General features: G+C 72.3%; 48 protein-coding genes and 2 pseudogenes (1 of these 50 only partly in view). 28 read left to right on the top strand and 22 right to left on the bottom strand.

Translation table 11 applies throughout. The features are described 5' to 3' along the window. Window positions 1–387: 387 nt before the first annotated feature. Window positions 388–1917, top strand: a complete 1530-nt coding sequence (locus OHB00_RS37935) for a helix-turn-helix domain-containing protein (protein ID WP_406441733.1) — start codon at window positions 388–390, stop codon at window positions 1915–1917. A gap of 88 nt (window positions 1918–2005) precedes the next feature. On the opposite strand, the gene OHB00_RS37930 is transcribed toward OHB00_RS37935, so the two are convergent. Genes OHB00_RS37930 through OHB00_RS37920 form a run of 3 tightly spaced genes read right to left on the bottom strand, consistent with a single transcriptional unit; the run spans window position 2006 to window position 4817 of the window. Next, entirely contained in the window at window positions 2006–2692 is a 687-nt protein-coding gene (locus OHB00_RS37930; protein WP_406441731.1) for a GntR family transcriptional regulator, read from the bottom strand. Between the two features lie 47 nt (window positions 2693–2739). Next, window positions 2740–3450 (bottom strand): aspartate/glutamate racemase family protein, encoded by a 711-nt coding sequence (locus OHB00_RS37925; protein ID WP_406441729.1) that lies wholly within the window; start codon window positions 3448–3450, stop codon window positions 2740–2742. Then, on the bottom strand, window positions 3447–4817 hold the full coding sequence (locus tag OHB00_RS37920) for a dicarboxylate/amino acid:cation symporter (RefSeq protein ID WP_406441727.1): 1371 nt from the start codon (window positions 4815–4817) through the stop codon (window positions 3447–3449). Before OHB00_RS37920 ends, OHB00_RS37925 begins: the two co-directional genes overlap by 4 nt. Before the next feature lie 134 nt (window positions 4818–4951). Here OHB00_RS37920 and OHB00_RS37915 point away from each other — a divergent pair, with 134 nt between their 5' ends. Both OHB00_RS37915 and OHB00_RS37910 read left to right on the top strand, forming a co-directional pair. After that, entirely contained in the window at window positions 4952–6376 is a 1425-nt protein-coding gene (locus OHB00_RS37915) for an aspartate ammonia-lyase (RefSeq protein ID WP_406441726.1), read from the top strand. A 688-nt stretch (window positions 6377–7064) separates the two neighbouring features. Continuing rightward, a complete protein-coding gene (locus OHB00_RS37910; RefSeq protein ID WP_406441725.1) occupies window positions 7065–8180 on the top strand; it encodes an MBL fold metallo-hydrolase in 1116 nt (371 codons plus the stop codon). A 313-nt stretch (window positions 8181–8493) separates the two neighbouring features. Here OHB00_RS37910 and OHB00_RS37905 read toward each other — a convergent pair whose 3' ends face one another. Next, complete coding sequence (locus OHB00_RS37905) at window positions 8494–9351, bottom strand: helix-turn-helix domain-containing protein (RefSeq protein ID WP_406441724.1); 858 nt, start codon at window positions 9349–9351, stop codon at window positions 8494–8496. After that, on the bottom strand, window positions 9344–10234 hold the full coding sequence (locus tag OHB00_RS37900; protein WP_406441723.1) for a peptidoglycan-binding protein: 891 nt from the start codon (window positions 10232–10234) through the stop codon (window positions 9344–9346). The genes OHB00_RS37905 and OHB00_RS37900 overlap by 8 nt, the downstream gene beginning before the upstream one ends. A gap of 230 nt (window positions 10235–10464) precedes the next feature. Here OHB00_RS37900 and OHB00_RS37895 point away from each other — a divergent pair, with 230 nt between their 5' ends. Further along, window positions 10465–10881 carry a peptidoglycan-binding protein gene (locus OHB00_RS37895; RefSeq protein WP_406441721.1) on the top strand — a complete coding sequence of 139 codons (417 nt, stop codon included), beginning with the start codon at window positions 10465–10467 and terminating at the stop codon, window positions 10879–10881. A gap of 47 nt (window positions 10882–10928) precedes the next feature. Beyond that, window positions 10929–11297, top strand: coding sequence for an SH3 domain-containing protein (locus tag OHB00_RS37890; protein WP_406441719.1), 369 nt, complete (start codon window positions 10929–10931; stop codon window positions 11295–11297). A 90-nt stretch (window positions 11298–11387) separates the two neighbouring features. On the opposite strand, the gene OHB00_RS37885 is transcribed toward OHB00_RS37890, so the two are convergent. Beyond that, on the bottom strand, window positions 11388–11708 hold the full coding sequence (locus tag OHB00_RS37885; protein WP_406441717.1) for a trypco2 family protein: 321 nt from the start codon (window positions 11706–11708) through the stop codon (window positions 11388–11390). A gap of 90 nt (window positions 11709–11798) precedes the next feature. On the opposite strand from OHB00_RS37885, the gene OHB00_RS37880 reads away from it, so the two are divergent. The 6 genes from OHB00_RS37880 to OHB00_RS37855 all read left to right on the top strand — a co-directional run bounded on the left by OHB00_RS37880 (window position 11799) and on the right by OHB00_RS37855 (window position 20693). Further along, a complete protein-coding gene (locus OHB00_RS37880; protein WP_406441715.1) occupies window positions 11799–13148 on the top strand; it encodes a serine protease in 1350 nt (449 codons plus the stop codon). Window positions 13149–13191: 43 nt separating this feature from the next. Then, a complete protein-coding gene (locus tag OHB00_RS37875) occupies window positions 13192–15540 on the top strand; it encodes a tetratricopeptide repeat protein (RefSeq protein WP_406441713.1) in 2349 nt (782 codons plus the stop codon). Between the two features lie 198 nt (window positions 15541–15738). Then, window positions 15739–17130 (top strand): hypothetical protein, encoded by a 1392-nt coding sequence (locus OHB00_RS37870; protein WP_406441712.1) that lies wholly within the window; start codon window positions 15739–15741, stop codon window positions 17128–17130. After that, complete coding sequence (locus OHB00_RS37865; protein ID WP_406441710.1) at window positions 17127–18146, top strand: hypothetical protein; 1020 nt, start codon at window positions 17127–17129, stop codon at window positions 18144–18146. Before OHB00_RS37870 ends, OHB00_RS37865 begins: the two co-directional genes overlap by 4 nt. Next, window positions 18143–19414: a carbohydrate ABC transporter substrate-binding protein gene (locus OHB00_RS37860; protein WP_406441709.1), complete on the top strand. Its 1272-nt coding sequence runs from the start codon at window positions 18143–18145 to the stop codon at window positions 19412–19414. Before OHB00_RS37865 ends, OHB00_RS37860 begins: the two co-directional genes overlap by 4 nt. A gap of 274 nt (window positions 19415–19688) precedes the next feature. After that, window positions 19689–20693 carry a substrate-binding domain-containing protein gene (locus tag OHB00_RS37855; RefSeq protein WP_406441708.1) on the top strand — a complete coding sequence of 335 codons (1005 nt, stop codon included), beginning with the start codon at window positions 19689–19691 and terminating at the stop codon, window positions 20691–20693. Window positions 20694–20700: 7 nt separating this feature from the next. Here OHB00_RS37855 and OHB00_RS37850 read toward each other — a convergent pair whose 3' ends face one another. Further along, a complete protein-coding gene (locus OHB00_RS37850) occupies window positions 20701–21717 on the bottom strand; it encodes a LacI family DNA-binding transcriptional regulator (RefSeq protein WP_406441706.1) in 1017 nt (338 codons plus the stop codon). Window positions 21718–21931: 214 nt separating this feature from the next. Here OHB00_RS37850 and OHB00_RS37845 point away from each other — a divergent pair, with 214 nt between their 5' ends. From OHB00_RS37845 to OHB00_RS37830, 4 genes and pseudogenes are all read left to right on the top strand, one after another. After that, window positions 21932–22882, top strand: coding sequence for a TIM barrel protein (locus OHB00_RS37845; protein WP_406441705.1), 951 nt, complete (start codon window positions 21932–21934; stop codon window positions 22880–22882). Window positions 22883–22893: 11 nt separating this feature from the next. Continuing rightward, a pseudogene (locus tag OHB00_RS37840) lies at window positions 22894–23211 on the top strand (MFS transporter); the annotation flags it as partial. A 38-nt stretch (window positions 23212–23249) separates the two neighbouring features. Next, window positions 23250–24266 (top strand): Gfo/Idh/MocA family oxidoreductase, encoded by a 1017-nt coding sequence (locus OHB00_RS37835; protein ID WP_406441703.1) that lies wholly within the window; start codon window positions 23250–23252, stop codon window positions 24264–24266. Further along, window positions 24263–25129 (top strand): sugar phosphate isomerase/epimerase family protein, encoded by an 867-nt coding sequence (locus tag OHB00_RS37830; protein ID WP_406441701.1) that lies wholly within the window; start codon window positions 24263–24265, stop codon window positions 25127–25129. The genes OHB00_RS37835 and OHB00_RS37830 overlap by 4 nt, the downstream gene beginning before the upstream one ends. 1044 nt (window positions 25130–26173) lie before the next feature. On the opposite strand, the pseudogene OHB00_RS37825 reads toward OHB00_RS37830, so the two are convergent. Continuing rightward, window positions 26174–27784 (bottom strand): annotated as a pseudogene (locus OHB00_RS37825) (BTAD domain-containing putative transcriptional regulator); the annotation flags it as partial. Window positions 27785–27847: 63 nt separating this feature from the next. On the opposite strand from OHB00_RS37825, the gene OHB00_RS37820 reads away from it, so the two are divergent. Next, window positions 27848–28720, top strand: a complete 873-nt coding sequence (locus OHB00_RS37820) for an alpha/beta fold hydrolase (protein ID WP_406441699.1) — start codon at window positions 27848–27850, stop codon at window positions 28718–28720. A gap of 63 nt (window positions 28721–28783) precedes the next feature. Here the strand turns inward: OHB00_RS37820 and OHB00_RS37815 are convergent, their stop codons facing one another. Beyond that, complete coding sequence (locus OHB00_RS37815) at window positions 28784–29221, bottom strand: DUF6299 family protein (protein WP_406441697.1); 438 nt, start codon at window positions 29219–29221, stop codon at window positions 28784–28786. A gap of 269 nt (window positions 29222–29490) precedes the next feature. On the opposite strand from OHB00_RS37815, the gene OHB00_RS37810 reads away from it, so the two are divergent. From OHB00_RS37810 to OHB00_RS37785, 6 genes are all read left to right on the top strand, one after another. Beyond that, complete coding sequence (locus OHB00_RS37810) at window positions 29491–29685, top strand: DUF5999 family protein (protein WP_365700259.1); 195 nt, start codon at window positions 29491–29493, stop codon at window positions 29683–29685. A 91-nt stretch (window positions 29686–29776) separates the two neighbouring features. Then, window positions 29777–30589: a PaaX family transcriptional regulator C-terminal domain-containing protein gene (locus OHB00_RS37805; RefSeq protein ID WP_406441695.1), complete on the top strand. Its 813-nt coding sequence runs from the start codon at window positions 29777–29779 to the stop codon at window positions 30587–30589. A gap of 204 nt (window positions 30590–30793) precedes the next feature. Beyond that, window positions 30794–31345: an adenylyl-sulfate kinase gene (cysC, locus tag OHB00_RS37800; protein WP_406441693.1), complete on the top strand. Its 552-nt coding sequence runs from the start codon at window positions 30794–30796 to the stop codon at window positions 31343–31345. Beyond that, window positions 31342–32244, top strand: a complete 903-nt coding sequence (cysD, locus tag OHB00_RS37795; RefSeq protein WP_406441691.1) for a sulfate adenylyltransferase subunit CysD — start codon at window positions 31342–31344, stop codon at window positions 32242–32244. The genes cysC and cysD overlap by 4 nt, the downstream gene beginning before the upstream one ends. A gap of 2 nt (window positions 32245–32246) precedes the next feature. Beyond that, a complete protein-coding gene (locus OHB00_RS37790; RefSeq protein ID WP_406441689.1) occupies window positions 32247–33458 on the top strand; it encodes a sulfate adenylyltransferase subunit 1 in 1212 nt (403 codons plus the stop codon). A 242-nt stretch (window positions 33459–33700) separates the two neighbouring features. Further along, window positions 33701–34153 (top strand): ATP-binding protein, encoded by a 453-nt coding sequence (locus OHB00_RS37785; protein WP_406441687.1) that lies wholly within the window; start codon window positions 33701–33703, stop codon window positions 34151–34153. Here the strand turns inward: OHB00_RS37785 and OHB00_RS37780 are convergent. From OHB00_RS37780 to OHB00_RS37770, 3 genes are all read right to left on the bottom strand, one after another. Then, window positions 34113–35555, bottom strand: coding sequence for an amino acid permease (locus OHB00_RS37780; protein WP_406441685.1), 1443 nt, complete (start codon window positions 35553–35555; stop codon window positions 34113–34115). The two genes, OHB00_RS37785 and OHB00_RS37780, sit on opposite strands and share 41 nt — an antisense overlap. Window positions 35556–35658: 103 nt before the next feature. Further along, a complete protein-coding gene (gene argF / locus OHB00_RS37775; RefSeq protein WP_406441683.1) occupies window positions 35659–36666 on the bottom strand; it encodes an ornithine carbamoyltransferase in 1008 nt (335 codons plus the stop codon). An 82-nt stretch (window positions 36667–36748) separates the two neighbouring features. Further along, window positions 36749–37972: an arginine deiminase gene (locus OHB00_RS37770; protein WP_406441681.1), complete on the bottom strand. Its 1224-nt coding sequence runs from the start codon at window positions 37970–37972 to the stop codon at window positions 36749–36751. 150 nt (window positions 37973–38122) lie between these two features. Between OHB00_RS37770 and OHB00_RS37765 the strand changes: the two genes are divergently transcribed. Together OHB00_RS37765 and OHB00_RS37760 are read left to right on the top strand one after the other, a co-directional pair. Next, window positions 38123–39259, top strand: coding sequence for an SPFH domain-containing protein (locus tag OHB00_RS37765; RefSeq protein WP_406441679.1), 1137 nt, complete (start codon window positions 38123–38125; stop codon window positions 39257–39259). Between the two features lie 91 nt (window positions 39260–39350). After that, complete coding sequence (locus OHB00_RS37760) at window positions 39351–40250, top strand: hypothetical protein (RefSeq protein ID WP_406441677.1); 900 nt, start codon at window positions 39351–39353, stop codon at window positions 40248–40250. A gap of 9 nt (window positions 40251–40259) precedes the next feature. Here the strand turns inward: OHB00_RS37760 and OHB00_RS37755 are convergent, their stop codons facing one another. The 9 genes from OHB00_RS37755 to OHB00_RS37715 all read right to left on the bottom strand — a co-directional run bounded on the left by OHB00_RS37755 (window position 40260) and on the right by OHB00_RS37715 (window position 49960). Further along, window positions 40260–42806 (bottom strand): polynucleotide kinase-phosphatase, encoded by a 2547-nt coding sequence (locus OHB00_RS37755; protein ID WP_406441675.1) that lies wholly within the window; start codon window positions 42804–42806, stop codon window positions 40260–40262. Next, entirely contained in the window at window positions 42803–44281 is a 1479-nt protein-coding gene (locus OHB00_RS37750; protein ID WP_406441673.1) for a 3' terminal RNA ribose 2'-O-methyltransferase Hen1, read from the bottom strand. The genes OHB00_RS37755 and OHB00_RS37750 overlap by 4 nt, the downstream gene beginning before the upstream one ends. A gap of 113 nt (window positions 44282–44394) precedes the next feature. Continuing rightward, window positions 44395–45321, bottom strand: a complete 927-nt coding sequence (locus OHB00_RS37745; RefSeq protein ID WP_406441671.1) for a DUF4232 domain-containing protein — start codon at window positions 45319–45321, stop codon at window positions 44395–44397. Between the two features lie 100 nt (window positions 45322–45421). Next, window positions 45422–46345 carry an LLM class F420-dependent oxidoreductase gene (locus tag OHB00_RS37740; protein ID WP_406441669.1) on the bottom strand — a complete coding sequence of 308 codons (924 nt, stop codon included), beginning with the start codon at window positions 46343–46345 and terminating at the stop codon, window positions 45422–45424. Between the two features lie 286 nt (window positions 46346–46631). Then, complete coding sequence (locus OHB00_RS37735) at window positions 46632–46826, bottom strand: hypothetical protein (protein WP_406441667.1); 195 nt, start codon at window positions 46824–46826, stop codon at window positions 46632–46634. A gap of 140 nt (window positions 46827–46966) precedes the next feature. Continuing rightward, on the bottom strand, window positions 46967–47425 hold the full coding sequence (locus OHB00_RS37730; protein WP_406441665.1) for a DUF6099 family protein: 459 nt from the start codon (window positions 47423–47425) through the stop codon (window positions 46967–46969). Between the two features lie 195 nt (window positions 47426–47620). Continuing rightward, window positions 47621–47950, bottom strand: coding sequence for a nucleotide pyrophosphohydrolase (locus tag OHB00_RS37725; RefSeq protein WP_406441663.1), 330 nt, complete (start codon window positions 47948–47950; stop codon window positions 47621–47623). Beyond that, on the bottom strand, window positions 47947–49110 hold the full coding sequence (locus OHB00_RS37720; RefSeq protein WP_406441661.1) for an AAA family ATPase: 1164 nt from the start codon (window positions 49108–49110) through the stop codon (window positions 47947–47949). The genes OHB00_RS37725 and OHB00_RS37720 overlap by 4 nt, the downstream gene beginning before the upstream one ends. 460 nt (window positions 49111–49570) lie before the next feature. Further along, window positions 49571–49960 (bottom strand): cell division protein SepF, encoded by a 390-nt coding sequence (locus tag OHB00_RS37715; RefSeq protein WP_406441659.1) that lies wholly within the window; start codon window positions 49958–49960, stop codon window positions 49571–49573. A gap of 292 nt (window positions 49961–50252) precedes the next feature. Between OHB00_RS37715 and OHB00_RS37710 the strand changes: the two genes are divergently transcribed. Further along, complete coding sequence (locus OHB00_RS37710) at window positions 50253–51950, top strand: hypothetical protein (protein ID WP_406441657.1); 1698 nt, start codon at window positions 50253–50255, stop codon at window positions 51948–51950. Window positions 51951–52003: 53 nt separating this feature from the next. Here the strand turns inward: OHB00_RS37710 and OHB00_RS37705 are convergent, their stop codons facing one another. After that, window positions 52004–52519, bottom strand: a complete 516-nt coding sequence (locus OHB00_RS37705; RefSeq protein WP_406441655.1) for a YceI family protein — start codon at window positions 52517–52519, stop codon at window positions 52004–52006. Between the two features lie 101 nt (window positions 52520–52620). On the opposite strand from OHB00_RS37705, the gene OHB00_RS37700 reads away from it, so the two are divergent. From OHB00_RS37700 to scpA, 3 genes are all read left to right on the top strand, one after another. Continuing rightward, complete coding sequence (locus OHB00_RS37700) at window positions 52621–53118, top strand: MarR family winged helix-turn-helix transcriptional regulator (RefSeq protein WP_406441653.1); 498 nt, start codon at window positions 52621–52623, stop codon at window positions 53116–53118. Between the two features lie 113 nt (window positions 53119–53231). Continuing rightward, window positions 53232–55037, top strand: a complete 1806-nt coding sequence (locus OHB00_RS37695; RefSeq protein ID WP_406441651.1) for a methylmalonyl-CoA mutase family protein — start codon at window positions 53232–53234, stop codon at window positions 55035–55037. Continuing rightward, a protein-coding gene (gene scpA / locus OHB00_RS37690) for a methylmalonyl-CoA mutase (protein WP_406441649.1) crosses the window boundary here: on the top strand, window positions 55037–56827 show its 5' portion. Its footprint extends 369 nt past the window's final position; the window shows 1791 of its 2160 coding nt (coding positions 1–1791); it begins with the start codon at window positions 55037–55039; the stop codon falls past the right edge of the window. Before OHB00_RS37695 ends, scpA begins: the two co-directional genes overlap by 1 nt.

Genomic DNA, 56827 nt, shown 5'->3' with positions numbered 1-56827 from the left:
CCGCACACAGGGCGCCATCCGCAACAATTCCGCACCCCGCGAGCTCGATGTCGACGCGGCCGACCAACCCGTATGGGGCCGGTCATGCGTATTCCTTCGCGGGCACGGAGAAGTCGGGGGACGACCCGGCGGTTCACCCCGACACCGGCCGGGATCTCGATCTCAAAGAACCTTCCAGAGCATCTCCTTCGGCCCGCGGGCCGAAGGAGAAGGAGGCCGGTGGAATTCCCGACCACATACTCAGAGCCGTCCTGACGGGCTCTCACCTCGCCCTTGCGGGGACCGGAACGACGGTCGACGGGCCGAACAGCCGGGCCCGTTGACAGGGCATCACCCGAACGGACCCCCCAACGGGTGCCATCTCATATCTGAGATAACCTCGGCCTCATGGCAGACGACTACCTCGTACGCATCGGCAAGCTCATTCGTGACGCCCGGCAACACCGTGGCTGGACACAGACCCAGCTCGCGGAGGCGCTCGGCACCAGTCAGAGCGCTGTCAACCGCATCGAGCGCGGCAACCAAAACATCAGCCTTGAGATGATCGCTCGAATCGGTGAAGCCCTGGACAGCGAGATCGTCTCACTGGGCTACGCGGGCCCGATGCATCTGCGGGTGGTGGGCGGCCGCCGGCTGTCCGGCGCGATCGACGTGAAGACCAGCAAGAACGCGTGCGTGGCCCTGCTGTGCGCCTCGCTGCTCAACAAGGGACGCACGGTGCTGCGCCGGGTGGCCCGGATCGAGGAGGTGTACCGCCTGCTGGAGGTGCTCAACTCCATCGGCGTGCGCACCCGCTGGATCAACGACGGCGTCGACCTGGAGCTGGTGCCGCCGGCCGACCTCGACATGGCCTCCATCGACGCCGAGGCCGCCGTCCGCACCCGCTCGATCATCATGTTCTTCGGCCCGCTGCTGCACCGCATGGACCAGTTCAAGCTGCCGTACGCCGGCGGCTGCGACCTGGGCACACGGACCATCGAGCCGCACATGATCGCGCTGCGCCGCTTCGGCCTGGACATCGCCGCGACCGAGGGGCAGTACCACGCCCAGGTCGACCGCGCGATCCGCCCCGACCGCCCGATCGTCCTGACCGAGCGCGGCGACACGGTGACCGAGAACGCGCTGCTGGCCGCGGCCCGCCACGACGGCGTGACGGTCATCCGCAACGCGTCCTCCAACTACATGGTCCAGGACCTCTGCTTCTTCCTGGAGGCGCTCGGCGTCAAGGTCGAGGGCATCGGCACCACCACCCTGACCGTGCACGGCATCCCGAACATCGACGTCGACGTGGACTACTCCCCCTCCGAGGACCCGGTGGAGGCGATGAGCCTGCTGGCCGCGGCGGTCGTCACGGAGTCGGAGCTGACGGTCCGTCGCGTCCCCATCGAGTTCCTGGAGATCGAGCTCGCGGTCCTGGAGGAGATGGGCCTCGACCACGACCGCAGCCCCGAGTACTGCGCGGACAACGGCCGTACCCGCCTGATCGACCTCACGGTCCGTCCCTCCAAGCTGGAAGCGCCGATCGACAAGATCCACCCCATGCCCTTCCCGGGCCTGAACATCGACAACGTGCCGTTCTTCGCCGCGATCGCGGCGGTCGCGCAGGGCAAGACACTGATCCACGACTGGGTCTACGACAACCGCGCGATCTACCTGACCGACCTCAACCGCCTCGGCGGCCGCCTCCAGCTCCTCGACCCGCACCGGGTCCTGGTGGAGGGCCCGACCCGCTGGCGCGCCGCCGAGATGATGTGCCCGCCGGCGCTGCGCCCCGCCGTGGTCGTCCTGCTGGCCATGATGGCGGCCGAGGGCACGTCGGTCCTGCGCAACGTGTACGTCATCAACCGCGGCTACGAGGACCTCGCCGAACGCCTCAACACGATCGGGGCGCAGATCGAGATCTTCCGGGACATCTGAGCCACCGATGCCGCCGTATCCTTCTTGACCTGCGTGGATGCGGGTCCGTGGCGGGTGCGGCGGCACCTCCGGGACTGCGCTCTGTGGTCTAGACGGGCGGGTCTTCGGCGAACTGGTTCGTGTCGAACAGCTGGTTGATGTGCCCGCCGAGTTCGGACCAGTGCTGCCCGGAGAGACCGGCGGCCGCAACGGCGTCACGCGTCGCGCACACGTCGATGAGCTGGTTGTGGTGTTCGATGGTGTTGCGACCGCCGAGCAACGTGGAGAACTTGCGGTAGAGGATGCGGTGGATCTGGGGGTGGAGCTGCTCGACGATCCGGCTCAGTACCGGATTGTCGGCGGCCGTGATGGGGACGGCGTGGAAGCGGTCGTCGGCTTCGAGGGCCCCCGTGATGTCGTTCTCGGCGACGGCACGTTCGAAGGAGCGGTTGGCCTCGCGCATGTCCCGCAGATCCCGCTCGGTCATGACCGGGACGGCGGTCTCGATGGCGAGTTGGTCGAGGGAGCGCAGGACGGCCAGGGTCTTTTCGACGTCGCGGCGGTTGAGGGTGGTGATGCGGGTGTAGACGCCGGGTTTGGCCTCGACCAGGCCGATGTCGGCGAGCCGGGCGAGCGCCTCTCGCACCGGGGTGCGGCTGAGCCCGAGACGCTCGGCGAGCTCACTGTCCTTGACCTTCTCTCCTGGGACCAGTTCGCCGCGCACGATCGAGTCGCGCAGGCGGTGGAAGACCTCGTCACTGAGGAGGCGGCGGGAGACAGGGCTGTCGAGCGACATATTGCGTACGATACATCGCTCCTGCTGTGGTGTACCCGCCGCCCCCGTCACGCCGCTCGCGCCCTGCGGACGAGGGCCCGGGCCAGGACGACGGCCGGGTCGACGAGCGGCACGTCGACGGCATCGGCCGGGAGGCCGAGGGGGATCTCGGTGCAGCCCGCGATGATCGCCTGGGCACCCTGCCCGGTCAGATCTCTGGCGGCGTCGGCCAGAGCGGCGGCAGCCGCATCGCGGTGTCCGGCCTTGACGGCGCGGATGGCGGTCATGACCTGATCCTGCTGACCGAAGTCGGGAAGCGTGAGGTGTATGCCGTAGCGGTCGAGTCGTTCCTGGTACAGGCCCGCCCGGATGGTGCCGGTGGTGGCCAGCAACCCGGCGGTCCGGACGGGTGGCCGCAGGGTGGCGAGATGGCGGGCGACCTCACCGATCATGTGGACGATCGGCAGGCCGACGTGGCCGGCGATGCGGGGCACGAAGGCGTGCGCCGTGTTGCAGGGGATGGCGATGACGGTCGCGCCGGCCTCCCGCAGGACCCGGCTGCCGTTGAGAAGCCAGGGAGTGGGGTCCGGACCGTCACCGAGGAGGGCCTCGGTGCGGTCGGGGACGGTGGGGTCGGACCAGATGACCGTCCTGAGGTGGTCCTGGTCACTGCGCCCCGGAGTCATCGACACCAGCTTGGCGTAGAAGTCGGCGGTGGCCGCCGGTCCCATGCCGCCCAGGATGCCGATGATCTCCGTGGTGCCGGTCGGGCTCGTCACTGCGCGGCGTCCTTCTGAAGGGTGCGTGCCGGCGGAGAGTCGGGGCCGGCCGTGTCGTCGGGCGCGGCCGTCTTTCGGACAGCCTCGCCGGGGCCGTGTTTGGCCTCCCGCCGCTTCTCGGAGCTGTCGACCACGGCGGCCGCGAGGGAGTTGCCGATGACGTTCACGCCGGTGCGGGCCATGTCGACGATGAAGTCCACGCCCAGGAGCAGGGCGATGCCCTCGGCGGGCAGTCCGATGCTGTTGCCGGCGGCGATGAGCACCACGATGGAGGCGGAGGCGACCCCGGCCATGCCCTTGGACAGGATCACCAGCACGCCGACCATGAGGAGCAGGGCGGGCAGTGAGGTGTCGGCGCCGTAGGCGTTGGCGAGGAAGACGAGGGCGGCGGCCTGGTAGAGGACGGAGCCGTCGGTGTTGAAGGAGTAGCCGAGCGGGACGACGAACGAGGTCGTCGACCGGCTGAGACCGAAGGCCTCCAGCTTGCCCATCAGGGGCGCCAGTACGGACTCGGAGCTACGGGTGACGAAGGCGATTCCCGCCAGGCCGCCGATCGACCTGAGCAACTCGACGTAGCGGATGCGGTAGAGCGCGGCGATCAGCGGGAAGAGCACGCCGAGCACGATCGCCAGGCCCGCGTAGACGACGGCGACGAAGCCCGCGAGGCTGCGCAGGTTGCCGAAGCCGTAGTACGCGACGTCGTAGGAGATGAAACCGAGCACACCGAGCGGGGCGACGCGGATCACGTAGCCGACGACCTTGAACATCACCGCGGCGACGGATTCCAGAACGGAGGCGAAGGGCGCCGCCTTCTCCCCGATCGCGGCCATGGCGACGCCGACGAGCAGCGCGAAGGTGATGGCGCCGAGCAGGTTGCCCTCACCGAACGCCTCGAAGATGTTCTTCGGTACGGCGTGCAGGATCAGCTCGTGGAAGTCGATGCCCTGGCTCAGGCCGTCCAGGCTTTTGGCGTCGGCCGCGTGGACGGGGGCGCCCTTGCCGATGCCGGTGAACTCGGCCAGGCCCACCGCGATCAACAGGATGACGGTGGTGACGAGTTCGAAGTAGAGGATGGCCTTTGCGGCGATCCGTCCGACCTTCCTGACCGACTCCATGCGGGCGATGCCCAGCACGATGAGGGGGAAGACCAGGGGCAGGACGACGACCTGGACCAGGTTGAGGAAGACATCACCGAGGATCTTCATCTGCTCCCCCGCGCCCGGCGCGAGGGTACCGATCAGGGCGCCGAGCCCGACGGCGATGATCGACTGCACGCCGATCGGCATCCGCAGACATCGCCGCAGGAGACCCGGTCGGGGCCCTGAGCGGGAGTCTGTGCTGGTGGTCGGGGTGCTCGGGGTGTTCATCGGTGCCTCCTACCGACTGCAATATATTGCGCTCTGCGTATTGGTCGGTAAGACTGGGCCTCCGGACAGCGGCCTGTCAAGAGGTTCCGCACCCGCACACCGGCTGAAGCCGACGGCTACGACGAGGAGCAGAGATGACGCAGGACACGCGTGTGGAGCACGATCTGGTGGGCGACAAGGAGGTCCCGGCCGCCGCCTACTACGGCGTGCACACGGTGCGGGCCGTGGAGAACTTCGCGATCACCGGGTCGACGATCGCCCGGTTCCCGGAGCTGATCGCCGCGCTTGCGGCGGTGAAGCAGGCCGCCGCGACCGCGAACCGCGAACTCGGCCTGCTGCCACCGGACATCGCGGGGGCGATCATCACCGCCTGCCAGGACATCCGCGGCGGCCGATGTGCCGACCAGTTCGTCGTCGACCCGATCCAGGGCGGCGCCGGCACCTCGACGAACATGAACGCCAACGAGGTGATCACCAACCGGGCCCTGGAGATCCTCGGCCACCCACGCGGCTGCTACGAGGTGGTCCATCCCCTCGACCACGTCAACCTGGGCCAGAGCACCAACGACGTCTACCCCACCGCCGTACGCCTCGCCCTCGTCACCTCACTGCGCCGACTCGGCGACTCACTGCGGCTTCTGGCCGCGGAATTCACCGCGAAGGCAGCCGAGTTCAGCGACGTCCTGAAGATGGGCCGCACCCAGCTGCAGGACGCGGTCCCCATGACCCTCGGCCAGGAGTTCACCACCTACGCGGTCATGATCGAGGAGGATCGCCAGCGCCTCACCGAGGCCGCGGCCCTGCTGCTGGAGTCCAACCTCGGTGGCACGGCCATCGGCACCGGCATCAACGGCCACCCCCGCTACGCCGAGCTCGCCTGCGCCTGTCTCGCGGAGATCAGCGGTGAAGCAGTCCGGCCCGCGGGCGACTTCATCGAGGCCACCCAGGACTGCGGCGCCTTCGTCCAGCTCTCCGGCGTCCTGAAGCGGGTGGCCGTGAAGCTCTCCAAGACCTGCAACGACCTGCGTCTGACCTCCTCCGGCCCCACCACCGGGCTCGGCGAGATCAACCTGCCGCCTGTGCAGGCCGGTTCCAGCATCATGCCCGGCAAGGTCAACCCGGTGATCCCCGAAGTCGTCAACCAGGTCGCCTTCGAGGTCATCGGCAACGACCTGACCGTCACCATGGCCGCCGAAGCGGGCCAGCTCCAGCTGAACGCCTTCGAACCCGTCATCGCCTACAGCCTGTTGCGCTCCCTGGCCCACCTGCGCGCGGCCTGCGACACCCTGGCGACCCGGTGCGTCCCAGGCATCACCGCCAACCGCGAGCACCTCCATGCCGGCGTCCACCGCTCCATCGGGCTGGTCACCGCCCTCGCCCCGCACATCGGCTACGCCGCGAGCACCACCCTTGCCCGTCAGGCCCTGGCCACCGGCCGAACCATCAAGGAACTCGCCGCCGAGGCCGGCCTACTGACCACCGAGGAGCTCGACACGATCCTGCGCCCGCACCACCTCACCGCACCCTTCGCCGAGCCGGCGACTGCTGCCACCGCGTGAGCAGTGGAGTGAACGGCAGGCGGAACACGGGTTCTGTTCCTGCCCGAACGGCAGAACAGACGCCCTGGCGACACGGGGGGCCGGATCATGCCCGGACGAGTCCTCCGCCGGCCGGTACGCCCCGTCATCGGGCTGCTGCCGGCAGGGGCTGCCGTGCGCGGGGTCTCGGCGTCGGCGCGCCCGTCGTCGGGCCGCGGCGTCGGCGCGGGACCGGCCGTCGGGTGCCGGTCGGGCACGGACGAGCACGCGGCGAACCCGGCGGCACCCAGCACCGCGACCCACACCACAGCGACGAACCATCGCCACCGAAAGGCCATGCGGCCCAGGCGACGGAGGACAGTTGCCATGACGAGGAAGCCTCCACGACAGCGGTCCGGAAAACGCCAGCAGGCACAAGAGCCGCCTCCAAGGGGGAATCCGACCTGCTCAAGAGCAGTGGAGAGGCGCCCGGCTCCGCACACCACCATTCCGTGAACCCGCCGAAGCCACGATGGAGCACCCCACCCTGGCCAAGGGGGTAGCCCGCTACACCGGAGGAGGGGGCGTCGGCGTCCGCTCCCTCGGCGAAACAAATCGATTTGGTCAAGGCGTCGAACCGCCCTGCGGCCGGTATTGACAGCCCACCCACCTAGAACGATTAAGTGACTCCCACCAACGTGCCCACCGTGCCCGCAGAGGAGCCGCCGCCATGTGCAGCACCGAGGAGAACGAACACTCCGCCCCGTCCCGCCGAACCCTGCTGGGCGCGGTCACCGCCTCGGCCCTGGCCGCCACGTCGCTGATCGGAGCCTCGCAGGCCTCGGCCGCGACCTCCGCCGACACCTCCGGCACGGACCTGTCCCTGGTCCTGCTCGGCACGAACGCCGGACCGCCACCGCTGGCGGACCGGTACGGCATCTCGTCCGCCCTGGTCGTGAACGGCCGGACGTACGTGGTGGACTGCGGCCGCGGAGCGGTCACGCAGTACATGCGCGCGGGCCTGTCGCTGCCGTCGCTGACCGGCATCTTCCTGACCCACCTGCACGCCGACCACATCGTCGACTACTACGCCTTCCCGTCGCTGGCCGCGGGAGCCTCCGGGGCCCAGGGGTTCCGGACACCGGTGTCCGTGTACGGCCCCGGCTCCGCGGGGATCGCCTCCACCGTGACCGGTGCCCCCGGTACCCTGCCGGGCACCGTCGAGATGACGAAGCTGGCCGGACAGGCGTACGCCGCCTCCCCCACGTTCTTCATGACGGAGCACGCCGGTATCGACCCGGCCACCCTGCTGGACGTGCACGACGTCCTGCCGCCGGCCGCGACGGGTGCCTCCGCGACGGACACCGCGCCCGCGATGCAGCCGTTCGCCGTCATGGAGGACGACAACGTCAAGGTCACGGCCGTACTCGTGCCGCACGGGGCGGTGTACCCGGCCTACGCCTACCGCTTCGACACCGACCACGGCAGCGTCGTCTTCTCCGGCGACACCGCCCCCTCCGCCAACGTCATCACGCTGGCCCGGGGCGCGGACGTCCTGGTGCACGAGGCCGTCTACCCCGCCGGGCTGGCCGGGCTCGGCCTGCCGCAGGCCCTCATCGACCACATCCTGGCCACCCACACCGACGTGGCGAAGCTCGGCGGGATCGCCGCCGAGGCCGGTGTGGGCACGCTGGTGGCCACCCATCTCGGCCCCGGGGACCCGGCTGCCGTCTCCGACGCGACCTGGCGCCGCCTGCTGCGCGACAGCGCGAAGAGCGGCGGATACGGCGGCCGTGTGCTCCTGGGCGCCGATCTGATGCGGCTTCCGGTGCAGCGCCGGGGCTGAGCGTCGCCCCTCCGTCCTGTCGTCGAGGACCCGGCCGACAACCCGGCGCACTCCCTCCAGCCCGCCGGGCAGCCGGCGGGCTGGACTCTTGTGTCCCCGGGGGGTGACCACTCCGGCCGGGCATGGCGGGTGGCGCCACGTGCCCCTGTGACCGGGGCGAACGCAGCCACGGCCACCCGGAAGCGCGGATCAGGGCCGCCCACGGTTACACCTTTCCGATGTCAGCTCGGTACGAGATCATCCAGCGGGGCGGAGCCGGAGCGGCCGGACGGGCGCCGGGCGCCATGTCCTCCGGTGCGAGTGCCCCCGGGCGTCAGTGCCCCCAGCCGGTGCAGGCGGCCGAGCCGTCGGGCAGGTCGACGCAGGCCCGTGCCTCGGACGGGCGGCCGATGCCGATCATCAGGGTGTAGAGGTACCGGCCGGGGACGAGCACCAGCTGTGTCTGGTGCCGCCCGTCGGTGGTGTCGACCCGTACCCTGTCCCCGCTGCGCGGCTCGGTGATCCGGCCCCAGGCCGCCCGGCACGTCGGGCTGAAGCGCAGTTCCACGGTCCGCCCGGCGATCTCCCGTCGCGCCCTGCTGCCCGCGTCCGTCCAGCAGTCCGTGTCGTGCTGTTCGGGGTCGCGGTCCGTGCAGTTCTCCCCCCGGCAGGTACCGGTGGTGGCTCTCGACGCGGGTTCCCGGTGCCAGCCGCCGTACGTCCAGGCCACCGCGCCCACGGCGAGGGCGGTGACCAGCGCGGTCCCCGCCGCCACGAGGAGGGCGGTGCCGCGGCGCGGTTTCCGGTTCCTGGGTTCCGGCCCGCTGGGGTCTGCCGGGGCTCCGGACGGGCCGACGACCGTGCCCGCCCGGTCGGCGCCCGCCGGCTCGGTGGCGCGGGCGTCGCGTCCGCTCCAGGCGCGGTCGGCGAGCCGCCACAGCGCCAGCAGCCGTACGGGATCCGCGCCGCTCAGCTTGGCCAGCGTCTCCACCGCGTCCCGGGGCGGCAGTGTCTTGCCGTTGAGATACCGCTCCCAGGACGACTTGCTGTACGCGGTCCTGGCCGCCAGCGCGGCGAAGCTCAGCCCTGTTCCCTCCCGGGCCTCCCGCAGCCGCTCCACGAGGTGGCGGACCTCGGGCGCGGTGGCCGCCCGGGACGGACGGCCCGGGCCCGGCCCGGTGTCCTCAGTCACCCGGATTCCTGAGCTCGCGCCAGGTCACGGGCCCCACGATGCCGTCGGCGGTGAGCCCACGGGACCGCTGGAACGCCTGGACCGCGGCCCTGGTGTTGGGCCCGAACGAGCCGTCGATCCCCTTCGGGTCGAAGCCGTGCCGCCTGACCAGGCACTGCACCTCGGCCACCGCCTCGACGGTGATGCCGACGTGGTACGGGTCGGTGAGGGTGGTGCTGTGCCCGGCGTACAGCAGGCCGTCGTGCAGGTGGAAGTAGCACGGGAACGTCTCCGCGGAGTACGTGGAGGTCGGCACCCTCGTGGTCGCGGCGGCTGTGCCGGGCTCCGGCTCCCCCGACGGCGACCCGGGCCAGGTGATCGCCACGGCCACCGCCACCAGCACGGCGAGGCCTGCCGCCACCACGGCCACCCCGGCCACGGTCGCGACCGGCCGTCTGCGGCGCGGCGGCCGGCCGTCGTCCGGTCGGTCACCGTCCGGCCCGCCGGTGTCCGGTCGGCCGCCGGGGGCCGGTGACTCCCGGGTCTCCGCAGGCACCGCTCGGGAGACCTCATGCTCTTGCGGCTCCTGCGCCTCTTTTGACGGACGCGGCTCATGCGGAGCCGGTGGCGTGGGGCCAGGCGCCGTGGCGGAGGTGGCCACCTCCCAGAGCGCCGCCAGCCCGATCCGGTCGCCGCCGCACGCGTCGGCCATGGCCTCGACGGCGTGCCGGGGCGGCACCACCTTGCCGTTGAGATAGCGCTCCCAGGACGACTTGCTGAACTCCGTCCTGGACGCCAACGCGACCATGCTCAGTCCGCTGTGGTCCTTCAACCGGCGCAGCTCGACCACAAGTCGGCGGACCCGGGGATCCGTCGACTCGGGCAGCGCTCTCCATCGCGGCATGCCCCAACCCTTCGCGTACGCCGCAGCGCACCCATCCAGCCCCCGTCCCGCACCCTTCCCGCCTTCACGATATCCGCACATCCCGCCGTCCCGCCGTCCCGCGCGACGTCCCGGCAGCTCAGCACCGGGATCGTCCCCTGTTGTCCCAACTGACTTTGATCAATGGCCGGTTGGACGGCGTCCCGGCAACGATGGGCCGCGCACCGAACACAACGGGTTCAGGGGTTTCCATGACAGTCACCACGACGCGCAGACGCGTTCCGCTCGCGTTCGCCGCGGTCGTCCTGCTGGGCGGCACGGTCGCCGGCCAGTTCGCCGCCGGGACCGAGGCCACAGCCGCCACCGCGGCCACGGTCTACACCTGCAACGTGACCGGGGGCTTCGGCCCGCTCACGGCCGGCTACTACAGCGGCGGCACCGTGATTCCGTCCACCACGCAGGTGACCGCCGCCGGCAAGGAGGCCCAGTGCCTCCTCAAGTTCCGGGGTTTCGACCCGGGGACCGTCGACGGGATCTTCGGCCCCAAGTCCCAGGCGGCGGCCAGGGCTTTCCAGCACGCCACCAACGACGTCTGCCAGACCACCCTCGACGAGGACGGCAGCGTCGGCCCCAAGACCTGGCCCTGGCTGCGCTATCTGGGCTGCTGACCACCGTCCACGAGAGATTCCGTAACTCCTACCGGAAGGAACGAGACATGCGAGCAGCATTCCGCGCGAAGCTGGCGGCGCTGGCGATCGCGGCCCTCGCCGTCCCCGCGGGCCTGGTGGTCACCGCCGCGGGTCCGGCGGCGGCGAGCGCCGCCTGCGGCAAGACCGGTCCGCTGAACGACGGCACCGAACTCAGGATGACCAAGGGCGTCGCCGCCAACATGCGCAGCGGCTCCACCACCAGCTGCGGCGTCAAGGGCTGGGCCGACAACCAGGACTGGCTCATGTACTACTGCTACACCTCCGGCGAGGGCGGCACCTGGACGTGGCTCTGGAACATCTCCGACAACACGGTCGGCTGGGTGAAGGACTCCCTGCTTCCCGGCAACGGTTCCAACTACTCCTGCGGTTTCTGACCGCGGCGCCTCTCGAACCGGCTCGCGCGGGGGCGACGGGGGTGTCCCCGCGCGAGCCGTCCCGGCCCCGGACGGCCTGCTCGGCCGGGGCTAGCCCCGGCCGAGCAGGCCGTCGTCCTCGCGGCTCACCCGGTGGTGGCGGCCGTCGGGGCCGGGCAGGGGTTTGAGGTCGACCTGGATGCGATGCGTGGAGTCATGGCTCACCGAGCCGCCCAGCCGGGCCTCGACCACGCCCAGGCGCAGCCCCGCGCCGCCCTCACCGGCGCGGTGGAACTGCACCGAGAACTCCAGGCTGACCTGCTCCACGCTGAACCGCCAGTCGCTCTGGGCGCCTTCCGCCTGGGCCCTGGCCAGCTCCGCACGCACCGTGCCGATGGCCTCCGCGAGACCGATCGGTTCCGGATCCCCCATGGCAACACACCGCCGGCTTCCGTTGATTGACCGATCCAACCTGGTCACAAGTCTAGGGACGCACCTGTCCCGCGCGTAGTGTGGGACACCATGGGGGAACTGCGGGCGGACTGGAGAATCCGGCTGCGACGCGAGGACGCGCACGGCCCCGTCTGCGGGGCCGGGGTTCTCGTCGACCAGCACACGGCACTGACCTGCGCCCACGTGGTGCGTCATCCGGACGCCGTGATGTGGCTGGAGTTCGCCGAGAACAGCGCGCTGGAGCCGGTGGCCGCGCGGGTCCTGCCGGGCGGCTGGCTGCCGGAGGGCGAACACGGCGAGGACGTCGCCGTGTTGCGGCTGGACAGCCCCCGTCCCCGGGCCCGCCCCGCCCGGCTGGAACCCCGGCTCAGGGCCGGCCTGGAAGTGTACGCCACCGGCTACGCGGAGGGCTTCGACGACGGCATGAGCCTGTGGGGCCGCATCGGTGGCGCCAGCGGCGAACTGGTGCAGCTCGACGCCGTCACCAAGGCGCAGGTGGTGCGCGCCGGCTTCAGCGGTGCCGCTGTGTGCACCCGGCCGCAGGACGGCCGTCCGGCCCGGGTGGTCGGCCTCGTCGTCAGCTGGCGCGGCGACCTGGGCGCGCTGCTGCCCGAGGACAACCGGCTGGCCTTCTCGTATCTCGTCCCCGTCGACCGCATCGCCGAACTCTCGCCCGTGGTGAAGGAGTTGAGCAGCCCGGACGCGTGGGACCACGGCTTCGAGGAGCGGCTTGTCCAGTGGTTCACGGACCCGCACGAGGACCCGGTGAAGATCACCGTCGTACCTCCGGGCAGCGGCAAGGACCGCTCGTTGCGCCATCTGCTGCACCACGCCGACATCGTCCACCGCGGCGGCGACAGCAGGCCGCAGCTCGCCGACCACGCCCTGGGCCGGATCTCCTTCCCGGTGGGCGAGTACCTGGCCCACTGGGACTGGCTGCTCGGCACCGCGCGCCAACCCGCGAGCAGTGCCGGCCCCGGGCCCGCGCGCTCCGTTCGGCCCATGCCGCCGGTTCGCCCCGTCACCGTGGTCGTCGACGGGCTCGACGAGGAACCCCGGCCCGGTCCGCTGCTCGAACTCCTGGCCCGGCTGAGGGAGTTGGACTTCCGGTTACTGCTCGTCTTCCGGCACGAGGGCGGCACCGGCTGGACCGCTGCACGCGACGACCTGCTGCGGCCCGCGTTGCTCCGGCACACGGAGGCGCTGCTCGGCCGCCTGGAACTCGCGGAGTTCGGCAACGCGATCCGCCGCGACGTCGTCGACAGCGCCTCTCTGCGCTCCGCCACCGAGACGGCCGACCTGCGCCGGGCCGAGCGCCGCCGGATCGACGCGTTACGGGACCCGCAGCAGCAGCTCACCCGGGTGCGCGCGCTGCTCAGGACGCTGCGCGCCGACCTGGACCGCCAGGGAGGCCGTTGATGCGGGGCGGCCGGTGCGGTCCGGGAAGGCGGTCGGCGGAAGGATGACCAGCTGCCCGCACCGGAGCTTCGACGGATCCCGCTGCACCGGCACCGTCCTGCCCACCGGCTGGTGCGACCTGTGCGGCCGCGCCGAAGGGCACCCCGGGCTGCCCGCCCTGCCCGACGACCCGCGGGACCTCGGACCTCGCGACCTCCTCGCGCTCCCCGAGCGCACCGCCCGCCCCGTCGAGGCCCGGCTCGTCCGCCCCGAGGCCCCGCTGCGCATCCGCATGGGCTGCTCGGCCGCCGGCTGCGGCATCACCTTCGCCCCGCCGTACACGCACGGCCCGGTGCCCATCAAGGGGTACTGCCCGGCCTGCGGCGCGCGCTACTCGTACGAGCCCGAACTCACCGCGGGCGAGCTGCTGCGCGACCAGTACGAGATCATGGGGCCCATCGCACACGGCGGCCAGGGCTGGGTCTACCTGGCCGCGGACACCCATCTCGGTGACGTCGTCGCCGTCAAGGGGCTGCTCAACCGGTACGAGCACGACGGCGCCCGGCTGGCCGACCTCGAACGCCGCAACCTGGTCGCCATCCGCCACCCGCGCATCGTCCAGATCCGCGACTTCGTCGCCCGGCGCGACGACGACGGCGTCACCACCGGCGGCCACATCGTCATGGACGACGTCGGCGACGGCACCCTCGCCAAGGTCGTGGAGGAGACCCGGCGGGGCGAGTCGGTGCTCGACATCGAGCATGTCGCGGCGTACGGCTGCCAGATCCTCGAAGCCCTGGCGCATCTGCACGCCGGCGGCGAACGGGTCTTCGTCTACGGGGACATGAAACCCTCGAACGTCGTACACCACGAGAACGGCGTCAAGGTCATCGACCTCGGCGGCATGCGCGAGGACGGGCAGAGCACGCCGCCCGCCCATGTCACCCCCGAGTACATGGCCCCCGAGACCGCCTTCACGGGCCTGCCCACCGTCGCCCACGACCTGCACACCGTAGGCGTCACCCTGCGGGAACTCGCCGGCTGGGCCGTCGACCGGGTGCCCGGCCTCGGTACCGAGTCCTTCCGCCGGGTCGTCGAGCGCGCCGTCCGGGACGACCCCGGCCGGCGGTTCACCGACGCCCGCGAGATGGCCGGTCAACTGCGCGGGGCGCTGCGGGAGATCCGTGCCCTGCGCGGCAAGAGCGATCCGCCCGAGCCGTCCGACTACTTCCGGCCCTCCCCGCAGCTGCTCGGCGCCCGGCTCGGCACGGTGCCGGGCATCGAGCACTGGCTGGAACGGCCCCGCCCCGACCGGTACCAGCCGCCCGTCGCGCCGGCCCTGGACCTCGGCACCCCCACCCCCGCCGAGATCGCCGGCTGTCTGCCGGTGCCGAGGCGGTATCCGGGCGACCCGCAGACCGCGCGGTTCGAGGTGAGCAGCGGCTACGACCCGGGTCAACTCCTGGACCAGGAGGACGAGAAGCCGCGTTCGGTGGAGATCTGCCTGCACAACGTGCGGGTCCTGCTGGCCCGGAACACCAGGGACGACCTGGAGCGGGCACAGACGGAGCTGGACACCGCCGACTCCATCCCGGGGCCGTCCGCGGTGCGCCGGTGGCGGCTGGAGTGGCATCGCGCCCTGCTCGCGCTGCGCAGCGCCGGCCTCGACGGCAACGCGCAGCAGGTCGCCGAGGCCAGGACCCACTTCATGCGGGTCCACCTGGAACTGCCCGGCGAGTACGCCCCCAAGCTGGCCCTCGCCTACTGCGGGGAACGGCTCGGCGCCGACGCGGGCGGGCTCAGCGCCAGGGAGCTGTACGAGGCGGTGTTCGCCCGCAACCCCGCGCACGGCGGCGCCGCCCTGGGCCTCGCCAGGCTCGCGCTGCGCGCGGGTGACCGCCGGGCGGCCCTCGACGTGCTGGGCCGGGTGGGGCCCGGCACCCTGGACCACACCGTCGCCCGGATCGCCTCCGTACGCATCCGCGCGGCCCGGCTGCCCGGGGACATCGATCCTCCCCCAGGCTTCGTCCCGGGGGACCCCCATGTCGCTTCGCTCGCCGCGCCCGCCGAGGTCGACGCGGCCCTCGCCGAACTGCCCGGTCTGGTGGGCCGCGGTCCGGGCGCCGGGGAGCCGAGCCTGTCCGAGGACGAGGCGCTGCGTCTCCGTACCGAGCTGCACGAATGGAAGCTCGACGCGCTGCACCGCCTCAACGACCGGACCGCTCCCACGGGCCGCGCACCCGGCCGGCCGGACGCCCGCCGGCTCAGACGCCTGACCGCGCCGGAGCGCGAGCTGCGCCGGCGGCTGGAGTCGCTCTACCGGCAACTCGCAGTCCGGCACCGGGAGTCGCCCGCCGCCCACGAACACCTCGTGGACCTCGTCCACGCGGTACGCCCCCAGACCCCGTTCTGACCGCACGGCACGACCGGCACCCCGGAACGGCACGACCGAAGCCCCACGCACGGCAGCACCGCCCGATCGGCACCCGGCACCACGGATTCCGACCGGCACCCGGCACCACCGGCCGACCGGCACCCGGTACGACCGGCCGAACCGCACTCGGCGATTCGGTGCGGACGGCGACGAAGGGAAGGAGCGGTGACGCAGGACATGAGCAGTCACACCCGGCCGCCGCAGCCGGGCATCGGGCTGCGGATCGACCTCGACGGCGATCCGCAGCCGCACCGCAGCGCGAAGATCGAAGCCCGTCTGCAGGTGGACGTGGCCGCCGGCGGCGCCCCCACCGACCTGCCCGCGGTCGAACTCGCCGTGATCATCGCGGTGGACGTCGCCGAGCGCAACCGGGCGGCCGTCCGGCACGCGCTGCCCGCCGCGCTGCGCGCCCTGCCCGACCGGATCTCCTTCGCGGTCCTCGGCGGCGGTCCCGAGCCGGTCCGGTGCTATCCGCGGGGCGACGACGAATGGGCCGTCGCCGACCGGTACCACCGGCGCCGGGCCGCCTTCGTCGCGGGCTCGCTGCCGCTGCACCGGGACGGCCCGCGTCCGGCCGGGTACGCGGACTGGGCGGCCGGGGCGCGTGCCCTGCTCGCCGGCCGCCCGCTGTCCGTACGGCATCTGGTGCTGATCACCGACGGCAGCAGTGCCGCCGGGGAACGCTCCTTGGAGGAGGAACTGGACCGCTGTGCGGGGCAGTTCACCTGCGACGTGTTCGCGGTCGGGGCCGACTGGTCCCCCGACCCGCTGCTGGTCCTCGCCGAGCGGCTGCACGGCACCGCGCAGTTCGTGGACGACGGCCTCGGCCAGGCGGTCACGGACGCCATCGCGCGGCTGCGCCGGGTGCACACGCCCCAGCTGCCGATCGAGGTGACCCTGCGGCCCTCCGTACGCCAGGTCTCGCTCAGCGAGAGGGCACCCCGGCCGCACCGCCTCGGCGGGCTGCCCGAGCCCGGCCGGCCGCACCGCTGGAGCTTCCCGACGTACCAGTGGGAGCAGGGCAGACGGGACTACCTGCTCACGCTGGTCGCCGACGCCGATGACGACCCGCTGGAGACCGAGCTGCAGTTCGCGATGGTCTCCGTCGGGGACGTCCACGCGCCCGTCGTCGCCCGCTGGCATCTGCCCGACCAGTCCGCGGCGCCCGCCCCGGCCGGCGGCCTCGGCAGCGTGCGCAGTCTGAATGAGGCGGCCCAGATGCGCGGGGCCCTGCGCGAGGGGCTCGCCGCGCTCCGGGACCATCGGCGGGACACCGCCGCGGAGTGGCTCGGGCAGGCCGCCCGGCTGGCGGCCCGGCTGGACATCGGGTGGGTGCTGGACGAGATCCGCACGGTCGCCGATGTCGAGGACGCGGCAGCGGGGCGGATCCGGCTGCGCGCCGTGGACGCCGGCACGCTCGACCCGATGATCCTGCGCGCCGGGTCCCGGCCCGGCGCGCCCCCGGCGGACACCCCCGGCGCCCGGCCCGGCCCGCGCTGCGGCGACTGCGGCACTCCGGCCGGCAGCGAGGCCCGGTACTGCATCGACTGCGGGAAGGAGCTGCTGTGACGACGACCGTGCGCGCGGACCGACGGCACCGGTACTCCCCCGCCGCCTTCTGGCGCGGGCGGCTGAGCCCCTGGCGGACCCGTCGGCTGCTGGAGGCGCACCTGCTGGTGGCGTTCGTGTGCGCGCTCCTGGCGGCGACCGCGCTGTCCCTGTCGTGCCGGCAGACCGAGCGGGGCGCTCAGGCGCTCGCGAGCCGGGAGGCGCCCGCCGTGCAGGGGCTCGCCGCCAGCCGGCTCGCTGCGCTGCGCTCCTACCAGGAGGCCCAGTACCTGGTGGACCGCAAACTCCTCGACGTCGTGGGCTCGGGCGATGCCTACCGGTCCCAGCTCTCCGCCGCCGACCAGGGTCTGTCCCGGATCGCCGACCGCACCGACCAGGACCTCGGCACGGTCAACGGCCTGCTCGACACCTACGGCAACTCGCTCAACCTCGGTACCTCCGTCTACCACGACCAGCCCCTCATGCAGGAGCAGAAGCTCGACGAGGCGCACTCACTGCTCACCCGCAGGACGGTCGGTCTCGTGCCCCGGCTCGAAGCGCTGGAGACGGCCCAGCTGCGGCACGCCAAGGCCACGGCCGCCGTGGGTCGTTGGCAGCTGGCCGGCTGGTGGATCGGCGAACTCGCCCTGGCCGCCCTGGCCTCGACGTTGCTGTCGGCGCTGTTCGTGCTGCGCGACCGCTGCGGCCGGGACTGGAACCCGTATCTGCTCGCGGCCCTGGTCCTGACCGTGCTGCTCGCGGTGGTCCCGCTGCTGGCGGCGTCCGCCACCCAGCACGGCGTGGACGCGGCGCTCGGCGATCTGCGGTGGATCACAGGTGTGTCCGGGCGCGGCGGGGCGGCCGGTGCGCAGCAGGGCGTCGCGGACGCCTCGGAGCGGGTCCGGCAGGAACTGGCCGCCGGTGCCTGGACCGGCCGGGTGTACGAGGGCACGTTCGTCGGCGGCCTGCTGGTCGTCGTGCTGCCGGCGCTGGCGCTGGCGCTCCGGCTGGACGGCGACTACTGGAGGCGGCGGTGACCCGGCGGCTCAGAGTCCTCGTCCTCCTCCTGGTCATGGTGCTGATCGCGGCCGGCGGCCTGGTGGTGGCGTGGGCGGGGCACGACGACGAGGAGCCGGTGACCATCCTCGGCACCTGGACCGGAGCGCAGGCGGCACAGTTCGAGTCCCTGCTGCGCGGCTTCGGCATCCCGTTCCGCTACCAGGGCACCGCGGCCCAGCGCCAGGTGCTGCTCTCCAAGGTGCTGTCGGGCGAACCCCCGGACATCGTGATCATGCCGGGCATCGGCGAACTCGCCGAGTACGCCGGCCAGAACCGGCTCAAGCCGCTGAACGGCCTCTACGACCCGCGGGAGTACGGCGCCCCCTGGAAGCCGACGGGCGCGTCGTCCGAGGACGTCTACTGGGTTCCGGTCAAGGCGGATCTGAAGAGCATCGTCTGGTACCGGCGGGGCGAGAGACTCTCGAACTCGCCTGCGCCGATGCGGAGTTGGTGCATCGGCATGGGGGACGACGGGGCTTCCGGCTGGCCCGGCACCGACTGGATCGAGGATCTCGTGCTGCAGCGGTCGGGCCCGGACGCCTACCAGGACTGGGTGCTGGGCGAGCACGGTGTGACCTGGGGCAGTGCTCCGGTGCGCACGGCCTGGGAGGCCTGGGCCGCCCTGCTGCGCCAGGACCGGGGGGCCGCCCGGCACGCCCTGCTCACCGACCACCGCGGTGCCCCCGGCGGTCGTGGGCTGCTCTTCGACCAGTGGGGCGGGTGCGGTCTGGAACACCAGGGCTCCTTCGCCCGCTCCTTCTACAGCGCGGCCGACGCCCGGCGCGCCCGCCTGACGGACTCCGCACCGCTGCTGCCCGAGACCGGCGGCACGGTCCGGGGCCACGAGGTGAGCGGCGACTTCGCGGCGCTGTTCAGCGACCGGTCCGCGGCCCGTGACCTGATCCGGCGGCTGGCCTCGCGGGAGGGCCAGCAGAAGTGGGCCGAGCTGGCGGACGTCTTCTCCGCGAACCGCGAGGTCGAACCGCAGGGCGGCACGGTGGAACGCGAGATCGCGGAACGGCTCCGCACGGGCCCCCGCTGCCTGGACGCCTCGGACGTGATGGCGCCCGCCGTACGGGACGCCTTCTACGAGGCCGCCCTGCTGACCATCGCGCGTGTCGCCGCCGGCCAGGACCCCGGCATCCGGGGTCTGCTCCAGGATGTCCAGCGAGTACAGGACGCCCAGTCCGCACAGGGCGGCGACGACGCCAGAGCGGCTCCGAAGTCGGTGTGCAGCACGCGGTGAGCCTTTGTTGGAACGTCCTGACAAAGTGATTGACATCCCCTGAGGGCGCCTCCATAGTACGTGTCACTAGAGCGCGCTAATAAAGCGCTCTAGTGCACATCCGAGCCGTCGGCGGTCGTACCCCTGACCGTCGGCACGGAGCTCCGCCCCGCCCGTGCGCGGCACCCGGCCGGCCACCGGTGCCGTCCGCCCCCGGCGTCATCCCCTCCCCGTCATTCACCGCTCGCTCCGCTCCGCAGAGCCGACCCAGACCGCACAGCGAGGTGCAAGGGACATGCACAGAAACCACCGAGCCGCCGCCATGGCCGCCACCGTTCTCGCGGGCGTCCTGCTCGCCGCGGGCTGCTCCAGCAGCTCCGGCGGCAAGAAGTCCCAGGACAGCGGCGCCGCCGCGGCCGCCGGCAAGGCGTCCACGCCCCGCATGACGGTGGCCATGATCACTCACGCCGAGCCCGGCGACACCTTCTGGGACCTGATCCGCAAGGGTGCCGCCGCGGCCGCCGCCAAGGACAACATCAAGCTGGTCTACTCCAGCGACCCCAGCGCCCCCAACCAGGCCAACCTGGTGCAGAACGCCATCGACCAGAAGGTCGACGGCATCGCTCTGACCGCCGCCACGCCCGACGCCCTGAAGGCCGTCGTGGCCAAGGCCAAGGCCGCGGACATCCCGGTCGTCGGCTTCAACTCCGGTGTGGACGACTGGAAGAAGCTCGGCATGCTGGAGTACTTCGGCCAGGACGAGAACATCGCCGGCGAGGCCTTCGGGCAGCGCCTCAACCAACTCGGCGCCAAGCACGCCCTGTGCGTCGTGCAGTCCCAGGGCCAGGTCGCCCTCGAAGCCCGCTGCGCGGGTCTCGCCAAGGGCTTCAAGGGCAAGACGGAGAAGATCTACGTCAACGGCACCGACATGCCCTCCGTCAAGTCCACCATCACCGCCAAGCTCCAGCAGGACTCCTCGATCGACCAGGTCGTCACACTCGGCGCCCCCTTCGCCCTGACCGCCGTCCAGTCCGTCAAGGACGCCGGCAGCAAGGCCCGGGTCGCCACCTTCGACCTCAACAAGGACCTGGTGTCCGCGGTGCAGAACGGCTCCGTCGAGTTCGCGGTCGACCAGCAGCCGTACCTGCAGGGCTACCTCGCCGTCGACGCCCTGTGGCTCTACAAGAACAACGGCAACTACAGCGGTGGCGGCGCCGAGCCCGTCCTGACCGGCCCCGCGTTCGTCACCAAGGACAACGCCGACCGCATCGCCGAGTTCGCCGCCAACGGCACCCGGTGACGATCGATCAACCGGCGGACGAGTGGCCGTCCCCCGCGGGGGGCGGCCCGCTCGTGCCGCGCACCACCAGTTTCGGGTCCAGCACCGCTTCGCGCGGCTCCAGTTCGGGCTCCTCCAGCCGCTGCACGGCGAACCGCACCGCGTACTCGGCCATCAGCCCCGCGTCCTGGCGGACGGTGGTGAGGCCGATCGGCATGAGGTGGGAGAGATGGCTGTCGTCGAAGCCGACCACGGAGAGATCGCCCGGGACCTCGACGCCGCCGCGCGTCATCGCCATCAACACGCCCATCGCGCACCGGTCGTTGCCCGCCAGCACCGCCGTCGGCAGCGGCAGCCCGCGGTCGCGTTCGGCGAGCAGCAGCCGTCCGGTCTCGATGCCGGACCGCTCGGTGTGCTCACCGGATATGACCCGGATCTCCGGCTCCAGTCCGTGCCGGCGCATCGCGGCCCGGTAGGAGCGCCGCCGCTCGGCCGATCCGGGACCCCCGCCGCCGTCGATGTGCACGATCCTGCGGTGCCCGAGCTCGACCAGGTAGTCCATGGCCTGCCTGACCCCCTTGCTCTCCGCGCTGTGCACGAAGTCCACCCGGGCCCGCGGCACCCGGCGGCTGACCGACACGGTCACGGCGCGCCGGCCGAGTTCGTCCAGGTAGGCGGGGTCCGCGTCCGGGCCGAGCAGGATCAGCGCCTCGCAGCGGTGGCCGAGCAGCGCCTCGACCGCCTTCTCCTCGCTGCGGCCCTGGGCGGCGGCGGAGAGCAGCACGTCGTAGCCGAGCCGCTCGGCCTCCGGGTAGATGCCCTCGATGAGATCGGTGTGGAAGGTCTGGTGGACGGTGAACATCACGCCGAGGGTGCGGCTGCGGCCCCGGGCCAGCAGCCGGGCCGCGCTGTCGGGGCGGTAGCCGATCTCGTCGGCGACCCGCAGCACCCGTTCGCGCGTCTCCTGGCTCGCACCCGGCTGGTTGCGGAACACGATCGACACCAGCGCCCGGGAGACACCCGCCCTGTCGGCGACGTCGGCCATCGTCGGTCGCTGTCTGCGCGCCGCATCCACGTGTGCACCCACCCTTCGACGAACCCACCCTAGGGCCTGTCCCGGGAAGCTCCTGGAAATCCCGGGCAACAAGGTATTGACATGACATTCGGACAGGGGTCATCGTACTCGCACTAGAGCGCGCTAGTAGAGCGCGACAAAGGCCCGCCTCACGCGGCAGAGTCCCCTCCCCGAAGGACACTCCATGGCAACGGCGCCCTCCGCCCTCCGCACCACCGCCGGCAACCTGTGCCTGGGCTCGGCACCCGACTCCTGGGGCATCTGGTTCCCCGAGGACGAGCACCAGGTCCCGTACACCCGCTTCCTCGACGAGCTGAGGCACGCCGGCTACGAGTGGCTCGAACTCGGCCCCTACGGCTACCTTCCGACCGACCCGCGGCGGCTGAAGGAGGAACTCGACGCCCGCGGGCTCAACGTCTCCGGGGGCACCGCGTTCGGCGCGCTGCACCGCCCGGAGGCCTGGGACGAGATGCTCGCCCATGTCCGGCAGGTCGCCACGCTGACCCAGGCCGCCGGCGCCCACCACCTGGTCCTCATCCCGCCCATGTACCGGGACGAGCGGACCGGCGCGTTCACCGAGCCGCCCGAACTGACCGCCGAGCAGTGGGCGGGCTTCGGCAAGGCCGCCGACCGGCTCGGCAGGCTGCTCCTCGACGAGTACGACGTGCGCCTCGTCATCCACCCGCACGCCGACAGCCACATCCAGACCCAGCCCGAGATCGAGCGCCTGCTGAACGAGTCCGACGGCCGGTACACGAACCTGTGCCTGGACACCGGTCACGTGGCCTACGGGGGCGGTGACAACGTCGACCTGATCCGCCGCTTCGGCGAGCGCGTCGGCTACGTCCACATCAAGCAGATGGACCCGGAGATCCTGGCCCAGGTCGCGGCCGAGGACCTCGGCTTCGGCGAGGCCGTGAAGAGGGGCGTGTGCGTGTCGCCGCCGGCCGGTGTGCCCGACCCGGCCGACGTGGTGGCCGAGCTGGCCGGGCTCGAGGCGGAGCTGTTCGTGATCGTCGAGCAGGACCTCTACCCGTGCGCCCCCGAGGTGCCGCTGCCCATCGCCACCAGCACCCGTGAGTACCTGAACGGCCACGGCCTGTCCGGTACCCGGCGCCCGAACCCGAACCCGTAGGAGGCGGCCGCATGGACGTCAGGGACGACACTGTCCAGGCCACCGTCCCCGCCGCCGCCCCGCCCTCCGTGGCGGTCTCCCGGCGGCTGCGGCTCGTCACGGTCATCGCCGCCGGCGCACTGGGCGCCACCCTCGCCCCGGCCACCGCGGCCATGATCGTCGCCCGCTTCGTGCTCGGCCTCGCGGTCGGTGGCGCGTCGGTGACCGTGCCGGTGCACCTCGCGGAGATCTCGCCAGCCGACCGGCGCGGTGCGCTGGTCACCCGCAACGAACTGATGATCGTCACCGGGCAGTTGCCGGCCTTCACCGCGAACGCGGCCACCGCGCGCGCCCTGGCGCGCTTCTCCTGACCCCTGAAGGGACGACCATGACCGTACGTGTAGGAGTCATCGGCGCCGGCTGGATCGGCAACGAGCACATCCAGCGTCTCACCCACACCGTCACCGGCGCCCGCGTCACCGCGGTCACCGACATCGACCCGGCCCGCGCCGCCGAGGCCGCGGAGCCGGCCGGCGCCCGGGTGCTGCCCGACGGGGCGGCCGTGGTCGCGGCGGACGACGTCGACGCCGTACTCGTCACCTCCTGGGGGCCCAGCCACGCCGAACACGTGCTGAACGCCGTCGCCGCCGGGAAGCCGGTGTTCTGCGAGAAGCCCCTCGCCACCACCGCCGAGGACTGCCTGAAGATCGTCGAGGCCGAGCAGGCGCACGGCCGCCGCCTGGTCCAGGTCGGCTTCATGCGCCGCTACGACGCCGGCTACCGGCAGCTGAAGCAGGTCATCGAGTCGGGGAGGATCGGGGAGCCGCTGATCGTGCACTGCGCCCACCGCAACCCGGCCGTCCCGGAGTCGTACACCTCCGCGATGGCCGCGCTGGACACGGCGGTGCACGAGGTCGACGTACTGCGCTGGCTCCTCGACGACGAGATCGTCTCCACCCAGGTGATCACCCCGCGCGCCACGAGCAAGCGGTTCGAGCACCTGAAGGACCCGCAGATCATGCTCTTCGAGACCGCCAGGGGCGTCCGCGTCGACCTGGAGGTCTTCGTCAACTGCCAGTACGGCTACGACATCCAGTGCGAGGCGGTGGGCGAGGAGGGCCTGGTCCGGCTGCCCGACCCGGCCGCGGTCGGCGTCCGCACCACCGGACAGCACAGCACGGCCGTCCTCACGGACTGGGTGGGGCGCTTCAAGGAAGCCTTCGACACCGAGTTCCGGGAGTGGATCGCCGCTCTTGAGGCGGGCCAGGAGCCCACCGGCCCCTCCGCCTGGGACGGTTACGCCGCCACCGTCATCACCGCCGCGACCGTCGAGGCCCTGGAGTCGGGCACCGTCGTCGCCACCGGTCTCAAGCCCCGCCCGGCCTTCTACGGAGGTACCGCGTGAAGATCGCCCTCGATCCCTACATGTTCCGCGCCCTGCCGATCGACGACATGGTGCGCACGGTCGCCGAACTGGGCTACGAGTACATCGAGTTGTCGCCGCGTGACGACTTCATGCCGTTCTTCCTGCACCCGCGCGCGGACGACGGGCGGATCGCGGAGCTGAAGAACGCGCTGCGCACGTACGGCGTGCGGCTGTCGTCCGTGCTGCCGCTCTACAAGTGGTCGTCCCCGGACGAGACCGAACGGCAGGCGGCCGTCCGCTACTGGAAGCGGATGATCGAGATCACCTCCGACCTCGGATGCCCGCTGATGAACAGCGAGTTCAACGGCCGTCCGGAGCGGGCGGCCGAGAGCGAGGCCGCGTTCTGGCGGTCACTGGAGGAGTTGCTGCCGGTGTTCGAGCGCGAGGGCATCGCCCTGAACCTGGAGGCTCACCCGGACGACTTCTGCGAGGAGAACACCCCGGCGGTCGACCTGGTCCGCGCGGTCAACAGGCCGTGGGTGAACTACCTCTACTGCGCCCCGCACTCCTTCCACCTCTCCGGCGCCGACCCCACGGCCGACATCGCGGCGATGATGCGGTACGCCGGTGACAAGCTCCAGCACGTGCACATCGCGGACTCCTTCAACCACAAGGGCTCCAGCGGGCTGCGCTACATCCTCAACCCGCCCGGCACCGCCGCCCGCGTCCACCAGCACCTGGACATCGGCCAGGGCGAGGTCGACTGGGACGCCTTCTTCGGCGCCCTGCGCGAACTGGACTTCGACGGTGTCGCCACCGCCTGCGTCTTCGCCTGGGAGGAACGGGCGCGCGAGTCCTCGGCGTTCATGCTGGACCGCATCAGGAAGGAGCTCGCGGCCTAGGCGCTCCGCCGGCAGCGCTGGGATATGCCGTCAGTCGGCTGCGGCGCCGTCGTGGCTGGTCGCGCAGTTCCCCGCGCCCCTTACGGGGCGCTGCCGAACCGCAGCGGACTTCGCCAGGCCCGCTTGACCGAGAGCCTCCTCGATCGCCGTCAGCCAGTCGTCGACCGGTCCGGCCGTCAGCAACCCGCTTCCCGCACCGGCGAGTTGACCCGCGGCCGGGCGCAGCGCCGCCAGGCAGCGGCGCAGGGCCGGACGGTCGCCGAGTGCCAGGGCGACGGCCGCCACGACACACCACAGCGCCTCCTGCACGAGGTCGGCAGGAGGCTCGGGCAGCCCGCGAAGCCCGTCACGCGCCGCCGCTTCGTCGTCGGCGGCGAGGGCGAGCGCGGGCCTGATCCAGGGGAGATACGGCCCCCAGTCGGCGCCCGGGTCGACGGCGTCCCGGATGCCGTACGGCCGCTCCGCCAGGCGGCGGCAGAGCAGCGCGAAGGGCAGCAGCCCCTCACGCACCCCGGGCATACCGGGCCCGTCGAGGAGCCGCCCGACCGCACGGTAGGCGACCTCTGCAGCACCGTCAGGACCGAGGGCCGCTCCCCTCCCACAGGCCGCCCGACCACCGACGCCGGACACGGGCCCGCCCACATCACGAGCCGCAGCCGCCTCGACGCCCGGCACCAACCCGCCGGGCCGGCGCGTCGTGACAGCCTCGGCGTCCGGAACCAACCCGCCCACCCCACGAACCGCAGCCGCCTCGACACCCGGCACCAACCCGCCGGTCCCACAAGCCGCAGCCGCCTCGTCACCGGGCACCAACCCGCCGGTCCCACGAACCGTGACAGCCTCGGCGTCCGGAACCAACCCGCCCACCCCACAAGCCGCAGCCGCCTCGGCGTCCGGCACCAACCCGCCGGGCCGGCGCGTCGTGACAGCGTCAGCGTCGGGGAGCGGCGCTCGCCCGCTCCCTCCCACCGCTCCGCCCCGGCCCGAATCGGACCCGCTGCAGGCCGAATCCGGCCCACCGTCCCGCTCAGCCGCCCCGCCCCGGCCCGAGTCCAGCCCACCATCCCGCGTGGCCCGCCTGCCGGAAACCGGTGCGTGCCTCTCCCGGCTGCTGTCTGCTTCTTCCCCGACGTGCCCTGTATCGGCCGTCGCCGCCAGGCGTAGCGCCCGGTATCCCCTCGTGAACACCGCGACCAGCGGCAGTTCGTGGCGGTCGGCCAACCGGTCGGCTGCTTCGGCGTGTTCGTCGGCCGTCGTGAAGTCGGCGAGGGCGGCACGCGCCTGCACCCGGATCAGGTGGCCGAGTACCTGGTAGGTGACCAGGTCGTGCCGGGCGGCCAGGGCGACCAGTTCGGTGCCGATGGCGTCGCGGCGCGGGGCGAGGCCGGTCCGGGTGCAGGACTGCATGAAGGCGCCGTTGAGGGCGAAGGCGAGCAGCGCCGGGTCGTCCAGGCGGCGGGCGAGGCGTTCCGCCTCGGCGGCGGCTGCCACGGCGCGGTCGGAGCGGGTGCCGCGTGACTCCAGGGCGACGGTGGCGAGCAGCCGGCAGCGGGCCGCGTCCTGGGCCGGGGTGGCGGGGAGACGGGCCAGTGCCCGTTCGGCGGCCCCGACGATGCGGCGGGCGCCCACCTCGTCGTCGGACCGGGTCCAGATCGCGGGGACGTCGTAGGCGCCGATGACCCGGGCGGTGAGTTCCGGGTCGCCGAACTCCTCGGCCGCCGTGATCGCAGCGAGCCGGTGTTCGCGGGCGGCGGCCAGCCCGCCGGATCCGGTCACCGCGAGGGTGCGCAGCAGTCCGACGGTCGATTCGAGCCGGGCCCGGGCACCGGCGGCGACGGTACGGTCGTACGCCTCGGCCGCCCGGGACCAGACCTGGGCCGCCGTGGCCTCCGGGGTGGCGGGGGCGTCCAGGCCGGGGTCCTGGGCGAGCACGTCGGCCTCCAGCCGGCGCAGCGCCCTGCCGGGGTCGACGCCCAGCTCGCCGGCGAGGGTCGCGCGGGCCCGGCGCAGCACCGCGAGGGCGTCGCCCTGGCGGCCGGTCCGGTAGAGGGCGAGCGCGAGCAGCCGCCAGGCCTCCTCGCGCCACGGGTGCCCGATGAGATGGGCGTCCAGGTCGGGCACCGCCTCGGCCGCCCGGCCCGCCGCCAGCAGCGCCTCGGCCCGCTGCTCCACGGCCCGCAGCCGCAGCTCGGCGAGGCGGGCCCGCTCGCCCCCGCACCACTCCTCGTCCGCGAACTCGGCGTAGGCGGGCCCTCGCCACAGCTCCAGCGCCTCCCCCAGCTGCCACGCGGCCCGCCCGGGCTCGTCCTGCCCGGCGGCTGCCACGGCCCGCTCGAACCGCCAGGCGTCGACGGCTTCGGCGCGCAGGGCGTAGCCGGGGCCGTCGGTGACCAGCAGCCGGGCGGGGGTGCGGGGCGGCCGGTCGGGTTCGAGGGCCCGCCGCAGATCGCCCACGAAGGTGCGGACGGCACCGACGGCGGTGGGCGGCGGCTCCGCCCAGAGGTCGGCGACCAGCCGGGCGACGGGCACCACGCGTCTGCGGGCGACGATCAGCCGGGCCAGTACGGCGCGGTGCCGAGGGCCCTTCAGGGCGAGCGGGAGGCCGGCCCGCTCGGCCGTGACGGGTCCGAGCACCCCGAAGGCGACCTGGTCGATCCTCACCCGCCCACCGTACGTGCTGCTGATCGGCTGCTGATCCGGGCGCGGGAGTCTCGGCGCATGAACATCCCTGGTTTTCAGCAGCACCGCGTCCCGGTCGCGGACGGCGTCGCCCTGCACGCGGCGGTCGGCGGCGCCGGCAGCCCGGTCGTCCTGCTGCACGGTTTCCCCCAGACCCATCTGATGTGGCGGCACGTGGCCGCCGGCCTCGCGGACGGGCACACCGTGATCTGTCCCGACCTGCGCGGCTACGGCGCCAGCGACAAGCCGGCCGGTTCGGACGGGACCGCGTACGCGAAGCGGACCATGGCCGCGGACATCGTGACGCTCGCCCGGGCCCTCGGCCACGAGCGTTTCGCGCTGGCCGGGCACGACCGGGGCGCGCTGGTCGCCTTCCGGGCCGGGCTCGACCATCCGGAGGCAGTCACGCACCTGGCCCTGCTGGACGTCCTGCCCACCCTGGACATGTGGGAGGTGCTGCACGGGGCCACGGCCGCGGTCGCCTTCCATCTGTACCTGATGGCGCAACCGCCCGGTCTGCCGGAGGAGTTGATCGGCGCGGCCCCGGACCTGTTCTTCGGCCACTTCCTGGACCTGTGGACGCGCGACCCCGGGGCGATCCCCACCGACGTCCGCGCCGCCTATCTCGCGGCCTGCCGGGCGGCGGTGCCCTCGATCGTGGCCGACTACCGGGCCTCGGCCGGGGTCGACACCGAGCACGACCGGGCCGACCGGGCCGCCGGAAACGTGTTGCGCATGCCGGTCACCGTCCTCCAGCAGGACTGGGGCGCCGCCCTCGGCTACGACGCGGCCGCCCTGTGGCGGGCCTGGGCGCCCGACCTGGAGCACCACACGGTGAGCTGCGGTCACTTCATGGCGGAGGAGGCGCCGGACGAGGTGAGTGCGGCGCTGCGGAAGCTGCTGAGCCGCTGACGGGTGTCGTCGGGTCCGGCGGTCCGGCACCCCTGAGGTGCCGGACCGCACCGCAGACGCGGCTCAGGCCTTGGTGAGGGTGATGTCCTGCTCGCCGGTGGCGTGGAAGGACGGCAGCGGCAGGCCGCCCGTGTTGCGCAGTTCCAGGATCGTGGCCTCGACGTGGGCCGCGCCGGGCTTCAGCTTCTCCGAGGTGACCGAGCCGGTGTTCTCCCAGTGGTGCTCGGCGCCGTCGCACACGGCCTGGGTGCCGCCGATGCCGTGCCGGTAGTTCGGGGTGTCCTGGCTGAGCGAGGAGCTGATGAACACCGGCCCGGTGGCACCGGTGCAGGTGTAGGTGCCGGACAGGGTGACGGTGCCGTCATCGGCGAGACGGCCGGTGGGGTCGACGGTCACGGACTCGGCGGGGGCGGCGGTCGGGGCCGCGGTCGCGGGGGCGACGGCGGCGCACAGCAGGGCGGCGGAACCGAGGGCCGCCGCGAGGACGGGGCGTAGGGGCATGGCTTCCTTCCCGGATCATGAGGGGGGATGCCCTGGATACCCGGCGTTCGGGCCCCGGGGCGTGACCGTCACTCCTTCGGTGGCGCGTCCCGCCGTGCCGGAGAGCCCGGGCGTGTCCCGGAGACGCGGCGACCGTCGTGGCCGCGTCCGGGAGTTGTCCGCGTGTTGTCACAGGTCGCGGCGGGGGGTTCCCGGGCGTTCACGGCAGGAGCATGGTCTGGTCATGCCGGTCGGCGTCCATGCCGGAGGCAGACCCGTGGAGGTGCGCCATGTGTTCCCACCAGTCCCCGAGCGCGACGGCCGACCGCGGCCTGGCGCACATCGTCGCCGCCCACCCCGAGCAGGGCTGGACCCTGCTGTGCGACGGGGCGATCGTCTTCGACGACACCGGCGAGCTGCACCCCGACGGCAGCGTGGTCCCGCCGCACCGCGGCCCGGCGGACCGCCTCGCCGTCGCCGCCTGACCCGGCGCCAGGGGCCGGGGCGGGAACCGGAATCCTGACTCTCATTCAGCCGGGCACCGAAGGTGACCAGCAGTGATGCCGGGGACCTAAAATGATCAACGTGCCCGAGCAACACGCCCCGAGGTCCCTCATCGTCACGCTCTACGGCGCCTACGGCCGCCTCCTGCCCGGCCCGGTGCCCGTCGCCGAGCTGATCCGGCTACTGGCCGCCGTGGGCGTTGACGCCCCCTCCGTACGTTCGTCGGTGTCCCGGCTGAAACGGCGCGGGCTGCTCGCCCCGGCCCGTACCGCGCGGGGCGCCGCCGGGTACGAACTCTCCGCCGAGGCACGGCAGTTGCTCGACGACGGCGCCCGCCGGGTGTACGCCTGCGCGCCGCCGGAGGACGAGGGCTGGGTGCTCGCGGTGTTCTCGGTGCCCGAGTCCGAGCGGCAGAAACGGCATGTCCTGCGCTCCCGGCTGGCCGGTCTCGGCTTCGGCACCGCCGCGCCGGGCGTGTGGATCGCCCCGGCCCGGCTGTTCGAGGAGACCCGGCACACGCTGTGCCGGCTCGGCCTCGACCCGTACGTGGACTTCTTCCGGGGTGACCACCTCGGCTTCGCCCCCACCACCGAGGCGGTCGCCCGCTGGTGGGACCTGACGGCGATCGCCAAGGCGCACGAGCAGTTCCTCGACGCCCACGAGCCGGTGCTGCGCGGGTGGGAGCACCGGGCGGACACCCCGCCCGAGGACGCCTACCGCGACTATCTGCGCGCCCTCGACTCCTGGCGTCACCTGCCCTACACCGACCCCGGGCTGCCGGCGAGCCTGCTGCCCGCCGACTGGCCGGGGACCCGCTCGGCGGCCGTCTTCCATGCCCTGCACGAACGGCTTCGGGAGGCCGGAGGCACCTTCGTCGGCCTGTGACCGACCCCTGTGCGCCGTGTTGCCGACTCTGTGAACGGACGCCCTTGTGTGAAATGTTCATTGCAGGGCGCTGTGACCTCTTGCGTACCAGGAGTCACTCAGTTAAACCTCAGCTTCCTTAACCACTCCTCTCAGACTTCTTACCTACCCTTCGACGGGTCGTACGCGAGTTCGCCGAGAAGGTAAGGAAGAGGTCTGTTGCGCATGACCACCACGCCAAGGGCTCAGGGAGCCACGGTCTGGCTGACGGGGCTGCCGAGCGCGGGCAAGACGACGATCGCTCGCCTCCTCGGCGACCGGCTCAAGGCCGAGGGACACCGCGTGGAGGTCCTCGACGGCGACGAGATACGCCGCTTCCTCTCGGCCGGCCTCGGCTTCTCCCGGGAGGACCGCAACACCAACGTGCAGCGCATCGGCCTGGTCTCCGAGGTGCTCGCACGCAACGGCGTGCTCTCCGTCGTCCCGGTCATCGCCCCCTACGCCGACAGCCGCGAGGCCGTGCGGAGCCGGCACGAGAAGAGCGGGACGCCGTACCTGGAGGTGCACGTGGCGACCCCGGTCGAGGTGTGCAGCGAGCGGGACGTGAAGGGCCTGTACGCCAAGCAGGCCGCGGGCGAGATGACCGGGCTGACCGGCGTCGACGACCCGTACGAGCCGCCCACCGATCCCGCGCTGGTGCTGCGCACCCAGGACCAGACCCCGCAGGAGTCGGCGGCCGCGGTGCACGCGCTGCTGGTGGAGCGGGGGCTGGCATGAGCACCTTCACGCTGTCGCATCTGGACGCGCTGGAGTCCGAGGCGGTCCACATCTTCCGCGAGGTGGCGGGCGAGTTCGAACGGCCGGTGATCCTCTTCTCCGGCGGCAAGGACTCCATCGTCATGCTGCACCTCGCCCTGAAGGCCTTCGCCCCCGCCGCGATCCCCTTCTCCCTGCTGCACGTGGACACCGGACACAACTTCCCCGAGGTCCTCGAATACCGGGACCGCACGGTCGAGCGGCACGGACTGCGCCTCCACGTGGCCTCCGTACAGGACTACATCGACCGCGGTGTGCTCCGCGAGCGGCCCGACGGCGTCCGCAACCCGCTGCAGACCGTGCCGCTGACGGAGAAGATCCAGAGCGAGAAGTTCGACGCCGTCTTCGGCGGCGGCCGCCGCGACGAGGAGAAGGCCCGCGCCAAGGAACGCGTGTTCTCCCTGCGCGACGAGTTCTCCCAGTGGGACCCCCGCCGCCAGCGCCCCGAGCTGTGGAACCTCTACAACGGCCGGCACGCCCCCGGCGAACACGTCCGCGTCTTCCCGCTCTCCAACTGGACCGAGCTGGACGTCTGGCAGTACATCGCCCGCGAGGAGATCGAACTCCCGCAGATCTACTACGCCCACCACCGCGAGGTCTTCCAGCGCAACGGCATGTGGCTGACCGCCGGCGAGTGGGGCGGCCCGAAGGCCGGCGAGACCGTCGAGAAGCGGCAGGTGCGCTACCGGACCGTCGGTGACATGTCCTGTACCGGCGCGGTGGACTCCGGCGCCGACAGCATCGAGAAGGTGATCACCGAGATCGCCGCCTCCCGGCTCACCGAGCGCGGCGCCACCCGGGCCGACGACAAGCTCTCCGAGGCCGCGATGGAAGACCGCAAGCGCGAGGGGTACTTCTAGCCATGACGGGCACCACCATCGACACCCTGCGGTTCGCGACCGCCGGCTCCGTCGACGACGGCAAGTCCACCCTGGTCGGACGGCTGCTGCACGACTCCAAGTCGGTCCTCACCGACCAGCTGGAGGCCGTCGAACGCGCCTCGGCCAGCCGCGGTCAGGACACCCCCGACCTCGCTCTTCTCACCGACGGCCTGCGCGCCGAGCGGGAACAGGGCATCACCATCGACGTGGCCTACCGCTACTTCGCCACCCCGAAGCGCCGGTTCATCCTCGCCGACACCCCCGGCCACGTGCAGTACACCCGCAACATGGTCACCGGCGCCTCCACCGCCGAGCTGACCGTGATCCTGGTCGACGCCCGCAACGGCGTCGTCGAGCAGACCCGGCGGCACGCGGCCGTGGCCGCCCTGCTCCGGGTCCCGCACGTCGTCCTCGCGGTCAACAAGATGGACCTGGTCGGCTACGAGCGGGCCGGGTTCGAGCGGATCGTCGCCGACTTCACCGCCCAGACCGCGGAGCTGGGGCTCCCGGAGGTCACCGCGATCCCGGTCTCGGCGCTGGTGGGCGACAACGTCGTCGACCGTTCCGCGCACATGGGCTGGTACGACGGCCCGGCGCTCCTGGAGTTCCTGGAGAACGTCCCGGTGGCCGCGGCCGCGGCCGACGCCCCGGCCCGCTTCCCGGTCCAGTACGTCATCCGGCACGGTGACCTCCGGCACTACGCGGGCCAGCTGGTCTCCGGCTCGCTGCGGGTCGGCGACCGGGTCACCGTCCACCCCTCCGGGGAGTCCTCCACGATCGCGGCGATCGACGTGCTCGGCACCGAGGTCGAGGCGGCCCATGCCCCGCAGTCCATCGGGGTGCGCCTGGCCGACCAGCGGGACGTCTCGCGCGGCGACATGATCACCGCTGGCCCCGAGGCGCCCCTGCTCACCCAGGACGTGTCGGCGGCCGTGTGCCACCTGGCCGACCGGCCGCTCAGGGTCGGCGACCGGGTGCTGCTCAAGCACTCGACCCGGACCGTCAAGGCGATCGTCCGCGACCTGGCGGGCGCCACCGAGCTCACCGCCAACGACCTGGGCCGGATCACCCTGCGCAGCGCCGAGCCGCTGCCGCTGGACGCCTACGCGGTCTCCCGCCGTACCGGCGCGTTCATCCTGATCGACCCGGCGGACGGCGCGACGCTGACCGCGGGGATGGTCGAGTTCGGCTGATCCCCTCCACCGTGAAAGAGCCCCCGGAAACCGGGGGCTCTTTCGTGTGTACCGCGTCACAAGGTCACGGCGCGTCAATAACGCGGTAACAGCCGAGCCGGATGTGCGAGAGGGGCCCATGGACGGGGTAAGCCACCCGTTACCGGGACGAAGGTCCCGTCAGGGGGGTGCCGACAGCCCCCGGGACGGGACCCGTACCATTCCTACAGTTGAAAGCAGGACAAGCAGTGATCGCCTGCGCCATGAACGGAATCGCCGTGTACGAACCACCTTCCGCAGCCGCCTCCTGGCGTATCGCGCTGCCGCACACCGTGGCGGCCGTGCCGGTCGCCCGTGCCCTGGTTCGTTCGGCGATGGAGGAGACGGACCACGCGGCCGACGCCGACACCGCCGAGCTGCTCACCGCGGAGCTGGTCGCCAACGCCGTGGAGCACACCGCCGGCAAGGGGCCCATAGAGCTGATCGTCGAGCTGATGCCGGGCGGCTGCAAGGTCGAGGTGCACGACCCGGACCCGGCGCCGCCCGGTCATCTCACCCGTCCGGTGATCGAGGAGCCCGACCCCATGCAGGAGGGCGGGCGCGGCCTGCTGCTGATCCGCGCCCTGAGCTCGTCCTGCGGGCACCGCCCCACCGAGTCCGGCAAGGCGGTGTGGTTCAGGCTTCCTGTAGTACCGCGTCAGTGGCGTCCGGCGTGACCGCGTCGCTCTTCGCGAGGGCCAGCGTGGAGTTCCGGCGCCCGTACCCGACGTAGACGAGCAGGCCCACGGCCAGGAAGACGGCGAACTGGATCCATGTCGTCCACCCGGTCTCGTACATCAGATAGAGGCAGAAGCCGACACCCAGCAGCGGCAGGACCGGGTGGAGCGGCACCCGGAAGGTGCGGGCGAGGGCCGGTTCGCGGCGGCGCAGGGCGATCACCGCGATGTTCACCACGGCCATGATCGCGAGGGTGCCGATGGTGCAGAGGTTCATCACCGCGTCCAGCGAGGCGAAGGCCGCCGGGAGCGCGAAGACGGCCGCGACGATCACGGTGCCGGCCACCGGGGTGGCGGTCCTCGGGGAGACCTTCTCGAAGACGCGCGGGATCAGCCCGTCCCGGGACATGGACATCAGGATGCGGGTCTGGCCGTACATCACCGCGAGGACGACCGAGGCGATGGCGACGACCGCGCCGAAGGCGATCACTCCGCCGCCGATGGTGGATCCGGTGACCTGGTTGACGACGTAGGAGAGGGCGGCGGGACGCCCCGCGACCCGGCCGCCGCCGATGGCGCCGATGGCGGCCAGCGCGACCGCGCAGTACAGCAGGGTGACCACGGCCATGCAGACGAGGATGGCGACCGGGATGTCCCGGCGCGGGTTCCTGGCCTCCTCACCGGCCGTGGTGATCGCGTCGAAGCCGATGTAGGAGAAGAACGCGGCGGTGGTGCCCGCGCCGATGCCGCCGAGGCCGGCCGGGGAGAACGGCGCGAGGTTGCCGTCCTTGAAGGCGCTGAAGCCGATCGCGCAGAACGCGACCAGGACGACCAGCTTCACGGCCGCCATCGCGGCGGTGGCCCGGGCGCTCTCCCGGACCCCGCGCACCAGCAGTACGGCGGCCATGGCGATGACGACGACGGCGGGCAGGTTCACGATCCCGCCGTCGCCGGGTCCCGCGGACAGGGCGTGCGGGAGCTGGAGGCCGGTGAGGCTGTGCAGCAGTTCGTTGACGTACTGACTCCAGCCGACCGCGACGGCCGAGATCGAGATGCCGTACTCCAGGAGCAGGCACCAGCCGACCAGGAACGCGGTGGACTCGCCGAGGCCCGCGTAGGCGAAGGAGTACGAGGATCCGGAGACCGGGATCGCGCCGCCCAGCTCGGCGAAGGAGAGAGCGGTGAAGACGCAGGTGACCGCGGCGAGGACGAAGGAGACGACGACGGCAGGGCCGGCCTGGGCGACCGAGTCGGAGAGGCCGACGAAGATGCCGGTGCCGACGATCGCGCCGATGCCGAAGCAGATCAGCTGGAACAGGCCCATGGTGCGGCGGAGGCCGTGGCCCTCCCGGTCGGCGCCGGATTCGGCCACCAGGAGGTGCGGGGACTTGATGCGGGGCATGCGGGTGGTGCTCGTTTCTGGTGGTGCGGGTGCGATCCCGGGTCGGTCGCGGTGGCGGCTCCGGCGAGGGGTGGTGCCGGGCCGCCGCACAGGATAGGGCTGGTCAGGCGAGTGTGGCCACCAGGACCGCCTTGATGGTGTGCATCCGGTTCTCGGCCTCGTCGAAGACGACCGAGTGCTCGGACTCGAACACCTCGTCGGTGACCTCCAGCTCGGTGAGCCCGTGGCGCTCGTGGATCTCGCGGCCGACGACGGTGCCGAGGTCGTGGAAGGCCGGCAGGCAGTGCAGGAACTTGACGTCGGGGTTGCCGGTGGCGCGCAGCACCTCCATGGTGACGGCGTAGGGGCCGAGCAGCGCGATGCGCTCGTCCCAGACCTCCTTGGGCTCTCCCATCGACACCCAGACGTCGGTGGCGACGAAGTCGGTGTCGCGCACGCCGTCCTTCACGTCCTCGGTGAGGGTGATCCGGGCGCCGGACGCGCCGGCGAGTTGCTGGGCCAGCTCGACGATGGTCTCGTCCGGCCACAGCAGCCGGGGCGCGACGATCCGGACGTCCATGCCGAGCAGGGCGCCGGTGACGAGGTAGGAGTTGCCCATGTTGTACCGGGCGTCGCCGAGGTAGGCGAAGGCGATCTCCGCGAGCGGCTTGTCGCAGTGCTCGGTCATGGTGAGCACGTCGGCGAGCATCTGGGTGGGGTGCCACTCGTCGGTGAGGCCGTTGTAGACGGGCACTCCGGCGAACGCGGCCAGCTCCTCGACGACGCCCTGGCCGTGCCCGCGGTACTCGATCGCGTCGTACATCCGGCCGAGGACCCGGGCGGTGTCCTTCACCGACTCCTTGTGCCCGAGCTGCGAGCCGGCCGGGTCGAGGTAGGTGGTGGACGCCCCCTGGTCGGCGGCGGCGACCTCGAAGGCGCAGCGGGTGCGGGTGGAGGTCTTCTCGAAGACCAGCGCGATGTTCCTGCCCCGCAGGTACTGCGTCTCGGTCCCGGCCTTCTTGGCCGCCTTCAGCTCGGCGGCCAGCTCGACCAGCCCGCGGAACTCCTCCTGGGTGAAGTCCAGCTCCTTGAGGAAGTGGCGGCCGGCGAGGGCGGTCGGGACAGTCGCCATGGGGGACGCTCCAGCGGTAGGGGTCGGCTTCGGGACTTTGGAAGTCTATACGATGTTCCACATTTCTATACGGCCGGGTGCCTCACACCGCGTCCCGCGCCACCGGGCAGCTCATGCACCGCGGCCCGCCCCTCCCCCGCCCCAGTTCACTCCCCGGGATCTCGATCACCTCGATGCCCCGCTTGCGCAGATGGGTGTTGGTGGTGGAGTTGCGCTCGTAGGCGACGACGACACCGGGTTCGACGGCGAGGACGTTGCAGCCGTCGTCCCACTGTTCGCGCTCGGCCGCGTGCACGTCCTGGGTGGCGGTCAGGACCCGGATCTCGCTGAGGCCGAGGGCGGCGGCGATCGCCCGGTGCATGTGCTCCGGCGGATGGTCGGTGACCTTGAGCTCCTTGTCGTCGGTGCCCGGTTCGATGGTGTACGAGCGGAGCATGCCGAGCCCGGCGTACTGGGTGAAGGTGTCGCCGTCGACCATCGTCATCACGGTGTCGAGGTGCATGAAGGCGCGCCGCTTCGGCATGTCCAGGGCGACGATGGTCTGCGCCGAGCCGGCCGCGAACAGCTTGTGCGCGAGCATCTCGACGGCCTGCGGGGTGGTGCGCTCGCTCATGCCGATCAGGACGGCGCCGTTGCCGATCACCAGGACGTCGCCGCCCTCGATGGTGGAGGGGTAGGCGGCCTGGCCCTCCGACCAGACATGGAACGTTTCGCCACGGAAGAGCGGGTGGTGCCGGTAGATCGCCTCGAAGTGCACGGTCTCGCGCTGCCGGGCGGGCCAGCGCATGGCGTTGATGGAGACGCCGTCGTAGACCCAGGCGGAGGTGTCGCGGGTGAAGAGGTGGTTGGGGAGGGGCTGGAGGAGGAAGTCGTCGAGGTCCATGACGTGGAAGCGGACCGAGGTGGGCTCCTCGTGGGCGGCCAGGAACTCCCGTTTGGTCATGCCGCCGACCAGCGCCTCGGCCAGCTCGCGCGCCGGCAGTCGCTCGAAGGAGGCGCGCAGGTGGTCGGTGGCGAGGGGGCCGTACTCCTTCTCGTCGAAGACCCGGTCCAGGACGAGGGTGCGGGCGGCCGGGATCGCCAGCGCCTCTTCGAGCAGGTCGCCGAAGAGATGGACGGCGACCCCGCGGTCGCGCAGCACGTCGGCGAACCCGTCGTGCTCGGCCCGGGCCCGGCGCACCCAGAGGACGTCGTCGAAGAGGAGGGCGTCCTTGTTGCTCGGGGTGAGCCTTTTGAGCTCCAGATCCGGCCGGTGCAGGATGACGCGGCGCAGCCGCCCGGCCTCGGAGTCGACATGGAATCCCATGTCTCCATCCTGACCATCGCGGACCGTGTTCACCCCCCGCTCGACCGTTTCTGTCCGGGCCGCCCGGCCGTTTCCTCTTCTCGTCCCCTTGACGACAAGCAGCAGGAGGGCAATTATTGTCATGTTGACTCTTAATTGCGAGGGGGTTCCATGGCCGACATCACCCGGCGCCTGGGCTGGCGGCATCTGCGCGGGGCGCCGACGGCGCACGTCAGACACCACCGGGGCGAGAGGCTGCTGCACGACGGCCCGGGGCTCAGCTTCTGGTTCCGCCCGCTCACCGCGGCGATCTCCGAGGTCCCGGTCGACGACCGGGAGCTGGCGATGACCTTCCACGCCCGTACGGCCGACTTCCAGGACGTGGTGGTCCAGGCGACCGTCACCTACCGCGTCGGCGACCCGGCCGTCGCGGCCGCCCGCCTCGACTTCTCCATCGACCCGGACACCGGCGTCTGGCGCGGCACCCCCCTCGAACAGCTCGGCACCCTGCTCACGGAGACGGCCCAGCAGCACGCGCTGGACACGCTGGCCCGCACTCCGCTGGCGGAGGCGCTGGTGGACGGGGTCGCGGTGGTCCGGGAGCGGATCGCGGCCGGTCTGACGGCGGAACCGCGGCTGCCGGCCACCGGCATCGAGGTGGTGGCCGTCCGGGTGATGGCGCTGCGGCCGGAGCCCGAGGTGGAGCGGGCGCTGCGCACCCCGGCCCGTGAGCAGATCCAGCAGGAGGCCGACCGGGCGACCTACGAGCGGCGCGCGGTGGCCGTCGAGCGGGAGCGGGCGATCGCCGAGAACGAGCTGGCGAGCCAGATCGAACTGGCCCGCCGCGAAGAGCAGCTGGTCGAGCAGCGGGGCACCAACGCGCGGCGCGAGGCCGAGGAGCACGCGGCGGCGGACTCCGTCCGGGCGGCGGCGGAGGCGGCCCGGACGGTGAAACTGGCGGAGGCGGAGGCGGCCAGATCCGTGAAGCTGGCGGACGCCGAAGCGGCGCGCATGGTACGGCTGGCTGAGGCGGAGGCGGCCCGGTCCGTGAAGCTGGGCGAGGCGGAGGCGGACCGGTCGGTCACGCTCGCGCGGGCCGAGGCCGCGGGGGCGCGCGAGGTCGGCGAGGCGCGGGCCGCGGCGCAGTCGGCCTGGCTGCGGGTGCACGGCGAGGCGGACGTGGCCACGCTGCACGCCCTCACCGGCGCGCGGCTCGCCGAGAACCTGCCGCGCATCGACAGCGTGACCGTGTCGCCGGACGTGCTGACCGGGCTGCTGGCGAAGCTGGGATCGGCGGAGCAGGCGTGAACGCGGCGTGCAGGCCCCAGGCCGGGGGCCGCTCGGCGTGGCCGGCCGCCGCCACGGAAGACCGCTCCGCCCGGCTCCCGGGGGCGGCGCCATGAGCCTCGCGCCCCGCGCCGTGCTGGTCCACCGCACCACCGAGTACGAGGAGTTGGTGGCCCGGCACGGCACGCACGGCCAGGCCGCCTTCTTCCTGGCCTCCCGGGGCCGGGACATGGCCGAGGTCGCCGAGCGGCACCGGCGCACCCGGCGGGCGCTCGCCGAGGTGACCTCGGCGGTGCCGCCGGCCTGGCGCCAGGCCCGGGTCGAGCGGGCCGACCTCGACCGCTTCCTGTTCGCGCCCGAGGACGTGGTCGTGGTGGTCGGCCAGGACGGGCTGGTGGCGAACGTGGCCAAGTACCTGGACGGCCAGCCGGTGATCGGCATCGACACCGACCCCGGCCGCAACCCGGGGGTCCTGGTACGGCACCGGCCGGAGCAGGCGGCCGTGCTGCTGGCCTCGGTCACCGCCACGGCCACGGGGGCCGACGAGCTGACGATGGTCGAGGCGGTCGCCGACGACACCCAGCGGCTCGTGGCGCTCAACGAGATCTATCTGGGTAGCGCCGGTCATCAGACCGCCCGATACCGCCTGGGCCTTGAGGACGACGGGGGTGTCGTCGAGGCCCAGGCCTCCTCCGGGGTGCTGGTGGGCACCGGCACCGGGGCCACCGGCTGGCTGCGCTCGGTGTGGCAGGAGCGCGGCGCCCGGCTGGCGCTGCCCGCCCCCACGGAGGACCGCCTCCTCTGGTTCGTGCGGGAGGCGTGGCCGTCGCCCGCGACCGGGACCGCCCTGGTCGCCGGCGAGCTGACCGCCTCGGCCGCGCTGACCCTCACGGTCGAGTCGGACCGCCTGATCGCCTTCGGCGACGGCATCGAGACCGACGCCCTGGAGCTGGCCTGGGGGCAGACGGTCCGGGTGGGGGCGTGCGCGCGGCGGCTCCGGCTGGTCGGCTGACGCCGGGGCTCACAGCCTCGGGTCGACCGGCTCCGACTCCAGGGCCAGGACCCCGAAGACCGCCTCGTGCACCCGCCACAGCGGCTCGCCGTCCGCGAGACGGTCCAGGGCCTCCAGGCCGAGGGCGTACTCGCGGATCGCCAGCGACCGCTTGTGGTTGAGGAAGCGGCCCCGCAGCCGGGCGAGGTTGCCGGGTCGGGTGTACTCGGGTCCGTAGATGATCCGCAGATACTCCCGGCCCCGGCACTTGATGCCGGGCTGGACGAGCCGGCCCCGCCCGTCGCGGACCACCGCGCCGGCCGGCTTGACGACCATGCCCTCGCCGCCCCGGCCCGTCATCTCCAGCCACCAGTCGACGCCGGCCCGCACCGACTCCGGGTCGCCGGTGTCGACGTGGAGGCGTCGGGTGGTCTGCAGCAGGCCGGTGGAGTCGTGCTCCACCAGCCGGTCCAGAAGGGCGAGTTGCTCGTCGTGCGGGAGCGCGGCGAGGCTGCGGCCCTGGACCGCGAGGATCTGGAAGGGGGCGAGGCGCACCCCGTCCAGGCCCTCGGTGGTCCAGCAGTAGCGGCGGTAGGCGTCGGTGAACGCGGCCGCGTCGGCGGCGCGTTCGCGCTGCCGGTCGCGCAGCTCACCGATGTCTACACCGCGCGCCGCCGCCCGCTCCAGGGCGGCCAGCGCGCCCGGGAAGACCGCGCCGGAGGCGGCGCCGACGGCCGCGTACTGGGTGCGCAGCAGCCCGGAGGCCTTGAGCGACCAGGGCAGCAGTTCGGCGTCGAGGAGCAGCCAGTCGGTGCCGAGTTCGTCCCAGAGGCCGGCCGCGCCGACCGAGGCGCGGATCCGGCCGAGGATCTCCTCGGTCACCGACTCGTCGTCGAAGAACGGGCGTCCGGTGCGGGTGTAGAGGGAGCCGGTAGGGCCGGGCGCCACGCCGAAGCGCTTGTGCGCGACCTCCGCGTCCCGGCACACCAGCGCCACCGCCCGCGAACCCATGTGCTTCTCCTCGCACACCACCCGGGCGACCCCGTCCGCGGCGTACTGGGCGAAGGCCTCCATCGGGTGCTCCAGATAGCCGTCGACGTGCGAAGTGGCCGTCGGGGCCATGGTCGGCGGCAGGTACGGCAGCAGGCGCGGGTCGATCGCGAAACGGCTCATCACCTCCAGGGCGGCCGCCGCGTTCTCCTCGCGGACCGCGACCCGGCCCTGGTACCGCGTCTCCACGACCCGCCGGCCCTGCACGTCCGCCAGGTCCAGCGGGCGTCCGTCCTGGCCGCCGGGCGCCTCGGTGCGCAGCGGCCGGGCCGGCTCGTACCAGACCCGCTCGGCCGGTACGTCGACCAGCTGCCGCTCCGGCCAGCGCAGCGCGGTCAGCTTGCCGCCGAAGACGGCGCCGGTGTCCAGGCAGATGGTGTTGTTCAGCCAGGTGGCCTCCGGGACCGGGGTGTGGCCGTAGACGACGGCCGCGCGGCCCCGGTAGTCCTCGGCCCACGGGTAGCGCACCGGCAGGCCGAACTCGTCGGTCTCGCCGGTGGTCTCGCCGTACAGCGCGTGCGAACGGACCCGGCCTGAGGTGCGGCCGTGGTACTTCTCGGGCAGCCCGGCGTGGCAGACGACCAGCCTTCCGCCGTCGAGGACGTAGTGGCTGACCAGTCCGTCGATGAACTCCCGTACCTGGGCGCGGAACTCCTCGCTCTCGCCGTCCATCTGCTCGATGGTCTCGGCGAGTCCGTGGGTGTGCTGGACCTTGCGGCCCTTGAGATGGCGGCCGTACTTGTTCTCGTGGTTGCCCGGCACGCACAGGGCGTTGCCGGACCCGACCATCGACATCACCCGGCGCAGCACACCGGGGCTGTCGGGGCCGCGGTCGACGAGGTCGCCGACGAAGACGGCGGTACGGCCCTCGGGGTGCACGCCGTCGGTGTAGCCCAACTTGGCGAGCAGTACCTCCAGTTCGCCCGCACAGCCGTGGATGTCGCCGATGATGTCGAAGGGTCCGGTGAGGTGGGTCAGGTCGTTGAACCGCTTCTCGGTGACGACGGTCGCCGACTCGGCCTCCTCGACACCGCGCAGGACGTGCACCTTGCGGAAGCCCTCGCGCTCCAGGTGCCGCAGGGAGCGCCGCAGTTCGCGGATGTGGCGCTGGATGACCCGGCGCGGCATGTCGGCGCGGTCGGTGCGGGCCGCGTTGCGTTCGGCGCACACCTCCTCGGGCACGTCCAGGACGATCGCGATGGGCAGCACGTCGTACTGCCTGGCCAGGTCGACCAGCTGGCGCCGGGACTCCGGCTGCACGCTGGTCGCGTCGACGACCGTGCGGCGGCCGGCGGCGAGGCGCTTGCCGGCGATGTAGTGCAGGACGTCGAAGGCGTCCTTCGTGGCGCTCTGGTCGTTCTCGTCGTCGGAGACCAGGCCCCGGCAGAAGTCGGAGGAGATCACCTCGGTCGGCTTGAAGTGGCGTCGGGCGAAGGTGGACTTGCCGGAGCCGGAGGCGCCGACGAGGACGACCAGGGAGAGGTCGGTGACGGGGAGGACCCGTCCGGTGCGCTGTGACTCGGTCATGCCGCCTTCGCCTCCTTCGCGACGCGTACCGTGGCTGTGCTGATTTCAAAGACGGCCATCTGGGTGGGCGGCCCGACCTCGGGGTCGTCCGGTCCGACGGGGGTGAACTCGACGTCATAGCCGTGGAGTTCGGCAACCCGGTGGGCCCAGGCGCGGAACTGGGCGCGGGTCCACTCGAAGCGGTGGTCGCCGTGCCGGGTGTGGCCGGCGGGGAGGGTCTCCCAGCGGACGTTGTACTCGACGTTCGGAGTGGTCACGAGGACGGTGCGCGGGCGGGCGGCGCCGAACACGGCGTACTCCAGGGCGGGCAGCCTCGGCAGGTCGAGGTGTTCGATCACCTCGCTGAGCACGGCCGCGTCGTATCCCTTGAGCCGCCGGTCGGTGTAGGCGAGCGAGCCCTGGAAGAGCTTGACGCGGGCGGCCTGCCGCTCCCCCATGCGGTCCAGCTTGAGCCGCCGGGAGGCGATGGTGAGCGCCCGCATCGACACGTCGACGCCGACGATCTCGGTGAAGGACGGGTCCTTCAGCAGCGCCTGCACCAACTGGCCCTGGCCGCAGCCGAGGTCGAGGACTCGGGCGGCTCCGGAGCGCCTGAGCCCGTCGAGGATCGCCTCCCGGCGCTGCACCGCGAGCGGGGTCGGCTTCTCCTCCGTCTCCGTCTCCTCCTCGACCGCGTTGTCGATCTGCTCGACCTCGGTGTCGTCGGCCTCGGCGAGCCGCACCAGCTCCAGCCGTTCCATCGCCTGCCGGGTCAGCGACCAGCGGCGGGAGAGGTAGCGGCTGGTGATGAGCCGCTGCTCGGGGTGGCCGGGCAGCCAGCCCTCGCCGGCGCGCAGCAGCTTGTCGACCTCCTCGGAGGAGACCCAGTAGTGCTTGGCGTCGTCGAGGACGGGGAGCAGGACGTAGAGGTGGCGCAGCGCCTCGGAGAGGGTCAGCGCCTCGGACTCCAGGACCAGGCCGACGTAGCGCGAGTCACCCCACTGCGGGAACTCGGCGTCCAGCGCGACCGGTTCGGCGGTCACCCTCCAGCCGAGCGGCTCGAAGAGGTGCCGTACGAGGTCGGGGCCGCCGCGGGCGGGCAGCGCGGGTACCTCGACGCGCAGCGGCCTCGGCTGTGCCGGGGCTTCGGGGCGGGCCTTGCAGACGCCGCGCAGCGCGCTGGAGAAGACGTTGCCGATCGCCACGGCGAGCAGTGAAGAGGCCGCGTACGGACGGTCGTTGACGTACTGGGCGAGCGCCGCGTCGGGTGCGCCACCGCGTCCCTTGCCCTTGCCGCGCCGGACCAGCGCCACCGCGTCCACCTCCAGGAGCAGCGCCGCCGTGCAGCGCTCGGCGTCCGCCTCCGGGTAGAAGACGTGCGCGACGCCGTAGGACGTCGAGAACTGCTGCGCGCTGTCGGGGTGCTTGTGCAGCAGGAACCCGAGGTCGGTGGCCGGGCGTTCGGGAGTGCCGGTGGTGGTGATCGTCAGGAACACGGTGGGTCGCCTCGAAAAGGATCAGGAAAGGGTGCGAAAGCGCTGGTCGCGCACTTGTTCGCGGTTCCAACGTAGCGGGGATCGCGGTGCGGGACGCGGAATTTTCTCCCGCCCTACCGGTCGGCCCGCTTCCAGGCACCGACTCCGAGTCGTCCCGTGGTGCCGAGATCCAGTCCCGGCGCGACCGTCACGGGCGCGGCGCCGGGCTTGGCCAGGACACGGACGTAGGGCACGTCGACCGAGGTGCCCGCCAGTGTCGTGTTGCGCCAGATCAGGCCGGAGAGGGCGGTCTGGCCGGGTTTCAGGGTGAAGGGGGCGGGCGGGTCGTCGAAGCCGGTTCCGGAGGCGATGGCGGTACCGCCGTGCAGGATGCGGATGCCGTCGACGGGCTCGCGGTCCCCGTCCAGGAGGCTCAGCTGCGGATAGCCGTCGAGCGAGTAGTCCCTCGTCCCGCAGTTCTGCAGGTGGAGTCCGACGACCCGCAGGCCCATCGCGGCATCGCCGTCGTCGGCCCACAGCCGCAGACCGGAGGCCGGGCAGGCACCCGTCCGGGCCGGTGCCTCGTCGGCGGGGACCTTGCTGACCTTCTCGACCTTCACCCTGGTCACCGGGGAGGCGCCGGGGGCGAGCACGCCCAGGCCGACGGTCCCGCTCCTGCTGCGGCCCGGCCCGACCCCGCTCACGGTCACCTCCTTGTTGCCCATGACCCCGCCGGAGTCCGTCGTGAAGGCGAAGAGCACGGTATAGGTCATGGCCTCGGCGCCGCCGTTGCTGACCTGGTAAGCGGCGGAGATGCCGGAGTCTCGGGGCAACTGGTCCGCGTGGACCGAACCGAGGGTGGCCGACGGGGTCGGGGAGGCGGACGGGATGGTGACCGAGGTGATCCGTACGCCGTCCACCGGAGGGTCGGTGACGGCGGCGCGGGGTGCCGGGACAGCCGCTCCGGCGCCCCTGTCCGGGTCCGCGTGCTCCGCACCGCACGCGGTGGCGAGGAGCAGGACGGCGGCGGGGACCAGGAGACGGGGGCGGGATCGGCGCATCCGGTCACCTCACCAGGGCGAGCCCCGGACGACTGTGACGGAAGCCATAGCTCCGGTCACAGCCGTGTCACAGATGACCGGATGCGCGGATCCGGACCGGTTACGAGAGCTGGGACTGGACCTGAGCCGAGATCAGCTCCAGGTGGTCCAGGTCGGAGAGGTCGAGGATCTGGAGGTACATACGGCGGGAGCCGATCTCGGCGTAGCGGCCGATCTTGTCGACGACCTCGGCCGGGGTGCCGGCCAGTCCGTTCGTCTTCAGCTCGTCGACCTCGCGGCCGATCGCGGCGGCGCGGCGGGCGACCTCCTGGTCGTCCTTGCCGACGCAGACCACGAGGGCGTTGGAGAACGTCACCTCGTCACCCTTGCGGCCGGCGGTCTCGACGGCGGTGCGCACCCGGCCGAACTGGGCCTTGCTGTCCTCGACCGAGGCGAACGGCATGTTGAACTCGTCGGCGTACCGGGCGGTCAGCCGAGGGGTGCGGGTGGCGCCGTGGCCGCCGATCAGCACCGGGATCCTGGCCTGGGCGGGCTTGGGGAGCGCGGGCGAACCGGTCAGGTCGTAGTACGTGCCGTGGAAGTCGAAGGTCTCGCCGACCCTGGTCTTCCACAGACCGGTGACGATCGCGAGCTGCTCCTCCAGGCGGCCGAACTTCTCCTTCGGGAAGGGGATGCCGTACGCCTTGTGCTCCTCCTCGAACCAGCCCGCGCCGAGGCCCAGTTCGACCCGGCCGCCGGACATCTGGTCGACCTGGGCGACCTGGATGGCGAGCACGCCGGGCAGGCGGAAGGTTCCTGCGGTCATGAGGGTGCCGAGGCGGATCCGCTTCGTCTCACGGGCGAGCCCGGCGAGCGTGATCCAGGCGTCGGTGGGACCGGGCAGGCCGTCGACGTCGCCCATCTTCAGGTAGTGGTCGGAGCGGAAGAACGCGTCGAAACCGAGGTCCTCGGTGGCCTTGGCGACGGTGAGGAGGGTGTCGTAGCTCGCGCCCTGCTGGGGCTCGGTGAAGATACGAAGGTCCATACACCCATCCTGCACGGCCCACGCCCTGTCAACCGCATCGGCACCACCCGTCACGGGCGTCCACCCCCGGGTGAACCTCGACGGCCGCCCTGGTCGCCGAGGCCGTCCGGCGTCCTGACGATCGACTCCACCCAGGCGTCGGCTCGCGCCCGTCAGCCGTCGGCGTCCCCTGCACCGAACACGATCAACGGCCTGTGCCGATCAGGCGGTGCCGCTGCGCCTGTCACCGGAGTACGAAGCGGTGAGCGCAAACGACGCCCTTCGGTTCTGGCGGGCCGACCAGAGCCTAGTCCGAGTCCGACGACGTGGATGGGCCCGTGCGGCCGGAGCCGCTGATGGCCCGAAGTACGAACTCGCCTGCTCCCAGCATGATCACGGAGAGGACGCGGACCCAGCGCGGGCCGCCCAGAGTCCCCCAGACCATGCAGACGAAGCCACCCAGGACGAGGGCGAGAAGGCCGAGCACAAGGTAGATTTCCACGGCCTCATCCTCGCGATGCGGGTGTGGCGCGACAGTCCTGAGCATGTCACGACCTGGTACCGGTGCGGCGAAGCCGGGGCGGGTTTCGAAAGTGGCGTCGGCCGCCCGTAGGCCGGGCAGGCGGGATTTCGCCACCCGCCCTAGCCGTCGCGGACCTCCTCCCGGGCCGCCAGCTTGCGGAGCATCTCCAGCACCCGGTCCCGGGACTCGTCGGCCGCGTCGATGGCCTCCATGCACTGCCAGTACGTCGCCTCGTCGGCCGCGGCGCTGGCCATGCCGACCAGCGCGATGCCGACCTCGCCCAGGAGACCGCCGAGGCTCAGCAGGGTCTGGCGGGCGTCGTCCAGTTCGGTGAGCTGGGCGGCGCGCAGGGTGCCGGGGTCCAGGTCGGGGGTGCCGAGCACACCGCAGCCCCGCCCCGCCAACTCGATCAGACCGAGGGCCTCGCCCCGCAGCTCGGGCGGGCCGGAGACGGCCAGCCGGCTGCCGATCGCCTGAGCCAGTGCCTGGGCCTGCCACACCTCGGTCATCATCTCGGGAACGCCCGCGCCACGCGCCAGCGCCCGTCTGCTCACCACGATGAGCCGCATCGCGTCCATCCGTCGCCCCGTCCCCGTCGGTCCGAACTGCCTTGCCGCACTCAGTAGTTCACTACCCAGAGTGAGGGTTCCTGAGACGCCGAGCCAGAGGAAGACGGAAATCTCTGGACAACAATTCGGATTCGGGCGGGGCTTTGGCTACGCAGTGTTAATACGGAGTACGGCACTCCCCAGCCGTGCCCGCCCGACGGGCCGTCAGGCGGGCGGGAACCGCTTCTCGTTGCGGTCGATCTTGGCGTCCAGTGCGGCCAGTGGGTCGATGTCCAGGACGTCACAGAGCTGGAGGAGGTAGGACAGGACGTCGGCGACCTCGTCCGTGACCCGGTGCGCGGTGCCGGGGTCGGCCATCACCCGTGACGACTCCTCCGGGGTCAACCACTGGAAGATCTCGACCAGTTCGGACGCCTCCACGCTGAGGGCGGCCACCAGGTTCTTGGGGGTGTGGTACTGCCGCCAGTCGCGGGCGGCGGCGAACTCGGCCAGCCGGCGCTGGAGTCCCGCCACGTCGAGGGGTTCGTCGGTCACGCGTCCAGGTGTACCACCGTGATCGCCTCCGCTCCGCCCGCCCACGAGGCGTCGCTCACCGCGCCGACGAAGCGGATGTGCCCGCGTTCGCCCATCTGGACGGCCGTGCGAAGGAGTTCGGTGCGCTGACGCGGGTCGAGGCAGCGGTCGAAGCCGTCGGCGAGGACGGTGAGGCCGCGCATGGCGTCGGGAACCTCGCCGGGCGCGTCGACCGCCAGGACGCCGGGGCCGGTGAAGAGGACCAGGGCGAGGGCGAGGTAGCGCAGTTCGCCGTCGCCGAGCCGCTCCAGTTCGGTGCGGTGGCCGTCGCCGCGGTCGAGCAGCGCCCGTACCGTGCCGTCGCCGAGCGGTTCGGCGAGCAGGTCGGTCACCGGTCCCGCGCAGCCCGTGCGCACGGCGTCGACGAGGAGGCCGTGCCGGCGGCCGCATTCGGCTCGGGTGCGCCACAGGACGTCGGCGAGGTTGTCGCAGCCGCGCAGCAGCCGGCCGGAGCCGGCGAGGACGGGGGTGCGCATGTTGTCGGGCCGCGGGTCACAGGGGAACACCGACCGCAGGGCGACGACCATCTGCTCGGCGGCGGCGAGGACCTGCCGCTGGCCGTCCGTCTTCCCTGCGACGCGCAACGGCAGCAGCGCGGTGCCGAGGCGGTCGTCGGGCAGCGGGGCCCGCGTCACCGGGGCGGTGCCCGCGGTGTGCCAGGCGGCCTGTACGGCGGGCCGGCTCGGGTCGCGCAGCGCGGTCTCCAGAAGCACCAGCCCGCCCGCGGTCAACCGTTCGCCGACGACGCGCAGTTCGGGCTCGGCCTGCACGGCGACGTCGAGCCGCACCGGCCCCTCGGCGCCGTCGGCCGTACACCCGATACGAAAGCCCCGCCGCCGCTGTGCGTCGGGCCGGGCCCGCTCCGGCACCAGCGCGCCCGGGTCCGGGAACACGTCGCCGAGCTCGGCTCCGCCACCGAGCCGTGCGAGTGCCTCGTAGGCCGCGAGCACCGCGCTCTTCCCGCTCCCGCTGGGCCCGGCGAGCAGCGTGACCCGCCCGACGGGAACACTCGCCCCTCGATGCCGGGCGAACGCGGACAGCCGCAGCTCGGTGACCCGGGGGCGGGGGTCGCGCCGGGGGGCGGGGGCGTGGCGGGCGGCCGCCACGTCGGCCGACGGCACGCCCCCGCCGCCCGAACGGCCACGCGGGACGCTCTCCCCCGACCCACCGGAGCGCGACCACCCCGACCGCCCGGACGACGAACCACCGGACCCAGCCGACGCACCCGGCGACACCGACGAACCACTGGGCCCAGTCGACACAACCGGCAACGGCAACGAACCACCGGACCCAGTCGACACAACCGGCGACACCGACGAGCCGCCGGATCCTGCACGCGCATCCGGCGACGGCACGGCATCTCCGGGCGGCGGCAGCGACGGCGATGGGTCCGGTGTAGTGCTCGGGGTGGAACGGGTGGCAGGAGACGGGTGGGACGCGGGCGAGGCGGAAGGCACGGCCATATGCGGACCGTAGGCCTCCGACCACCCGGCGAACCGTTCCGCCGTCGGGACCTTCCTACGATCGGGGGACGCCCTGCCGTCCCGCGGGCCGGCCCGGTCTCACCGTCGGACGCCCCTCTCAGCCCTCCGAGACCCCCGCCCCCTCCATCAGCCCGCTGACCTCCGTGCCCGGCGGGGTGAGGAGGAAGACGTTGCGGTCGACTCGGTGCATCCCGCTGGCCAGGCCGAAGACCACGCCCGTACTGAAGTCGAGGACACGCTTGGCGACCTCCGTCTCGGCGCCGGTCAGGTCGAGCAGGACCGGTATCCCGGCCATCAGCGTCTCGGCGACGTCACGGGCGTCGGCGAAGACATTGACCCGCAGGACGACGAAACGGCGGCGCGTCTCGGTCTCCGCGTCCGGCAGCGCACGGTGGTCCACCGCCGACGGCCACGCGTCGCGGCCCCGCAGCGGCACGACCTGGGCGAGCCCCTCCCACTGTTCATCGGTGACGTCGTAACGGCTCACCGGCTCCCCCTGACCTGACTCGCACTCGATGCCTGCACCAGCCAATTCTTACGCCAAGTCACCCGTTCAGCCCAACAGCGACACGATGCGCGAGCGTTTCCGGAGGCCGACGCACGAAATAAGTGACCTTGTCACTATTCAGGCGATTGACGCGCATTGGGGGCTTCTTACTGCCCTCACACCGGACTCTTCTCCTCCTGTGACGCCTTGCTCACCGTCCGCGATTACCGTCCCGTGGGTGCACTTGGCAGAAACAGAACAGGTGGCACCCGGCCGGCGGACACAGTCGGCGGTGTCCGCCGCTCCGGGCGATGCCGGAGCCCCCGCCCTCTGGCACCGCGTCCTGACCCTCCTCGCGGACATCGGCCTGTTCATCGGGACCCGGGCGCTGTGGACGCAGGCGGTGACGCACCACATGGTCCTGGCCGCCCTGATCTCCGTCTGCTACCTCTCGATCCTGGCGACCGGCGTACTGACGCTGACGGTCCGCAGGACCCGCTCGCTGGCCCGCCTCGACCTGGTGGTCCTGGTCACGGCGGTGGCGCTCGCGCTGTGCGCCTGGATCCTGAACCACAACGGCGGCGACGAGGGCGCCCTCACCACCCAGGCCGCCAGGGAACTGGTCGCCGGCCACGCCGTCTACGGCCAGGCCTGGCCCTGGCTCTTCCACAACACGGGCATCGCCCTCACGCCGACGATAGGCGGCAGTTACGACTACACGTACGGCTATCCCCCACTGGCCCCGCTGCTGACCACCCCGCTGCTGTGGCTCGGCCACCACGGCGCCCCGGCGACGGCGGTGTGCACGGGCGCCCTGATCGCCGGCACGGTCGCGCTGTGGCGGATGCTCCCGGTGCCGTGGCGGTCCGCGGCGACACTGGCCTGCCTGGGCTTCGGCTTCCTGCCGACGTACGCCCGGGTCGGCTACCCGGCGATCATCGCCCTGGCGCTGCTGATCCCGGTGGTGGTGCGCTGGCCGCGGATCGGGCAGGGCGGCCGGCTGGGCGCGGCCGGGATCGCGCGGGCCGCGTGCCTCGGGGCCGCGTGCGCGGCGCAGCAACTGCCGTGGTTCCTCACGCCGTTCCTGCTGGCCGGGATCTACGCGGTGCGGCGCGGGGAACTCGGCGGCCGGGCCGCCGCTCTGGTGGTCCTGCGGGTGACCGGCGTGGCCGTCACGGCCTGGCTGCTGATCAACACGTACTTCATCGTGTCCGAGCCCGGCCGCTGGCTCCGCGGGATCGCGCTGCCGCTGACCCAGGGTGCCGTGGTGCACGGCCAGGGCCTGGTGGACATCACCCTGTACTACACGAACGGCAGCGACCGTATCGACTGGTACTCGCACGCGAGCATGCTCCTCGCGGCGGCCCTGCTCGCCCTGTTCGTGCTGTTCGTACGGCGCCTCGGCCCGGCCGCGACCGTGCTGCCGTGGCTCGCCTTCTTCCTGGCGACCCGCTCCCAGGACGGCTACTACCTGCTGATGACCCCGCTGTGGCTGGCGGCGGTCGTCACCGCGCCGCTGCCGGAGTTCGAGCACGCCTGGCAGCCGCGTCCGGCCCTGCTGACCGGCCCCCGCCGCCGTCCCGCCCTGATCGCGGCGGTCGTCCTGCTGCTCACCCCGGCGCTGGTGAGCGCGGGGCTCGCGGTGTCCGGCAAGCCGCCGCTGCGGATGCAGATCACCGCGCTGCGGCGCGCCAGGCACCAGGCCGCGGTGGTCCGGGAGATGACGCTGAAGGTGGTCAACACGGGGAGTGTGCCGCTCACTCCGCACTACACGCTGACCACCGGCCAGGGCATGAGCATGTACTGGCTGCTGGTGCGGGGTCCGGCGACGATTCCCGGGCACGGCACGGCGAGTGTCGAACTCAGGCCGGCGAACGGCCGGTTCGGCATCCCCGCCAAGCCGAGCACCCGGATCCGGCTGCGCGCCTTCACGGCCGATCCGCAGACGCTGTCCAGCCAGGACGTCAAGCTCCGCCGGACGGTCCGCTAGGCCGCTGGACGCGCCGGCGCTCCGCTCGCTCGGGCCGCCGGACGGTCCGTCCCTCAGGCCGCCGCGCGGGTGAAGCGCAGGGTGGCGGTCACGGTGGTCGGGCCGCCCATCATGCGCATCTGGTTCATGGAGACGCCGAACTCCTCGCGCACCACCGTGAACTCGGCCTCCAGCGTCAGGCCGTCGGCGTCCGCGGAGACCAGCTGCGCGGTGACCTGCTGGGGCCTGCTGATGCCCCGGACGGTCAGCTGACCGTCGACCTGCACGGCGTCACCCGCGCTCCGCTTGGCACCGCGCACCGCGAAGGTGATCTCCGGGTGGTTCGCAACGTCGAAGAAGTCGGCCGAGCGCAGGTGGTCGTCGCGCTTCTTGTGCCCGGTGTCCAGCGAGGCCGCGTCGATCGCCAGGGTGCCGGTGGCGGTGCCGTCGGCGGACACCTCGCCCCGGCCGGTGACGCCCGCGAAGGTGCCCTTGACGGTGAGCAGGCCCCAGAAGGTCTTGTGCCGGACGGTGACGGCGGAGGCGGTCGGGTCGAGCTGCCAGAGGCCGGTTTCCACGGTGACGGTCATGGCCGTGCTCCGATCAATCGATGGTTCAAATTTGGATGACTACGGTATGGGGTGCACGCTAGCTCACTATCCAAATTTGGACAACAGGTAGACTCGATGCCATGGCCGCCTCCCAGGAACACCCCGCAGAGCTGCCCAGATGCCCTTCCCTCAAGGGCGGCGGACTGCTCCCGGCCGAGCTGCGTGCCTGGATGCTGCTGCTGGCCGCGACCGGTGCGGTGGAGCAGCGGCTGCGGTCGGTCCTGAAGGAGACGCTGGACGTCTCGCACGACGAGTTCCTGATCCTGTGCCTGCTGGCCGAACAGCCGCGCGAGGGCCTGCGCATGACCCGGATCGCCGAGCTCCTGGGCCGCCCCAAGACCCGTCTCACCTACCAGATCGCCTGCCTCCAGCACGCCGGCCTGGTCACCCGCAAGGCCGCCTGCGGCGACAAGCGGGGCATCGAGGTCGCCCTCACCGACAAGGCCCGCAAGCAGATCCAGGACGCCTCCGCCGCCCTCGCCGGGACCGTCGGGCAGGCGGTCGGCCATGTCATCGGACCGGAGCAGCGCGAGGCGCTCTGCGCGCTGATCCCGAAGCTCGCCGACGACACGCCCTGACCGTACGAATCCGGCCACTCCACCCCCGGGAGGCGCAGGTCACAGCCACGGCGAGGGCAAGGTCACAGCCCTGCCAACGGTGCGGTTCAAGCGGTCTGCCCTAGCATCCGAGCATGACGGTCCTGCCTGACGACGGGCTCTCACTGGCCGCCGAGTTCCCTGACGCGACGCAAGAGCAGTGGCAACGCCTGGTCGAGGGTGTGCTGCGCAAGTCGGGCAAGGAAGTTTCGGGCGAGGCCGCAGAGGACGCTCTGTCCACGACGCTGGAGGACGGGCTGCGCACCCGTCCCCTGTACACCGCGCGCGACACCGCGCCCGACCCCGGCCTGCCCGGCTTCGCGCCGTATGTGCGCGGCGGCCGTCCGGAGGGCGCCGGCGCCGGCGGCTGGGACGTACGGCAGCGGCACGCGGCGGCTCCCGACGGCGCGGTCCTGACCGACCTGGAGAACGGCGTCACCTCGCTCTGGCTGCTCGTGGGCCGGGGCGGCATCCCGGTGCCCGCCCTCGCCCGCGCCCTCGACGGCGTCTACCTCGACCTGGCCCCGGTGGTCCTGGACGCGGGCCGGGACACCGAGGCGGCGGCGGCCGAACTGTTCCGGCTGTACGACGAGAAGGGCATCGACCCCAAGGCCGTACGCGGCAACCTGGGCGCCGACCCGCTCGGGTACGCGGCGCGCACGGGTGAGTCCCTGGACTTCGCCCCCGTCGCCGCGCTCACCCGGCGCGTGGCCGAGGAGTTCCCCGGGCTGCGCGCGCTGACCGTGGACGCGCTGCCGTACCACGAGGCGGGCGGCTCGGCCGGGCAGGAGCTGGGTGCCTCGCTGGCCACCGGAGTGGCCTACCTGCGCGAGCTGACCGAGGCCGGCCTGGGCATCGAACAGGCCCTCGGGCAGCTGGAGTTCCGGTACGCGGCAACAGCTGACCAGTTCCTGACCATCGCCAAGCTGCGCGCGGCCCGCCGGCTGTGGGCGCGGGTCGCCGAGGTCAGCGGGGCGGCCGACGCGGGCGCCCAGGTGCAGCACGCCGTCACCTCGCCGGTGATGATGAGCCGCCGCGACCCGTGGGTGAACATGCTCCGCACGACGGTCGCGACGCTGGCCGCCGGAGTGGGCGGCGCCGACGCCGTCACCGTGCTGCCGTTCGACCACGCGATCGGCCTGCCGGACGCGTTCGCCCGCCGGATCGCCCGCAACACCTCGACGATCCTGGTCGAGGAGTCGCACCTGGCCCGGGTCATCGACCCGGCCGGCGGCTCCTGGTACGTGGAGCGTCTGACCGACGAACTCGCCCACGCGGGCTGGGAGTTCTTCCGGACCATCGAGCGGGACGGCGGCCAGGCGGCCGTGCTCCGCTCCGGCCGGCTGCGCACCGACCTCGCGACCACCTGGGCCGAGCGCTCCAAGAAGCTCGCCAAGCGCCGCGAACCCATCACCGGGGTCAGCGAGTTCCCGTTGCTCGCCGAGAAGCCGGTGGAGCGCGAGCCCGCGCCCGAGCCGCCGTCGGGGGGCCTGCCCCGGGTGCGCCGGGACGAGGCGTACGAGGAACTGCGCGCCCGCTCGGACGCCCACCTCGCGGCGACGGGCAGCCGCCCCCGGATCTACCTGGCGACGCTCGGCCCGGCCGCCGCGTACACGGCCCGCGCCGGCTTCGCCGCCAACCTCTTCCAGGCCGGCGGCATCGAAACCGTCACCGCGGGCAGCTTCGAGGAGAGCGGCGCCGGCGAGGCGGTGCTCTGCTCCAGCGACGCGCTCTACACCGAACAGGCCGAGCAGGCCGCCGAGTCGCTGAAGGCGGCCGGTGCCCGGCACGTGACCCTCGCGGGCCGGGGCGGGTTCGCCGGTGTCGACTCGTACGTCTTCGCGGGCTGCGACGCCGTGGCCGTGCTGTCCGAGACCCTCGACCGCATGGGAGTGTCCTGATGGGAATCCCCGACTTCTCCGGCATCGAGCTGGGCACCCCTGTCACCGAGGGCAGCGCCGATCAGTGGCGGGCGGCCGGCGGTGACCTGCCGCTGTGGGAGACCCCGGAGGGCATCGGGGTCAAGCCGCTCTACACCGGCCGTGACCTGGAGGGCCTCGACTTCCTCGGGACCTACCCGGGCATCGCGCCTTACCTGCGCGGCCCGTACCCGACGATGTACGTCAACCAGCCCTGGACCATCCGCCAGTACGCGGGCTTCTCCACCGCCGAGGAGTCCAACGCGTTCTACCGGCGCAACCTGGCGGCCGGCCAGAAGGGCCTGTCGGTCGCCTTCGACCTGCCCACGCACCGGGGTTACGACAGCGACCACCCGCGGGTGACCGGTGACGTCGGCATGGCGGGCGTGGCCATCGACTCGATTCTCGACATGCGCCAGCTGTTCGACGGCATCCCGCTGGACAGGATGACCGTGTCGATGACGATGAACGGCGCGGTGCTCCCCGTTCTCGCGCTCTACATCGTGGCGGCGGAGGAACAGGGCGTACCGCCCGAGAAGCTGGCCGGGACCATCCAGAACGACATCCTCAAGGAGTTCATGGTCCGCAACACCTACATCTACCCGCCGAAGCCGTCGATGCGGATCATCTCCGACATCTTCGCCTTCACCTCGCAGCGGATGCCCCGCTACAACTCGATCTCCATCTCCGGCTACCACATCCAGGAGGCGGGCGCGACAGCCGACCTGGAGCTGGCGTACACGCTCGCGGACGGCGTCGAGTACATCCGGGCGGGCCGGGAGGCGGGGCTGGACGTGGACGCGTTCGCACCCCGGCTCTCGTTCTTCTGGGCGATCGGCATGAACTTCTTCATGGAGGTCGCCAAGTTGCGGGCGGCCAGGCTCCTGTGGGCGAAGCTGGTCTCGCAGTTCGAGCCGAAGAACACCAAGTCCCTCTCCCTGCGCACCCATTCGCAGACCTCGGGCTGGTCGCTGACCGCGCAGGACGTGTTCAACAACGTCACGCGTACGTGTGTGGAGGCGATGGCGGCGACCCAGGGCCACACCCAGTCGCTGCACACCAACGCCCTCGACGAGGCCCTCGCCCTGCCCACCGACTTCTCCGCCCGCATCGCCCGCAACACCCAGCTGCTCATCCAGCAGGAGTCGGGCACGACCCGGGTCATCGACCCGTGGGGCGGCAGCGCCTACGTGGAGCGGCTGACGTACGACCTCGCCCGCAAGGCCTGGGCGCACATCCAGGAGGTCGAGGCGGCGGGCGGCATGGCCAAGGCGATCGACGCCGGCATTCCCAAGCTGCGCATCGAGGAGGCCGCGGCCCGCACCCAGGCCCGGATCGACTCCGGGCGGCAGCCGGTGATCGGCGTCAACAAGTACCGGGTGGACAGCGACGAGGCGATCGAGGTCCTCAAGGTCGACAACTCCTCGGTACGCACCCAGCAGATCGAGAAGCTGCGGCGGCTGCGGGCGGAGCGGGACGAGACGGCGTGCCGGGACGCGCTCGACGCGCTGACCCGGGCGGCGGACGGCGACGGCAACCTGCTGGAACTGGCCGTGCACGCGGCCCGCGCCAAGGCCACCGTCGGCGAGATCTCCGACGCCCTGGAGAAGGTGTACGGCCGGCACGCGAGCCAGATCCGTACGATCTCCGGTGTGTACCGCAACGAAGCAGGCGAGTCCCCGAACGTGGACCGCACCCGGGCCCTGGTCGACGCCTTCGACGAGGCCGAGGGGCGCCGCCCGCGCATCCTGGTCGCCAAGATGGGCCAGGAC

It is taken from the genome of Streptomyces sp. NBC_00631, assembly GCF_045206895.1.
Classification (GTDB): Bacteria; Actinomycetota; Actinomycetes; order Streptomycetales; family Streptomycetaceae; genus Streptomyces.
Note: the sequence above shows the minus strand (reverse complement) of the source record. Positions and strands in the feature narration are given on the sequence as shown.

Excerpts from the sequence above, each read along its gene's own strand:
- OHB00_RS37935 (WP_406441733.1), top strand. The coding sequence starts at position 388 with ATGGCAGACGACTACCTCGTACGCATCGGCAAGCTCATTCGTGACGCC.
- OHB00_RS37930 (WP_406441731.1), bottom strand. The coding sequence starts at position 2,692 with ATGTCGCTCGACAGCCCTGTCTCCCGCCGCCTCCTCAGTGACGAGGTC.
- OHB00_RS37920 (WP_406441727.1), bottom strand. The coding sequence starts at position 4,817 with ATGAACACCCCGAGCACCCCGACCACCAGCACAGACTCCCGCTCAGGG.
- OHB00_RS37915 (WP_406441726.1), top strand. The coding sequence starts at position 4,952 with ATGACGCAGGACACGCGTGTGGAGCACGATCTGGTGGGCGACAAGGAG.
- OHB00_RS37910 (WP_406441725.1), top strand. The coding sequence starts at position 7,065 with ATGTGCAGCACCGAGGAGAACGAACACTCCGCCCCGTCCCGCCGAACC.
- OHB00_RS37900 (WP_406441723.1), bottom strand. The coding sequence starts at position 10,234 with ATGCCGCGATGGAGAGCGCTGCCCGAGTCGACGGATCCCCGGGTCCGC.
- OHB00_RS37895 (WP_406441721.1), top strand. The coding sequence starts at position 10,465 with ATGACAGTCACCACGACGCGCAGACGCGTTCCGCTCGCGTTCGCCGCG.
- OHB00_RS37890 (WP_406441719.1), top strand. The coding sequence starts at position 10,929 with ATGCGAGCAGCATTCCGCGCGAAGCTGGCGGCGCTGGCGATCGCGGCC.
- OHB00_RS37885 (WP_406441717.1), bottom strand. The coding sequence starts at position 11,708 with ATGGGGGATCCGGAACCGATCGGTCTCGCGGAGGCCATCGGCACGGTG.
- OHB00_RS37880 (WP_406441715.1), top strand. The coding sequence starts at position 11,799 with ATGGGGGAACTGCGGGCGGACTGGAGAATCCGGCTGCGACGCGAGGAC.
- OHB00_RS37875 (WP_406441713.1), top strand. The coding sequence starts at position 13,192 with ATGACCAGCTGCCCGCACCGGAGCTTCGACGGATCCCGCTGCACCGGC.
- OHB00_RS37870 (WP_406441712.1), top strand. The coding sequence starts at position 15,739 with ATGAGCAGTCACACCCGGCCGCCGCAGCCGGGCATCGGGCTGCGGATC.
- OHB00_RS37855 (WP_406441708.1), top strand. The coding sequence starts at position 19,689 with ATGCACAGAAACCACCGAGCCGCCGCCATGGCCGCCACCGTTCTCGCG.
- OHB00_RS37850 (WP_406441706.1), bottom strand. The coding sequence starts at position 21,717 with ATGGCCGACGTCGCCGACAGGGCGGGTGTCTCCCGGGCGCTGGTGTCG.
- OHB00_RS37845 (WP_406441705.1), top strand. The coding sequence starts at position 21,932 with ATGGCAACGGCGCCCTCCGCCCTCCGCACCACCGCCGGCAACCTGTGC.
- OHB00_RS37835 (WP_406441703.1), top strand. The coding sequence starts at position 23,250 with ATGACCGTACGTGTAGGAGTCATCGGCGCCGGCTGGATCGGCAACGAG.
- OHB00_RS37820 (WP_406441699.1), top strand. The coding sequence starts at position 27,848 with ATGAACATCCCTGGTTTTCAGCAGCACCGCGTCCCGGTCGCGGACGGC.
- OHB00_RS37815 (WP_406441697.1), bottom strand. The coding sequence starts at position 29,221 with ATGCCCCTACGCCCCGTCCTCGCGGCGGCCCTCGGTTCCGCCGCCCTG.
- OHB00_RS37810 (WP_365700259.1), top strand. The coding sequence starts at position 29,491 with ATGTGTTCCCACCAGTCCCCGAGCGCGACGGCCGACCGCGGCCTGGCG.
- OHB00_RS37805 (WP_406441695.1), top strand. The coding sequence starts at position 29,777 with ATGATCAACGTGCCCGAGCAACACGCCCCGAGGTCCCTCATCGTCACG.
- cysC (WP_406441693.1), top strand. The coding sequence starts at position 30,794 with ATGACCACCACGCCAAGGGCTCAGGGAGCCACGGTCTGGCTGACGGGG.
- cysD (WP_406441691.1), top strand. The coding sequence starts at position 31,342 with ATGAGCACCTTCACGCTGTCGCATCTGGACGCGCTGGAGTCCGAGGCG.
- OHB00_RS37790 (WP_406441689.1), top strand. The coding sequence starts at position 32,247 with ATGACGGGCACCACCATCGACACCCTGCGGTTCGCGACCGCCGGCTCC.
- OHB00_RS37785 (WP_406441687.1), top strand. The coding sequence starts at position 33,701 with ATGAACGGAATCGCCGTGTACGAACCACCTTCCGCAGCCGCCTCCTGG.
- OHB00_RS37780 (WP_406441685.1), bottom strand. The coding sequence starts at position 35,555 with ATGCCCCGCATCAAGTCCCCGCACCTCCTGGTGGCCGAATCCGGCGCC.
- argF (WP_406441683.1), bottom strand. The coding sequence starts at position 36,666 with ATGGCGACTGTCCCGACCGCCCTCGCCGGCCGCCACTTCCTCAAGGAG.
- OHB00_RS37770 (WP_406441681.1), bottom strand. The coding sequence starts at position 37,972 with ATGGGATTCCATGTCGACTCCGAGGCCGGGCGGCTGCGCCGCGTCATC.
- OHB00_RS37765 (WP_406441679.1), top strand. The coding sequence starts at position 38,123 with ATGGCCGACATCACCCGGCGCCTGGGCTGGCGGCATCTGCGCGGGGCG.
- OHB00_RS37760 (WP_406441677.1), top strand. The coding sequence starts at position 39,351 with ATGAGCCTCGCGCCCCGCGCCGTGCTGGTCCACCGCACCACCGAGTAC.
- OHB00_RS37755 (WP_406441675.1), bottom strand. The coding sequence starts at position 42,806 with ATGACCGAGTCACAGCGCACCGGACGGGTCCTCCCCGTCACCGACCTC.
- OHB00_RS37745 (WP_406441671.1), bottom strand. The coding sequence starts at position 45,321 with ATGCGCCGATCCCGCCCCCGTCTCCTGGTCCCCGCCGCCGTCCTGCTC.
- OHB00_RS37740 (WP_406441669.1), bottom strand. The coding sequence starts at position 46,345 with ATGGACCTTCGTATCTTCACCGAGCCCCAGCAGGGCGCGAGCTACGAC.
- OHB00_RS37730 (WP_406441665.1), bottom strand. The coding sequence starts at position 47,425 with ATGGACGCGATGCGGCTCATCGTGGTGAGCAGACGGGCGCTGGCGCGT.
- OHB00_RS37705 (WP_406441655.1), bottom strand. The coding sequence starts at position 52,519 with ATGACCGTCACCGTGGAAACCGGCCTCTGGCAGCTCGACCCGACCGCC.
- OHB00_RS37700 (WP_406441653.1), top strand. The coding sequence starts at position 52,621 with ATGGCCGCCTCCCAGGAACACCCCGCAGAGCTGCCCAGATGCCCTTCC.
- OHB00_RS37695 (WP_406441651.1), top strand. The coding sequence starts at position 53,232 with ATGACGGTCCTGCCTGACGACGGGCTCTCACTGGCCGCCGAGTTCCCT.